The sequence below is a fragment of the Chryseobacterium sp. Leaf201 genome (assembly GCF_001421435.1).
Lineage (GTDB): Bacteria > Bacteroidota > Bacteroidia > Flavobacteriales > Weeksellaceae > Chryseobacterium.
The window spans coordinates 1-57,671 of record NZ_LMKA01000046.1; the positions used below are offsets into that span (position 1 = coordinate 1).

The 57,671-nt window shown below is 40.0% G+C and carries 47 protein-coding genes and 1 riboswitch (1 of these 48 running past the window's edge); of the genes, 25 read left to right on the plus strand and 22 right to left on the minus strand.

Going from position 1 to position 57,671, the window contains the following annotated elements; translation table 11 throughout:
* Positions 1–89 precede the first annotated feature (89 nt).
* From ASE55_RS03910 to ASE55_RS03930, 5 genes are all read left to right on the plus strand, one after another.
* Positions 90–2,384, plus strand: coding sequence for a GH92 family glycosyl hydrolase (locus tag ASE55_RS03910; protein ID WP_082474337.1), 2,295 nt, complete (start codon positions 90–92; stop codon positions 2,382–2,384).
* A 97-nt stretch (positions 2,385–2,481) separates the two neighbouring features.
* Entirely contained in the window at positions 2,482–3,483 is a 1,002-nt protein-coding gene (locus ASE55_RS03915) for an aldo/keto reductase (RefSeq protein ID WP_056215846.1), read from the plus strand.
* A gap of 155 nt (positions 3,484–3,638) precedes the next feature.
* Positions 3,639–4,532 (plus strand): helix-turn-helix domain-containing protein, encoded by an 894-nt coding sequence (locus ASE55_RS03920; protein ID WP_056215848.1) that lies wholly within the window; start codon positions 3,639–3,641, stop codon positions 4,530–4,532.
* A 100-nt stretch (positions 4,533–4,632) separates the two neighbouring features.
* Entirely contained in the window at positions 4,633–5,532 is a 900-nt protein-coding gene (locus ASE55_RS03925) for an SDR family oxidoreductase (protein ID WP_056215850.1), read from the plus strand.
* Between the two features lie 43 nt (positions 5,533–5,575).
* On the plus strand, positions 5,576–6,490 hold the full coding sequence (locus ASE55_RS03930; RefSeq protein WP_056215851.1) for a helix-turn-helix domain-containing protein: 915 nt from the start codon (positions 5,576–5,578) through the stop codon (positions 6,488–6,490).
* Between the two features lie 11 nt (positions 6,491–6,501).
* Here ASE55_RS03930 and ASE55_RS03935 read toward each other — a convergent pair whose 3' ends face one another.
* Entirely contained in the window at positions 6,502–6,888 is a 387-nt protein-coding gene (locus ASE55_RS03935; RefSeq protein ID WP_056215855.1) for a winged helix-turn-helix transcriptional regulator, read from the minus strand.
* 111 nt (positions 6,889–6,999) lie between these two features.
* On the opposite strand from ASE55_RS03935, the gene ASE55_RS03940 reads away from it, so the two are divergent.
* Complete coding sequence (locus tag ASE55_RS03940; protein WP_056215856.1) at positions 7,000–7,602, plus strand: FMN-dependent NADH-azoreductase; 603 nt, start codon at positions 7,000–7,002, stop codon at positions 7,600–7,602.
* 295 nt (positions 7,603–7,897) lie between these two features.
* Here the strand turns inward: ASE55_RS03940 and ASE55_RS03945 are convergent, their stop codons facing one another.
* Both ASE55_RS03945 and ASE55_RS03950 read right to left on the minus strand, forming a co-directional pair.
* Positions 7,898–8,953, minus strand: coding sequence for a hypothetical protein (locus ASE55_RS03945; protein ID WP_128414497.1), 1,056 nt, complete (start codon positions 8,951–8,953; stop codon positions 7,898–7,900).
* Positions 8,954–9,086: 133 nt separating this feature from the next.
* A complete protein-coding gene (locus ASE55_RS03950; RefSeq protein WP_056215861.1) occupies positions 9,087–10,424 on the minus strand; it encodes a dihydroorotase in 1,338 nt (445 codons plus the stop codon).
* A 247-nt stretch (positions 10,425–10,671) separates the two neighbouring features.
* On the opposite strand from ASE55_RS03950, the gene ASE55_RS03955 reads away from it, so the two are divergent.
* The 9 genes from ASE55_RS03955 (at position 10,672) to ASE55_RS03995 (ending at position 18,736) form a co-directional block, all read left to right on the plus strand.
* Positions 10,672–12,090 carry an oligosaccharide flippase family protein gene (locus ASE55_RS03955; protein WP_056215864.1) on the plus strand — a complete coding sequence of 473 codons (1,419 nt, stop codon included), beginning with the start codon at positions 10,672–10,674 and terminating at the stop codon, positions 12,088–12,090.
* 135 nt (positions 12,091–12,225) lie between these two features.
* A complete protein-coding gene (locus tag ASE55_RS03960; RefSeq protein ID WP_056215866.1) occupies positions 12,226–13,242 on the plus strand; it encodes a sugar phosphate nucleotidyltransferase in 1,017 nt (338 codons plus the stop codon).
* Positions 13,243–13,438: 196 nt separating this feature from the next.
* Positions 13,439–14,200 (plus strand): DUF4292 domain-containing protein, encoded by a 762-nt coding sequence (locus ASE55_RS03965; protein WP_238584988.1) that lies wholly within the window; start codon positions 13,439–13,441, stop codon positions 14,198–14,200.
* Entirely contained in the window at positions 14,197–15,762 is a 1,566-nt protein-coding gene (locus ASE55_RS03970; protein ID WP_056215872.1) for a murein hydrolase activator EnvC family protein, read from the plus strand. The genes ASE55_RS03965 and ASE55_RS03970 overlap by 4 nt, the downstream gene beginning before the upstream one ends.
* Before the next feature lie 30 nt (positions 15,763–15,792).
* Positions 15,793–15,999 (plus strand): twin-arginine translocase TatA/TatE family subunit, encoded by a 207-nt coding sequence (locus ASE55_RS03975; RefSeq protein WP_056215873.1) that lies wholly within the window; start codon positions 15,793–15,795, stop codon positions 15,997–15,999.
* A 13-nt stretch (positions 16,000–16,012) separates the two neighbouring features.
* On the plus strand, positions 16,013–16,624 hold the full coding sequence (locus ASE55_RS03980) for a DUF4254 domain-containing protein (RefSeq protein ID WP_056215876.1): 612 nt from the start codon (positions 16,013–16,015) through the stop codon (positions 16,622–16,624).
* Entirely contained in the window at positions 16,621–17,076 is a 456-nt protein-coding gene (locus ASE55_RS03985) for a hypothetical protein (protein ID WP_056215879.1), read from the plus strand. Before ASE55_RS03980 ends, ASE55_RS03985 begins: the two co-directional genes overlap by 4 nt.
* 26 nt (positions 17,077–17,102) lie before the next feature.
* Positions 17,103–17,696 (plus strand): GTP cyclohydrolase II, encoded by a 594-nt coding sequence (ribA, locus tag ASE55_RS03990; protein ID WP_056215882.1) that lies wholly within the window; start codon positions 17,103–17,105, stop codon positions 17,694–17,696.
* A gap of 113 nt (positions 17,697–17,809) precedes the next feature.
* A complete protein-coding gene (locus ASE55_RS03995; RefSeq protein WP_056215885.1) occupies positions 17,810–18,736 on the plus strand; it encodes a hypothetical protein in 927 nt (308 codons plus the stop codon).
* Positions 18,737–18,810: 74 nt separating this feature from the next.
* On the opposite strand, the gene ASE55_RS04000 is transcribed toward ASE55_RS03995, so the two are convergent.
* Positions 18,811–19,329, minus strand: a complete 519-nt coding sequence (locus tag ASE55_RS04000) for a hypothetical protein (RefSeq protein ID WP_056215887.1) — start codon at positions 19,327–19,329, stop codon at positions 18,811–18,813.
* Between the two features lie 116 nt (positions 19,330–19,445).
* Between ASE55_RS04000 and ASE55_RS04005 the strand changes: the two genes are divergently transcribed.
* The 5 genes from ASE55_RS04005 to ASE55_RS04025 all read left to right on the plus strand — a co-directional run bounded on the left by ASE55_RS04005 (position 19,446) and on the right by ASE55_RS04025 (position 24,530).
* On the plus strand, positions 19,446–21,155 hold the full coding sequence (locus ASE55_RS04005; RefSeq protein ID WP_056215890.1) for a glycoside hydrolase family 3 protein: 1,710 nt from the start codon (positions 19,446–19,448) through the stop codon (positions 21,153–21,155).
* Positions 21,156–21,188: 33 nt separating this feature from the next.
* Positions 21,189–22,337 carry an N-acetyl-alpha-D-glucosaminyl L-malate synthase BshA gene (gene bshA / locus ASE55_RS04010; RefSeq protein ID WP_056215893.1) on the plus strand — a complete coding sequence of 383 codons (1,149 nt, stop codon included), beginning with the start codon at positions 21,189–21,191 and terminating at the stop codon, positions 22,335–22,337.
* Between the two features lie 188 nt (positions 22,338–22,525).
* Complete coding sequence (locus tag ASE55_RS04015) at positions 22,526–23,800, plus strand: DUF2851 family protein (RefSeq protein WP_056215897.1); 1,275 nt, start codon at positions 22,526–22,528, stop codon at positions 23,798–23,800.
* Positions 23,793–24,014, plus strand: coding sequence for a PspC family transcriptional regulator (locus ASE55_RS04020; protein ID WP_056215899.1), 222 nt, complete (start codon positions 23,793–23,795; stop codon positions 24,012–24,014). The genes ASE55_RS04015 and ASE55_RS04020 overlap by 8 nt, the downstream gene beginning before the upstream one ends.
* 3 nt (positions 24,015–24,017) lie before the next feature.
* Positions 24,018–24,530 carry a GNAT family N-acetyltransferase gene (locus ASE55_RS04025; protein WP_056215902.1) on the plus strand — a complete coding sequence of 171 codons (513 nt, stop codon included), beginning with the start codon at positions 24,018–24,020 and terminating at the stop codon, positions 24,528–24,530.
* 110 nt (positions 24,531–24,640) lie between these two features.
* Here ASE55_RS04025 and ASE55_RS04030 read toward each other — a convergent pair whose 3' ends face one another.
* The 3 genes from ASE55_RS04030 to ASE55_RS04040 form a co-directional block, all read right to left on the minus strand.
* Entirely contained in the window at positions 24,641–25,375 is a 735-nt protein-coding gene (locus ASE55_RS04030; RefSeq protein WP_056215905.1) for an SIMPL domain-containing protein, read from the minus strand.
* A gap of 83 nt (positions 25,376–25,458) precedes the next feature.
* On the minus strand, positions 25,459–26,229 hold the full coding sequence (locus ASE55_RS04035; RefSeq protein WP_056215909.1) for a carboxypeptidase-like regulatory domain-containing protein: 771 nt from the start codon (positions 26,227–26,229) through the stop codon (positions 25,459–25,461).
* 33 nt (positions 26,230–26,262) lie between these two features.
* Complete coding sequence (locus ASE55_RS04040) at positions 26,263–27,009, minus strand: carboxypeptidase-like regulatory domain-containing protein (RefSeq protein WP_056215977.1); 747 nt, start codon at positions 27,007–27,009, stop codon at positions 26,263–26,265.
* A 180-nt stretch (positions 27,010–27,189) separates the two neighbouring features.
* Between ASE55_RS04040 and ASE55_RS04045 the strand changes: the two genes are divergently transcribed.
* Both ASE55_RS04045 and ASE55_RS04050 read left to right on the plus strand, forming a co-directional pair.
* Positions 27,190–30,330, plus strand: a complete 3,141-nt coding sequence (locus tag ASE55_RS04045; protein WP_056215911.1) for a UvrD-helicase domain-containing protein — start codon at positions 27,190–27,192, stop codon at positions 30,328–30,330.
* A 383-nt stretch (positions 30,331–30,713) separates the two neighbouring features.
* Complete coding sequence (locus tag ASE55_RS04050) at positions 30,714–33,698, plus strand: S8 family serine peptidase (RefSeq protein ID WP_082474338.1); 2,985 nt, start codon at positions 30,714–30,716, stop codon at positions 33,696–33,698.
* Between the two features lie 71 nt (positions 33,699–33,769).
* Here the strand turns inward: ASE55_RS04050 and ASE55_RS04055 are convergent, their stop codons facing one another.
* The 7 genes from ASE55_RS04055 to folE all read right to left on the minus strand — a co-directional run bounded on the left by ASE55_RS04055 (position 33,770) and on the right by folE (position 42,670).
* On the minus strand, positions 33,770–34,279 hold the full coding sequence (locus ASE55_RS04055) for a ferritin (protein ID WP_056215914.1): 510 nt from the start codon (positions 34,277–34,279) through the stop codon (positions 33,770–33,772).
* A 129-nt stretch (positions 34,280–34,408) separates the two neighbouring features.
* On the minus strand, positions 34,409–34,867 hold the full coding sequence (locus tag ASE55_RS04060; RefSeq protein WP_056215916.1) for a hypothetical protein: 459 nt from the start codon (positions 34,865–34,867) through the stop codon (positions 34,409–34,411).
* Between the two features lie 188 nt (positions 34,868–35,055).
* Positions 35,056–36,042, minus strand: coding sequence for a hypothetical protein (locus ASE55_RS04065; protein WP_056215920.1), 987 nt, complete (start codon positions 36,040–36,042; stop codon positions 35,056–35,058).
* A gap of 139 nt (positions 36,043–36,181) precedes the next feature.
* Positions 36,182–38,833: a 4-alpha-glucanotransferase gene (locus ASE55_RS04070; RefSeq protein ID WP_056215922.1), complete on the minus strand. Its 2,652-nt coding sequence runs from the start codon at positions 38,831–38,833 to the stop codon at positions 36,182–36,184.
* Positions 38,834–38,957: 124 nt separating this feature from the next.
* Positions 38,958–40,124 carry a T9SS type A sorting domain-containing protein gene (locus ASE55_RS04075; RefSeq protein WP_056215925.1) on the minus strand — a complete coding sequence of 389 codons (1,167 nt, stop codon included), beginning with the start codon at positions 40,122–40,124 and terminating at the stop codon, positions 38,958–38,960.
* Positions 40,125–40,381: 257 nt separating this feature from the next.
* Positions 40,382–41,848 (minus strand): cysteine--tRNA ligase, encoded by a 1,467-nt coding sequence (gene cysS, locus ASE55_RS04080; protein ID WP_056215927.1) that lies wholly within the window; start codon positions 41,846–41,848, stop codon positions 40,382–40,384.
* A 153-nt stretch (positions 41,849–42,001) separates the two neighbouring features.
* Positions 42,002–42,670 (minus strand): GTP cyclohydrolase I FolE, encoded by a 669-nt coding sequence (gene folE, locus ASE55_RS04085; RefSeq protein ID WP_056215929.1) that lies wholly within the window; start codon positions 42,668–42,670, stop codon positions 42,002–42,004.
* Between the two features lie 88 nt (positions 42,671–42,758).
* Between folE and ASE55_RS04090 the strand changes: the two genes are divergently transcribed.
* Together ASE55_RS04090 and ASE55_RS04095 are read left to right on the plus strand one after the other, a co-directional pair.
* Positions 42,759–43,913, plus strand: coding sequence for a hypothetical protein (locus tag ASE55_RS04090; RefSeq protein ID WP_056215979.1), 1,155 nt, complete (start codon positions 42,759–42,761; stop codon positions 43,911–43,913).
* Between the two features lie 25 nt (positions 43,914–43,938).
* Positions 43,939–44,442 carry a hypothetical protein gene (locus tag ASE55_RS04095; protein WP_056215931.1) on the plus strand — a complete coding sequence of 168 codons (504 nt, stop codon included), beginning with the start codon at positions 43,939–43,941 and terminating at the stop codon, positions 44,440–44,442.
* Between the two features lie 109 nt (positions 44,443–44,551).
* Here the strand turns inward: ASE55_RS04095 and metF are convergent, their stop codons facing one another.
* The 8 genes from metF to ASE55_RS04135 all read right to left on the minus strand — a co-directional run bounded on the left by metF (position 44,552) and on the right by ASE55_RS04135 (position 54,821).
* Complete coding sequence (metF, locus tag ASE55_RS04100) at positions 44,552–45,511, minus strand: methylenetetrahydrofolate reductase [NAD(P)H] (RefSeq protein ID WP_056215934.1); 960 nt, start codon at positions 45,509–45,511, stop codon at positions 44,552–44,554.
* Positions 45,512–45,536: 25 nt separating this feature from the next.
* Positions 45,537–46,013 (minus strand): hypothetical protein, encoded by a 477-nt coding sequence (locus ASE55_RS04105; protein WP_056215937.1) that lies wholly within the window; start codon positions 46,011–46,013, stop codon positions 45,537–45,539.
* 8 nt (positions 46,014–46,021) lie between these two features.
* Positions 46,022–48,682, minus strand: coding sequence for a methionine synthase (metH, locus tag ASE55_RS04110; RefSeq protein ID WP_056215939.1), 2,661 nt, complete (start codon positions 48,680–48,682; stop codon positions 46,022–46,024).
* A gap of 4 nt (positions 48,683–48,686) precedes the next feature.
* Positions 48,687–49,778: a fatty acid desaturase family protein gene (locus tag ASE55_RS04115; protein WP_056215942.1), complete on the minus strand. Its 1,092-nt coding sequence runs from the start codon at positions 49,776–49,778 to the stop codon at positions 48,687–48,689.
* Between the two features lie 64 nt (positions 49,779–49,842).
* The gene (locus ASE55_RS04120; RefSeq protein WP_056215945.1) at positions 49,843–50,853 is read right to left on the minus strand and encodes a homocysteine S-methyltransferase family protein; all 1,011 of its coding nucleotides are present in this window, start codon (positions 50,851–50,853) and stop codon (positions 49,843–49,845) included.
* Between the two features lie 227 nt (positions 50,854–51,080).
* Positions 51,081–52,241 (minus strand): O-succinylhomoserine sulfhydrylase, encoded by a 1,161-nt coding sequence (locus ASE55_RS04125; protein ID WP_056215949.1) that lies wholly within the window; start codon positions 52,239–52,241, stop codon positions 51,081–51,083.
* A gap of 97 nt (positions 52,242–52,338) precedes the next feature.
* Entirely contained in the window at positions 52,339–53,880 is a 1,542-nt protein-coding gene (locus tag ASE55_RS04130; protein WP_056215951.1) for an ACT domain-containing protein, read from the minus strand.
* Positions 53,877–54,821, minus strand: a complete 945-nt coding sequence (locus ASE55_RS04135; protein ID WP_056215954.1) for an alpha/beta fold hydrolase — start codon at positions 54,819–54,821, stop codon at positions 53,877–53,879. The genes ASE55_RS04130 and ASE55_RS04135 overlap by 4 nt, the downstream gene beginning before the upstream one ends.
* Before the next feature lie 65 nt (positions 54,822–54,886).
* Positions 54,887–54,995: riboswitch (SAM riboswitch) on the minus strand.
* Positions 54,996–55,184: 189 nt separating this feature from the next.
* Between ASE55_RS04135 and ASE55_RS04140 the strand changes: the two genes are divergently transcribed.
* Positions 55,185–57,671, plus strand: partial view of an MGH1-like glycoside hydrolase domain-containing protein gene (locus ASE55_RS04140; protein ID WP_056215955.1) — the 5' portion only. It continues 129 nt past the right edge of the window; the window shows 2,487 of its 2,616 coding nt (coding positions 1–2,487); the start codon lies at positions 55,185–55,187; its stop codon lies beyond the right edge, outside the window.

Here is a 57,671-nt window from a genome sequence, read left to right on the forward strand (position 1 = left end):
GGCAAGGCCGCCGCCGAAACTAAAAACAAATAAAATGAAAACGCATTTTAAATTTAATTAAATTTAAAACTCAAAAAAATTGATCATTTATGAAAAGGTCCGGAACATATGCATTTCTGTTTCTTTTATTATTCAGTGGATATCAGGCACAGCAGTTTGAAAAGCTTTACCAGTATGTCAACCCGTTAATTGGAACCGAAAAAATGGGACATACATATCCCGGGGCAACCGTGCCTTTCGGAGCCGTACAGCTTAGCCCGGAAACCGATACGGTTGCCTATGCACTGAACGGTAAATACAATGACGAAGTGTATAAATACTGTGCAGGGTACCGGTATGAAGATAAAACAATCGTAGGGTTCAGCTCTACGCATTTCAGCGGGACAGGGCATTCTGATTTAGGGGATTTCCTTGTTATACCGACTGTAGGTAATTTACAGTTGAATCCCGGAACGGCTTCACATCCTGAAAACGGCTACAGGAGCAGATTTTCTCATCAGAATGAAAAAGCGGAAGCCGGATATTATAAAGTAAAGCTTGACGACCACAATATTTTAGCTGAGCTGACAGCTTCCACAAGAGTCGGAGTTCACCGTTACACTTTTCCGAAGTCTGACCAGGCACACATCATCCTGGATCTGATGGCAGGAATTTATAATTATGACGGTAAAAACATCTGGACCTATGTCCGGGTTGAAAACGAAAATACCGTAACCGGTTACCGTCAGACCAACGGCTGGGCAAGGACAAGAACGGTTTATTTTGCCATGAAATTTTCAAAGCCTTTCAAATCATACGGACAGAAAAACTATGATGAAAAACAGGTGTACAACGGATTCTGGAGAAAATTCGACCAGACTAAAAACTTTCCTGAAATCGCCGGAAAAAACCTGAAAATGTATTTTGATTTTGACACGGATGAAAATGAAGCAATTGAAATAAAGCTGGCGATTTCTCCGGTAAGCCAGGCCAATGCACTGGAAAACCTGGAGCAGGAAACCGGGGCATTATCTTTTGACCAGGTTAAAACAAAAGCACAGGAAAACTGGAACAGGGAACTGAATAAAATTATTATTAAAGGTTCTGAAAATCAGAAGATTAATTTTTACACGGCCATGTACCATACCTTTATTAATCCGACCACCTATACCGATGTCAACGGAGAATATAAAGGGTTAGATCAAAATATTCATAAGGCAGAAGGTTTTACCAATTACACCACTTTCTCTATCTGGGACACCTACCGTGCGCTCCATCCGTTCTTCAATATTATCCAGCCGAAAAGAAACGGGGATATGGTGAAATCAATGATGGCCCATTATAATCAGTTCTCCATGAAAATGCTGCCGATCTGGTCACATTATGCCAATGACAACTGGTGTATGAGCGGTTATCACAGCGTAAGCGTGGTTGCAGATGCCATTATCAAAGGAAATTACACTGGAGATGCAAAGGAAGCACTAAAAGCCTGTATTGAAACCGCCAACAAACGGGATTATGAGGGCATTGGCCAATATATAGATTTGGGGTATATTCCTGCAGAGAAGAACGGAACTTCAGTATCCAATACCTTAGAATATGCCTATGATGACTGGGCTATTGCCCAGCTGGCAAAGCACCTGGGTGAAACGGAGGTTTACAATCAATTCATCAAACGTTCTGAAAACTGGAAAAACAATTTTGATAAAACATCCGGATTTATGCGCCCGCGTCTGGCAGACGGAAGCTTCAAAAAAGATTTCAATGCATTGAGTACCCACGGCCAGGGCTTCATTGAAGGCAATTCCTGGAACTACAGTTTTTTTGTTCCCCAAAATCCGGATGAACTGATTAAAATAATGGGCGGAAAGAAAAAATTCGCGTCAAAGCTGGATGAACTGTTTACCATGCATTTACCGGATGAATTTTTTGCAGACACAGAAGATATTACAAGAGAAGGAATCATCGGAGGCTACGTCCACGGAAATGAGCCGGCGCATCACGTTGCCTATCTTTACAATTGGGCGGGACAGCCGTGGAAAACCCAGGCTCAGATCAGAAAGATTTTAGACATGCAGTATAAGGCAACTCCCGACGGACTGGGCGGCAATGACGATACCGGACAAATGAGTGCCTGGTACATTCTGAGCTCGCTTGGTTTTTATCCCGTTGCCCCGGGTTCGGAAGATTATGCAATCGGAAGCCCTGCAATTGACCATGCTGTTTTAAATTTAGAAAACGGAAAAAGGTTTGAGATTGAAGCGATCAATCAGAGTCCAAAGAATGTTTACGTTGAAAAAATTCTTCTCAACGGCAAAGAAATAAAAAACTTTACACTGAAGCATTCTGAGATAATGAATGGCGGAAAACTTAGTTTTTACATGAGTTCTGAAGCTAGGAAATAAAATACAATCCGTAATTTACATACAACATCCGTCGTTTTGCAAACATCCGGTTCCTGATTTCTGCCCAACTTTGCGGTATTCAATTAATATCAACAATATGAACAGAGTAAAATTAGGAAATCAGGGATTAATTGTCCCGAATATCGGTTTGGGATGTATGGGAATGACAAGTTTCGGAGATGCGGATACTTATGGTAAAGCTGACGAAAAAGAAGCTATCGCAACCATTCACCGTTCTTTGGAACTGGGCGGGAATTTTCTGGACACTGCCGATTTGTACGGACCTTTTACGAATGAACGGTTAATTGCAAAAGCAATTGAAGGCAGCCGTGAACAATACATTATCGCCACAAAATTCGGTTGGGAAATTGACGATAATGAACAGATCACCTGGAAAATCAAAGCAACTAAGGATTATGTAAAAAAAGCGGTTGAACGCTCCCTTAAAAATCTTAATACCGATTACATTGACCTTTATTACATGCACCGCCTGGATAAAAATACCCCGATTGAGGAAACGGTAGAAGCCATGGCCGAGCTGGTAAAAGAAGGAAAAGTCGGTTATATCGGTTTATCCGAAGTATCATCGGAAACCGTAAAAAGAGCCCACGCTGTTCATCCGGTTACCGCTGTGCAAAGTGAATTTTCTTTATTTGAAAGGACGGTAGAAGAAAAAGGGGTATTGAAAACTTTACAGGATTCAGGAATCGGTTTTGTGGCGTATTCACCTTTGGGACGGGGATTTTTATCCGGGCAGATCCGTTCTATGGATGACCTGCCGGAAAATGATTTCCGCAGAGGGATCCCCCGTTTTCAGGAACAGCATTTCCATAAAAACCTTGAGCTGGTGGAAGCCATTGAAAGCCTTGCAAAAGAAAAGAATGTTACGCCGTCACAACTGGCACTGGCCTGGATCATCAGCAAAGGAATCATTCCGATACCGGGAACCAAGCGCAGAGCCTATGTTGAACAGAATATTGAAGCCGGCAAAATTATTCTGAGCGAATCTGATCTGTCAAAACTCGAAAGTATCGTACCTTTAGGAACAGATACCGGTGCTACATATGATGAATTCGGTATGGGGCTGCTGGATTATTAATATGTAACTTTAATTGGCGAAAATAACTTAACCTGTCAGGTTTGCGCCCCGGCTTGAGCGGAAATCCTTTTGTGAGGAGGAACGACGAATAAAAGATTGGGAGCGGAAGACGGAAAAAGGCGCCCAAAAATTATTATTAAAAAAGTTTAAAAGTAATGAATACCATACAATCTGCTTCTGCATTTCACCGATTGCTTTCGTTGCCGGAACCAAAACATCCATTGGTAAGCGTAATTAATTTATCTGAAAGTGTTTTTCTGGAAGATGAAGTCTGGAAAGGTTTTGTCAGCAAATTTTACTGTGTCGCTTTAAAAAGAGATGCAAAAGGAAAAATAAAATACGGACAGCAGCACTATGACTATGACAAGGGCGTTTTAAGCTTTACGGCTCCCAATCAGGTCCAGTATTTAGATTTGCAGAATATGGAATGCGGTTCCGGATATTTATTGATTTTCCATGAAGATTTTTTGCTGAAACATCCTTTGGCGAATACCATTTCGGGCTTTGGATTTTTCTCTTATGCTGTGAATGAAGCGCTGCATTTATCTGAAGATGAAGAGAATGATCAGATCGGAATTTTACATAAAATTGATAAAGAATGCCAACATATCGACCGGCATACCCAGGAAATTATTTTATCACAGATTGAGCTTCTTCTCAGTTATTCCAACCGTTTTTACGAGCGGCAGTTTATCACCAGAAAAAACAACAACCATCAGTTATTGGTAAAATTTGAAAAATTCCTGAATGAGTATTTTGACAGGGACTCTTTTGAAAAAGGACTTTTAACTGTTCATCACATTGCCGAAGCCATGAACCTTTCACCAAATTATTTAAGTGATCTGCTGAGGGTTCATACCGGGCAGAATACACAGCAGCATATCCACGAAAAGCTCATCAGCAAGGCTAAGGAAAAACTCTCGACCACGGAACTTTCTGTCAGTGAGATTGCTTACCAACTGGGATTTGAACATTCGCAGTCCTTCAGTACCCTTTTTAAAAAGAAAACAAATAAATCACCTCTGGAGTTCAGGCAGTCTTTCAATTAATCTTTAACCTTCCATAACTTTCGGCTACAGGAAAATACTTTTTGGCTACAGGTACCATCATCTGAAACATGAACTTTGCATTATAAACATTAGATTTACAATGAAAGTATTTGTTACAGGCGCTACAGGTTTCGTAGGAACTGCTGTAGTACAGGAATTATTGAATGAAGGACATCAGGTTTTAGGGCTGGCGAGATCAGAAGAATCCGCAAACAAATTAATTGCAGCCGGAGCGGAAGCACATCGTGGAGATCTCAATGACTTTGAAAGTCTGAAATCCGGAGCAGCCGCTTCAGATGCAGTAATCCACTTAGGATTTATCCATGATTTTGCCCAATTTGAGGAAATGTGTGCACTTGATGGGAAAGTTATCGAAACGATTGGGGAAACCCTGATGGGAACCGACAAACCTTTTCTCATCACTTCAGGAACTGCCCTTTTTTCCAGAGACGGACTTACAATTGAAACAGACCGTTCGGTAAATCCACATCCCAGAATTGCAACGGAAAATGCGGCTGATGCTGTAGCCGGAAAAGGTGTTAAAGTGGCTGTGGTAAGGTTACCTCCTTCAGTTCACGGGAAAGGTGATGTTATTGGTTTTGTTCCGACACTGATAAGAATTGCAAAGGAAAAAGGCAAATCTGCCGTGGTCAGTGATGGTCATAATTTCTGGCCGGCAGTTCATAAATCAGATGCTGCGAAACTGTATCAGCTGGCTTTAGAAAAACCTTTTGAAAGCGGAACAAGATACCATGCCGTCGCAGAGCAGGGAATTCCGTTTAAAGATATTGCAGCGCATATTGCAGAAAGATTACAGCTTCCTGTTGTTTCCGTTACCAATGATGAAGCGGCAGAACATTTCGGATGGTTTGTGCATTTTGCAAAACTTAATAATCTGACTTCAAGCGAAGAAACAAAATCAGCTTTAGGCTGGAATCCGCAACATCCAACTTTGATGGAAGATTTGAAAGGTGATATTTATTTCACTTACCTACAGTAATCTGCACCTTTATATTTATTAAATTTGATTAAATATTAAACCGATGCCGGATCAGAATCTGCTGAGAATAAAAACTATATCTGAATTTCATACTTTAAGAGGATTGCCAAAACCCAGGCATCCGCTTATCAGTGTGATCAGTTTTGATGATATGGAACAGACAGAGCCTGGCAGGCAGAATCTGATTTTTGATTTTTACATGATCTCTGTAAAAAGAGATATGGCCCATAAATACAGATACGGGCAGAAAGATTATGATTTTGATGAAGGCGTGATGTTCTGCATGGCACCGCATCAGGTTCTTAGTATTACAAGAGAAGAAAAAGGCAAAAACCCGTCCGGATGGATGCTGATGATTCATCCGGATTTTCTATGGAATACAGTAATGGCAGTCGCAATCCGGAAATATGAATTTTTTGATTATTCTGTACATGAAGCTTTATTTTTATCCGCAGACGAAGAAATAAAAGTCCTGCAGATCATTGAGAATATCAAGGAAGAATACCAGTCAAACATTGACCGCTTCAGCCAGAATATTATTATTTCCCAGCTGGAAACACTTCTGAATTATTCCGAACGCTTTTATCAGCGCCAGTTTATCACCCGTCATAAAGCCAGCCATCAGCTCCTGGAACGTCTGGAAATTTTGCTGAATGATTATTTTGAGGCAGATGATTTTCCTGTAAAAGGATTGCCGAGTGTCCAGTTTCTTTCTGAAAAGCTGAATATGTCATCAAAATACATGAGCAGCGTACTGAAAACATTAACAGGCCGGACTACCCAGCAGCACATCCACGAGAAGCTCATTGAAAAGGCCAAGGAAAAACTCTCGACAACCCCGCTTTCCGTAAGCGAAATTGCATATGAGCTTGGGTTTGAGCATTCGCAGTCTTTTAGTAAGCTGTTTAAAAGCAAAGCCGGCGTTTCACCTGTGGAGTTCCGGAAGTCTTTCAGTTAATCCCTGAAGACCTATGGCTGATCAAATACATCTTCCCTGATATTCCGCTTGTGGGTCCTGCCCCATTCGGACAGAGCGGTAATCGTATTTTTCAGGGTCCTGCTGTAATCTGTAGAAACATACTCCACAATAACAGGCGTCTGTTCGGCATGGACAATTCTTTTGACAAAACCGTTGAGCTCAAGGTCTTTCAGCTCATTGGAAAGCACCCTTGCCGAGATCCCGGTAATGGTTCTCTGCAGCTCATTGAAACGGATGCTGCCGTGTTCCTGCAATACAATGATAATTTTGAGCTTCCATTTTCCGCCTATAACATACAGGGCATCTTCCACGGAAGAAAGATTTTCTGAACACCTGCCGGTATGTATAGATTCTTCTGATATAACAGCGTTTTCCATGACTTACATTTTAATTACTAACTAAAAGGTTACTGCTAACCTTTTGTTTACTGCTAACTTTTCATTAGCAAATGTACATAATTTTGTAGAAGAAATTTAATTTTTAAAAATATGAAAAACATACTTCACATTATCTCAAGTCCGAGGACGGAAGTGTCAGCAAGCAGAAAATTAGGAAATGCCGTTATAGAGGAAATCCTGGCAAAATACCCTGACAGCAGGATAAAAGAGCGTGACCTGACAAAAAGCCCGGCTCCTTTTTTAGAAGAGGCACACATCAACTCCTTTTTTACGCCGGCAGAAAACCGCAGTCCCGAACAGGAAGCCATTAACCAGTATTCCGAAAGCCTGATTTCCGAACTGCAGGAAGCCGATATTATTGTAGTGGATTCTCCTATGTATAATTTTTCAGTCCCTTCAACACTCAGGTCGTATTTTGACCATACCTCAAGAGCCGGATATACTTTCCGCTATGATGAAAACGGACCGAAAGGCATGCTGAACAACAAAAAACTGTACGTTGCTTTTACCTCAGGGAATATTTACTCTGAAGGTCCCTATCAGAGTTATGATTCAAATGTTCCTTATGTCAGGAATATTTTTGGTTTTTACGGCGTAACCGATGTGAGTGTGTTCCGGGCAGAAGGCCTGTCCATTCCCGGCATTATGGAAAACGCTTTAGAAAAAGCAATTGAAAGTATTGTTATTGATTGATTTTTAAATCATTCTGAATATATCTCTCGCAGATTTAGTGGATTAGGCAGATTTTTAACCATTATAATCTAGTGGATCTGCTTAATCTGCGAAATTTATTTTCAAAAATATCTTCGATGATACTTTTCATGTGTTCTTCCCAATCTGAAAGTGCCAAATTACCGTTTTCAAAGTTTTGCTGTTATTTGTCGAAATATATTCTACGACCACAGCTATCTGTTCGGAATCCACTACTTTTTTGACGAAACCATTGAGTTTCAAATTCTTCAACTCGTTTAAAATTAGTTTTCTAATTTTACTTTCCAGAACATTTTTCTTTATATAATTTCATACCTTCTGCCTGCTCCAATTCATTTAACTTTTTTAAAGCGACACAAGCAACATCTGTTTTGTTTTGAGAAAGTGAAGTAGAAACTACATTATACAATGCATCGGTATTAGTATTATCATATTCAAAAGCCTGATTGAAAAAGTGAACGGCATTATCAAATTTTTGATTTTCAACCGCTTTATAACCTTTACTGAAATTTTCTAAAGAAGTAAATTTATTTTTTATCACAGGAATAAATAATTTGGTTTCTTTTAAAGGAATTCTGCCGGAAAAAGAAATACTTGCAGTACCTTCATCCTGTTTACTGTGGAAGCGATATGGAATAATTATTTTTTCAAATCGCTCAAATCCCATAAGATTCCAAGCTTTGAAGTTTTCCTGTAAAGTTGTTTTAAATACATCAATAGTGGCTTGATTGTTTTTACTTAGCTTTTTATTATCCGTTATTACCTCCACTTTCTGTGCTTTGGGGAAAATAAAAATCTGCCCATCCAAAGTAACATCGTGATTAAGACCTTTTTTCATAAGAATACTGGTAATGTCAGAAATAAGATCTTTTTTTAAAGCTGGAATAATATCCCGAGCAGTAATTACAATTGAATCACTCTTTTCGTTCTTCACAAAATCCTTCATAAGAATCGCCGTATTGACAAACCGCATTCTTTTTATTTTGTCAGGAGAAGTTTTCATCTCCCAGTTTTCTACTACGACTAATGAATCTGCTGTAAGTTTTTCAATCTGATAAACTGTCTTACCAGACATTTTTATAAAACTATTTTCAACTTTAATGTTGTTGCATTTATTTACTGCTAAAAACCACGAATCAATATTTTCACACAATTTATTTCCGTTAAATTTCCACACTAAAGGTCGATAAGATTCTTGCGACAGATCTCTGCTGCCATCCATCATTTTAGACTGTGTCCGTGTCCATGATGAGTTTGAAAGAGAATTCGTGTTATCTTGCGAGCTGACAGATAATGAAATAGAAAGAAATAAAATCAATAAAAATTTAAACATAAACATGGAATTTTTTCAGCACAAAACTACACAATATTGTGATTTGAAAATTAGATATTGTGTAGTTTTTAGATTTTATCTAACACACTTTTACCCAAATAAAAAGCGGGCTAAAGCCCGCTTCTATGGACATTTATTCTTCAGTTTTAAAAAGCAGCCGCTCTCCAAATTTTTGCTCACTGATCTTCCCGTTATCATATACCAGTTTACCATTGACAAAAGTATGGGTAACTTTAGAATGGAATTCTGTGCCTTCCAGCGGGCTCCAGCCACATTTGTACAGGATATTTTCCTTATCCACCGTCCAGTTTGTATTAAGGTCCGCCAAAACAAGATCTGCCTTGTACCCTTCTCTTACAAAACCTCTTTTTTCCACTCTGAAAAGAATGGCCGGATTATGGCACATTTTTTCAACGATTTTCTCTAAAGAAATTTTTCCGTTTTTGTAGTTTTCAAGCATTACTACGAGGGAATGCTGAACCAGCGGCGCACCAGAAGGGCACTTGGTATATACATTCTGCTTCTCTTCCCAGGTATGAGGTGCATGATCTGTTGCAATCACATCAATTCTATCGTCCAGCAGCGCTTCCCAGAGCCCGTCCTTGTCTTTCTGTGTTTTCACAGCCGGATTCCATTTGATCAGTCCGCCTTTCGTTTCATAGTCTTCATTGGTAAAAGTAAGGTGGTGAACACAGACTTCTGCAGTGATCTTTTTATCTTTTAAAGGAATATCATTTCTGAAAAGTTCCATTTCTTTTGCTGTGGACAAATGGAAAACATGAAGCCGGGCCCCGGTTTTTTCCGCCAGCTCAACCGCTTTTGAGGAAGATTTGTAACAGGCCTCTTCGCTCCTGATCAGATGGTGGAATTTTACAGGAATGTCTTCACCGTATTCATCCATGTATTTCTGGGTATTGGCTTTAATGGTCGCCTCATCTTCACAGTGAACCGCAATCAGCATTTTGGTATTGCTGAAAATATTTTCAAGGGTTTCAGGATTGTCTACCAGCATATTTCCCGTGGAAGAACCCAGGAACAGCTTAATTCCGGGAACATTCTTCGGATTTGTTTTCAGCACCTCTTCCAGGTTATCATTCGTTCCGCCCATCATAAAACCGTAATTGGCATACGCTTTTTGGGAAGCTATTTCGTATTTATCTGCCAACAACTCCTGGGTTACCGCATTCGGAACGGTGTTCGGCTGATCAATAAAACTGGTAATACCGCCCGCAACGGCAGCCCGGGATTCTGTTTCAATATCGCCTTTATGCGTCAGGCCCGGCTCGCGGAAATGTACCTGGTCATCAATCACTCCCGGCAAAAGATATTTTCCTGAACCGTCAATTACCTGATCTGCTTCCTCCGGAATAGAAGCTTCTATTTTAGAAATCAAATCATTTTCAATGAGCACATCACCTTCAGAGATTTGTCCTTCGTTAACGATTTTTACGTTCTTGATTAAGATTTTCATTTACTTTCTTAGAAATTAGAGGTTAGATATCAGAAGTCAGGTTTAAGTTATAAATTATAATTAAGTTTTATAGAAATCACTAATTTCTAACTTCTACTATCCGGCTTCCAATAAAAGCAAAATTAAGGTTTATGAATGAATTTTAATAACGGTGATCAAAAATCAATTTCTAAATATTTACATTTGCAGAAAATTTCACCTTTTGAAATCAGAGATTCCATCTGACCGATAAAAATAAAATTAACAGATGAAAAAACTTCTGAACGAGACTATTATATATGGAATTGGGGCAATTATGCCGAGGGTTATTTTATTTATATTAAACCCGCTGTATATTGATCAGATTGAAAAGAAAGATTTTGCCATATTTTCAAATCTCTATGCATTGATTTCTTTTGTCAATATCCTTTTGTCTTTTGGATTTGAAACTGCTTTTTTCCGTTTTTCATCCGATAAAGAAAATCAGAATAAAACATTCAATACCTCATTTTGGTTTTTGTCAGGATTGTCTGCACTTTTCCTTTTAGGCTGTCTTATTTTTGCCCAGCCGATTGCAGACACTTTAAAATATTCTTCAAATCCGGAATATATCCGCTGGTTTGCATGGATTGCATTTTTTGATACTCTTTGTGTTATTCCTTTTGCCTGGCTCCGTTATAACAACAAACCGATAAAGTATTCAGTGATAAGGGTGTTACAATCACTTTTTCAGACTGTTTTAACACTTGCCTTATTTTTATACATCCCCTTAAGCATATCTCACGATTTTGGCTTAAAAGAAAAAGTTTCTTTTCCTTTTTACAGTAATCTGGCAGCAAGCTTTTTAGGTTTTGTATTACTACTTCCTATCGTTTTTAAAACCAGACTTGAATTTTCGGCTGATCTTTTCAGCAAGATGATAAAATATTCATGGCCGATAATGATTGCCGGCCTTGCTTTTATGTTTAACGAAAATTTTGATAAGGCCATTCAGATATGGTTCATTCCTGAAGAAGATGCCGGAGCTTATGGCGGATGTTATAAATTAGCTGTTTTAATGACCTTATTTGTAACCGCTTACAGAATGGGAATTGAGCCATTCTTTTTCAAACAGATGAATAATGAAGATGCAAAGAATACATATGCTAAAGTAACAGAATACTTTACATTTTTCGCATCAACCGTAGCCATGGGAATTATTGCCAACATTTCATGGCTTAAACAGCTTTTAATCCCGAACAGTTCGTATTGGACAGCAATCGACATTATCCCTATTATCATAATTGCCAATCTTTGCTTTGGGATTTACTATAATTTCTCAACATGGTACAAAGTGACGGACAGGACTAAAATCGGAACAATCATTTCCTGGCTGGGAGCCGGAATAACTATTATTTTAAATTTGGTATTCTTATCAAAATTTGGCTTCATGGTATCTGCATGGGTTACTTTTATAGCCTATTTTGTAATGATGGTCACCTCTTACTTATTGGGCCAAAAGTATTATCCTATCCCTTACCGTATCAAGAAAATGACGCTGTTTCTAGGAATGCTGATGATTTTCAGTTACGCCATTGTACAGTTTTTTGATTATAACTTCTGGGTCGGAAACTTACTGTTCCTGATCTACACTGCGGTCCTGATCTATTCTGAAAAAGATATGCTGCTATCAAAAATCAGGAGATAATTCTCGTGCCTGCAAATAACTTATATTCAAATACTTATTTCTAAAGAAACATAATCAGTACCATAGCAAATGGTTTTATTGTTATCTTTATCAAAAATTAAAACTCAACAAACAAAAAAACATACTGTATAATTTATGAAAATTATTGTTCCTATGGCCGGACGTGGTTCCAGATTGCGTCCGCATACACTCACTGTTCCGAAACCTCTTATCCCGATTGCAGGAAAACCGATTGTACAACGATTGGTAGAAGATATTGCTAAAGTTGCAGGAGAAAATATTGAAGAAGTAGCTTTTATCATCGGGGATTTTGGTCCGGAGATTGAGAAATCCCTCATTCAGATCGCTGAAAAATTAGGAGCAAAAGCAAGTATTTATTATCAGAACGATCCTCTGGGAACAGCCCACGCCATTAAATGTGCCGAACAGTCGATGAGCGGTGATGTGGTTATTGCCTTTGCCGATACGCTTTTCCGTGCAGATTTTGTCCTGGATAAAAATTCAGATGGTGTAATCTGGGTGAAAAGTGTTGAAGATCCTTCCGCTTTCGGAGTGGTAAAACTTGACAACTATGGTTTTATAACGGATTTTGTTGAAAAGCCCCAGACTTTCGTTTCCGATCTTGCCATTATCGGTATTTATTATTTCAACAGTGCTGAAAAGCTGATGGACGAGATCAATTATATCATGGACAATGATATTAAAAACGGCGGCGAATACCAATTGACTACCGCGTTGGAAAACCTCAGGGCTAAAGGCGCGAAGTTTTCGCTGGGCAAGGTAAATGACTGGATGGACTGCGGGAATAAAAATGCAACCGTGGAAACCAACAGCAAGATCCTTGAATATGAGCGGGAAGAGATGTCTACATATCCTGTTTCAGCCCATATTGAAAATTCCCTGATTATTCAGCCTTGTTTTATCGGTGAAAATGTACAGATTTCCAATTCAAAGGTCGGCCCGGGTGTTTCTTTAGGGAACAATACCATTATTGTCAACTCAAATATTGAAAATTCCCTGATCCAGGAAAATACAAGAATTAACCACGGAAACCTTTCCAATTCAATGATCGGTAATTCCGCGCAGTATTTCGGGGTAGCCAGAGAAATTTCTTTGGGAGATTATTCGGTTCTGGATTTCTTATCTAAATAATCTGACAGGGTAAGGAAAATTCAATTCAATAAAGCAAATACAGACCACACAAAACATTTTGTGTGGTTTGGCGTTAATATTGCAACATCTTAATTTGAAAGGTAAATAAATGAGAAACTGGATTATAGCGCTGTTATTAATTTTTTTGGTAACTTCTTGTAAAACGAGAAATGCTGCCCGAAAAAAGGACAGGCGTGTGAAAACGGACAGTACTTTCGTTCTTGAGGATAACAGGCTGCCAAAAGACAGCAATCAGCCGGTAAGTGATAAATTCGCATTTTTTGAGCATGTACTTATACAGCCAGATTTCGAGCAGATAAAAATCAGCAGTAAAGTCAATGTGGAAACAGGAAGCTTTATCCCGACCTTAGATGCGACTATTTATATTGAAAAGGATACAAAGGTGTGGATGACGCTTCAGGCATTTGTGATTACAGTTGCCCGGGGAATTGCAACACCTGAAGGCATTAAGGGGCAGGACAAAACCAGTAAAACCTATATTGATTCTGATTTTGATTATCTTAACAATCTGCTGAATGTAAATTTCATTGATTATAAATCGCTTGAAAAAATCCTGATGGGCAGAACTTTTGTAAAAATCAACGATTCACAGTTTATACTGACTAGAAATGCACAGGGATTTAAGATGGCATCCCGCGTCAATCAGAAAATTGTAACGGATGAAAAAACAAGAGAATACAAAATAACTCTTCAGTACGATAAAAATTATGATCTGCTGGCGGTTAATCTAAAAGATGTATTAACTCCTGATGAACTCGAAGTATCATACAGCAACTGGGAAGAAATTAAAGGGATTCGTCTTCCTAAGAGTGTTAAAATAATTATAAAAGGATCAAAAAGCAGCCAGATTTTACTGGAAAATACGAAATTTGATTTTTCTAGGATGGATACGCCCTATTCTGTACCATCCAGTTATAAGAAAATCGAGATTCAATGATTAAAAAATTTAGCTTTTTAATAGGTATCCTGTTCTTTTCCCTGCATTACGGGCAAAACATTAAAAAAGAACAGCTGCAAAAACAAAATGCCGAACTAAAAAAACAAATTGCACAGATAAATACAGATTTAGCAAAAACCAGAAATGAATCTAAACTTTCGGTGGCCTATCTTGATAATGTCAACAAAAAACTGGCATTAAGAGAAAAAGTGTACACGAATACCCAAAAGGAAAAAAGATTCATTGAAGACGAGATTTATCTTCGTCAGCTTGAAATCAACCATCAGAATAAAGAGCTTAAAATCCTCAGGGAAAATTATGCAAAGGTTCTGGTAAACGCTTACAAAAATAAAGGCGTACAGAATAAGGTAACCTTTATTCTTTCTGCCAAAAATATGGGAGAAGCAATCCGCAGGGTTCAGTATCTGAAACAATATTCTGACTATCAGGATAAGAAAGCAGCCGAGATCTCCAATGTTGCCGCAAAAATAAAGCAGAGTATTGCTGCTAAACAGAATTCCGCAAAGGCAAAAGCCAATCTGTTGGTTAATCAGCAGAAAGACCTCACCACTATTAATGCTGAAAGAGCCCAGAAAGAACAGCTGGTAGCCGATTTCAGAAAGAACGAATCCAAATTAAGTTCTGAACTCAGACAGAAACAGGTACAGTCTAAAACACTGGAAGGCCAGATCAGAAGCATCATTGCAGAAGAAATCAGAATAGCAAAAGCGGAAGAAGAAGCCAGGAAAAAAGCTGAAGCAGAAAAAATCCGTCTTGCAAAAATAGCTGCGGAACGGGAAAAAGCGAAAATAGAAGCTGAAAATAAAATCAGGGCTGAAGCGCTGGAACGGGAAAGGCTTGCTGCAGAAGCGGCTGCTAAAAAGGCGTCGGAATTAGTTGCGAAGAGAGCGGAAGAAGAACGGAAACGTAATGAAGATGCTGCCAAAGCCGAAGCAACAACAAGAGACGAAGCAAGAAAGGTTGCTGCAAAAAAAGCATCTGATGAAGCTACTGCAAAAGCCAAAGAGGCCACTGAGAAATTAGTGCAGGCAAGAGCTGCCGAAGCGGCACTCGTCCGGAAAAAAGAGGATGATAAGAAAGCTGCTGAAACAAAAGCCATGACCAGCTACGGTGTTACAACCGTTGCAGGAAGCAATTTCGCTGACAGCAAAGGACGCCTGGGATATCCTGCAGACAGAGCCGGACAGATCACGCACCGTTTCGGGAGACGACCTCACCCTGTATTCAAAAATATTGAGGAGGAAAATAACGGTATTAAAATTTCGGTACCTTCCGGGACCAGAGCCAAGTCTGTATACCCGGGAACTGTTTCATCTGTATTGGCAAACAGTGACGGTACAAAGACGGTTATTTTAAAACACGGAAATTATTTTACCATCTATTCCAACCTTGGAAGTGTAACTGTGTCCAAAGGACAACAGGTATCAGCAGGGACTCCGGTAGGGGTAATCGGACAGGATTTTGACGGTACTTATACCCTTGATTTCCAGGTATGGAACGGAAGTACACCGGTAGATCCATTAGGTTGGGTTTCCTATTGATAAAAAGATTAACTTTGTAAAAAAAATAAGATGAATACGTTAACAATACTTTCCTTGTCATGGCAGCACATCCTGATTGTAGCTGTAATCCTTTTACTGCTTTTCGGAGGTAAAAAAATTCCTGAACTGATGAGAGGTGTAGGCTCCGGTATCAAAGAATTTAAGGATGCCGTGAAAGAAGAAGACAAACCGGGCACAGAGAACAAACCAACCAATAATACGCCTTCAGGTAACTAAATTCTCTATACCAATGAACTTTACAGAAACTGCATGGAAGGTTTTCAATCAAAGTATTGAAGACTACCATGTGCATGATGACGTTAATACGCTAATTAATAACACGTTCGAAAAAGATACTTTGGAACGGATTTTGTATGCAAAGAACTGGATTGATACCGTTCAATGGCATTTGGAAGATATAATTAGAGATGAAAATATTGATCCGGCTGAAGCTCTTCAATTAAAAAGAGCCATAGATGCTTCCAATCAGAAAAGAACTGATCTGGTAGAATTTATAGACAGCTGGTTTCTTGATAAATACAAAAATATAACTCCTAAACCTGAAGCAAAAATCAACACCGAGACTATCGCATGGGCGGTAGACAGATTGTCAATTCTTGCACTCAAAGTTTATCATATGTCATTAGAGGCCAACAGAGATTCGGCTTCAGAAGAACACAGAGCCAATTGTAAGGCAAAGCTGGATGTACTTCTGGATCAGCATGAGGATCTTTCAACTTCTATTAATCAGTTGCTTTCTGATATTGAGAACGGTGATGTTAAGATAAAGGTGTACAAACAGATGAAAATGTACAACGATGAAAGTCTTAACCCAATCCTCTATCAAAAGGGGCAAAAATGAAACGACTATTTTTTTGTGGAACAATACTTATCATAACATCCTGCGCAACGGAAAAACCTAATTTCTCTCCGTTGTCATCCAGCTTTTACAGCGAAACCAAAGGATCAGATTCAGACAGAGATACAAAAAACAGCATTGAAATCAGTGTAAAAGGGAATGTAAATGCATCTGAGATTTCCAATCTCATTGCCACTTTCCCGAATTTTAAGAACACAGCGTTAAACAGCGAAATTACAGTGCTGAAGTACAGCCTTCAGAATTATTTATATGCGATAGATGTAAATAATCCAGGAGGAAAGAAAAAGGCCATAAGAGATTTTGAAAAATCTTACAAAAAAGTCCAGAAATTAAGACAGGATCTTAACAGCGACGATAATGAAGTACTTAACCGTTATCTTGTAAGATTAAAAACAAACGTTTCTGCAATCGAAGATTATATTAAAGGGAATTAAATTAATTAAGGGTATCTAAAAAATCAATGATTAAAATTCAGGCGGAATCTAACGTGCCTACAGAATACGGCACCTTCCGAATGATTGCTTTATCCGAAAACGAAAATGACTGGATGCCTCACATGGCCATCGTCGCAGAAAACACAGATTTTTCAAAACCTGTCAACGTACGCTTCCATTCAGAATGCATTACCGGAGAAGTCTTCCATTCAAAAAAGTGTGAATGCGGCCAGCAGCTCGATGCGGCAATGAAATACATCCAGGAACACGGAGGTGTTATCATTTACCTTCGTCAGGAAGGGCGAAACATAGGAATCATTAATAAGTTAAAAGCATATTCTTTACAGGAACAGGGTTTCGATACAGTAGAAGCCAATCTGAAGCTTGGGCTTCCTGCTGATGACCGGAACTTCGGGGTAGCTATTGAGATTCTGACCATATTAAATATCAAGGATATCAATCTGCTGACCAATAATCCTGAAAAGGTAAAATATGTGCAGGAAAGCGACATTCATCTTAATTCAAGAATACCACTGCAAATTCCTGCTAATGAAACGAGCCGGGGATACTTACAGACAAAAAAAGATTATTTCGGTCATCTGATTGATGATAACAACTAAATAATCAGATTTGCTTTATGATTTAATATTTTCAAAAGACATAAAATATCATAATCAATATATTATAGTTAATTTCCTTTCTTATTTTCATAAGTTTACCACTTAAAAACTTTATGAAAAAAATATTTTTGTCAGCTTCTATGCTTACTTTATTGAATTGTGCAACAAATGATATTATTGACGAACAAACTGATAATACATTAACTATACAATCTTCAAAAACATTTTCGTTAATAGATAATAGTTCATTAGTTTCCAAAGCACTTACTACAGTAATGGATTTACACATACCAAGTGGTGCTCAAGCATCAAATGGAGGATGTAGTACGAGTACCGGTAATTCATATGGACCAAATCCCTTATATTATAACGACTATATTCTTAGAGGATATGGAAAACCTCAAAGAGATATAAGCTGGGCCGGAATTAAATTTCAAGCTGGAAATCGTCCAAAAGTGAAAACAAGCAGCAATGGACAAACATCTATAGATGAGGATCCTTTTACTAATGCATTATCCATTGAATTTCCATTTCAAGCCAATACTACCTATGAAATTATATTAGAAACTAATATTCAAGATTTTATTTATAAAGAGCAGCACGACACTTATGATCAAAATGATGATTATCATGGTCTTGAGCAAAGTCAAGCATTTCCTACAGTTGCCGTAGAACTGGCTGATTCGCCTGAAATAAGGGGAGGCAATCCATGCGCTGGAAGACCTGTTGTATCTCGGTTTATATCTGATAGAAATTATTACAAGACTCAAAAAGCAATAATATCCATTCCTCCTTCATATGAAGAAAAGTCGTTTACATTTAATTATTCAACTTTAACTCCTAGAAATGCTCTTATAATTTATTTTTTACCAGAATTGGCAGACCCAAATAATCTTCAATTTATTCCGGAAAGTTCTTTTAATATGCTACTCAAAAATATAAAAATTATAGAAAAACCTTTTGATCCTTCTTATATTTCTACACCTAATCCTCCATTAAACCCTGATAGAAATCCACCATGTATGAGGTGTCCAAAATAAATTTAATAAAAAAATCTCCGAAATTGCTTCCAGAGATTTTTTGTAATTATAAAAAACTGAAAAGATATATTTTACTAATTTACTTTCACATTCTTAACATTGGAATCATTAAGATTATAATATTTAATTACTGCATTGTAATCACTTGTATCAACTGTAGAAGTCCCTTTTGCAGCACTTGCAGGTACTAATACTACTCTAAATGTTTGGTTTGATAAATATTGAGTTGCTTCTGCTGGTGACATTTGAGAAAGTTGATTGAAATTTGCTGATGTTCTAATGTTGACTTCTTGAGTATTGAAATCAAAATCATAGTCTAATTCTCTGCCTGTAGGATAATTCTGAACATCATCTAAATAATATGTTTTAGGGATAATTTGCCATACATTTCCTACTCTTCTATATACTAAAACTACATCTGTACTTTCAATACTAATATCCATAGAAAGAGTAAAATCAGGTGATGTAAATGTTCCTGTAGCATCTCTTACTTGAGAGTAAGTATCAAAATCCTGATTATCATCGTCATCTTTACAGCTGAATATGAATAAGCTAACAAAAGCCAGCAGTAACATTGGAAGAAATTTTTTCATTTTATAAAAGTTTGTTTGTTTATTATATAAAGCATATTCAAATCATATACCAAAAGTTAATAAAAACATTGCTTTCATCATTTTTTTAATTGTATTTTTGTTCTTATTCAAAATTTATGAAGAAACTGGTTTATACTCTGGTTTTTATTTCCTTGTTTCTAAGTTTAAAAATCAATGCCCAGTACCAGCCTGAAAACCTCTCCAAAGAAGATTTGAAAAAGGCACACCACTGGGTTGATAAAACATACAGAAAACTTTCCCAGGACGAAAAACTGGGACAGCTGTTTATCGTAGCCCTGTATACCAATAAAGGCGAAAACGAAATCAATGCCGTTAGAAATATCGTTGTTAATGATAAAATAGGCGGACTCATCCTGATGCAGGACGATGCAGCGAGAGAAATTACCCTTGTTAACGAATTCCAGCAAAAATCAAAAGTTCCCCTGATGATCGGGATGGATGCAGAATGGGGCGTGTACCAGAGAATTGCTGCTGCGTATAAGTTCCCCTGGGCGATGACGCTTGGGGCCATCCAGGATAAAAGCTTAATTGAGAAAATGGCAGCCAAGATTGCCGAAGACTGTCACCGGATGGGAATCAACTGGGATTTTGCGCCTGTGGTTGATGTAAATACCAATCCCAATAACCCGATTATCGGCAACCGGAGTTTTGGGTCAGAAGTGAATAATGTAATCACTTCTGCCCTGTCCTATTCAAACGGACTTCAGAAAAACAATATTTTAGCGGCAATCAAACATTTCCCGGGGCATGGGGATACCAGCACTGATTCTCATTTAGATTTACCCGTGGTTTCACATACTTCAGAAAGACTGGAAGCTGTAGAGCTTGCGCCTTTCAAAGCTTTAATGGATAAAGGCATCGGCGGCGTTATGGTAGCCCATCTTTACGTTCCCGCACTTGAGTCTGGAAAAGGAGTTCCGGCATCGGTTTCCAAAAATATCATCACCGGACTGCTGAAGGAAAAATTAGGCTATAAAGGCTTAATTATTACAGATGCTTTGAATATGGGCGCTGTAGCGAATAAATATAAACCCGGAGAACTGGACGCCTTAGCTTTTAAAGCCGGAAACGATATTATGCTGTTTTCACAGGGCGTGGCGGAAGGAAAAAAACTCATCCAGAAGGCAATTGACAACGGAGAAATTTCACAGTCGAGAGTGGAGGAAAGTGTGAAGAAAATTCTTCTGACCAAATATTTTTTAGGATTGGATCAATATGCTCCCAAAAATCCGGAACATATTAACGCTGACCTGAATGATGATTCCCATAAAGTTCTCGTTCAGCATTTGTATTCAAATGCACTTACGTTATTAAAGGATGAAAAAAAACTGCTTCCTGTAAGCGGGAAACAAATTTATTACGTTCCGTTGGAAGAAGCGCATTATCAGACTTTTGCGAACCGGCTGGGATCAAATGTTATTATTAAAAAAGCAGCTGAAATTAAATCCATTCCGGCAAACTCTACCGTAATCGCAGGCTTTCACAAAGACAATTCAACCGCTTATAAGCCTTATAAAATTTCTGAGGCTTCAAAAAAAGTCCTGGCTGAACTGACCAGGAACCAGAATGTGATCCTTACTGTTTTCGGAAGCGCTTATGCCCTGAAAGATATTGACCTGTCTAAAGTTTCCACTGTTCTTGTTGCTTATGAAAACAATGATGATTCCATGACGGCAACTGCTGATGCACTCAACGGAAAAACAAAAATATGGGGAAGGCTTCCCGTACTGGTCAATGATCAGTTGAAAGCCGGAGCCGGAACAGACTTGAATTCTGCCTCTGAAAATACAATGATAAACCAATAGCAGTTATTACACCATCAAAATAATTATACACTAATGAAAATAGGCATACTTTGCTATCCGACCTACGGAGGGAGCGGAATTGTAGCAACCGAACTGGGCATGTCTCTGGCCAACAAAGGCTATGAAGTCCATTTTATAAGCTCTGCCCTTCCTGCAAGACTGGATATTACCAACCCTAATATTTTCTTTCACCGGGTGAATGTCCAGACCTATCCTCTTTTTCAGTACCAGCCTTATGACATTGCCCTGAGTTCTATGATCTACCGGGTTGTGAACCTGTACAAACTGGATCTGCTTCATGCCCATTATGCGATTCCTTATGCCTATGCGGCTTTCACGGCCAAACAGATGCTGAAGGAAGACAACAATGACATTCCGCTGGTCACAACGCTTCACGGTACGGATATTACTTTGGTAGGACAGCACCCGAGCTACAAGCATGCGGTAGAATTTTCCATTAACCAGTCAGATGCCATAACTTCTGTTTCAGAAAGCTTAAAAAGAGATACGCTGCAGTTTTTCAAGATAAAAAAAGAAATCCAGGTGATTACCAATTTTATTGACAATTCTGAGTTTGAAGAGCGCAATGAATGCCAGAGAACCCAGTTTGCCAATGCTGACGAGAAAATCCTGATCCATGTTTCCAACTTACGTCCGGTAAAGCGGGTGGATGAAGTGCTGCAGATCTTCAAAAACGTCCAGAAAAAGGTAAAATCAAAATTAATCATCATCGGTGAAGGGCCGGATATGGAAAAAGTAAATCAGTTTTTAGAGGAAAACCCGGAACTGATTTCTAAGATCCGACTGCTCGGCAAGGTGAATGACCTGTATAAAATCCTTCAGCTTTCGGACGTGTTTTTACTACCTTCTGAACAGGAAAGCTTCGGTCTGGCTGCTCTGGAAGCAATGGCTGCCCATACACCGGTCATCAGTTCCAATGCAGGTGGAATCCCTGAGGTAAACATCCAAGGGGAAACAGGATTCCTGGCGGAGATCGGTAATGTAGAAGCCATGAGCAATTACACCATCAAGCTTCTGAGCAATGAGGAACTCCTAGTTCAGATGAAGAAAAATGCGAAAGAGCAGGCCATTAAATTTGATCTGAAAAATGTACTTCCGGTGTATGAGGAAATGTACCGGACAACGATTGAACATTTTAAAAATGAGATAACCATTATCTGATTTAAGCAAAACTTTAAAAAACGATTCTATATCATATCAAAGCATCCCGTAAGGATGCTTTTGCTTATCATAATATTAAAATTTAAAGAACCTTTCCTTTAGATTGATGAACAGCCATAAAATTAATCGGCTTATTTCCTCCCGATTAAAAAATTCCCTACATTAGTGGTACCACAAAAACACAACTGATGACCGAAAAATTATTACAGTATCTCTGGAATTTCAAGATATTCAAGAATTTTGATTTTATGGATATTGAAGGAAGCCCCGTTGAAATCATAGAATTCGGAAAATGGAATACCAATGCCGGCCCTGATTTTTTAGACGCAAAAGTGAAAATCAGGAATATCCTGTTAGCCGGACACATTGAACTGCATGTAAAGTCATCTGACTGGATTTTCCACAACCATTCCCAGGACCCCAATTACCGGAATATTATTCTGCATGTTGTTTTTCATCACGACATAGAAATCAATGAGTTTACCGATAAAAATATTCCGACCCTGGAACTTAAAGCATATATTGATGAAGAGGTGCTCAAAAAATATGAGAAGCTGGCAAACGGAAACCAGTTTATTCCCTGCGAGCCTGTTTTTAAAGCTTCCAAAATTCCGGTAGCTTTTCATGAAGAAAATATCCTGAAAAAGCTGGAAGAAAAATCGCTGGATTTTGAAAGGAGCCTGCAGCAGTTTAAAAATAATTTTGAAGCTGTTTTATTCCACAGCCTCGCCTATTCTTTCGGGCTTAAGGTGAATGCCTTTATCTTTAAACAGATGGCTGAAAGTATAGATTTCACCGTCATCAATAAGGTCAGGCAGAACCAAACGCAGCTTGAGGCCTTGCTGTTCGGGATTTCCGGGTGGCTTGATCATCCGGAAGATGAACAGATGAACTTATGGAAACGGGAATTTGAGTTTGTTAAAGCCAAATTCAACATTTCAGAGGTACAGTTCCATCCTAAATTTCTAAGATTAAGGCCGCCTAATTTCCCTACCCTCCGCCTGTCTCAGTTAGCTGCCCTGTACCACCGCCATCATAACCTGTTTTCAAAAATCATCCATATCAAAGATGCGGATGAACTGTCTGAACTTTTTAAAGATGTAAAAGCTTCGGAATATTGGGACAATCATTTTAATTTTGGGAAAATATCAAAGGTTGAGCAGCCTAAAACCCTGACAAAAGAATTCACGGATCTGGTGATCCTGAATACCGTCTTACCTTTGAAGTATACCTATCATAAATACCACAGGGAAGAGATTGCAGATGAGATCATTCATTTTTACCGTAAGCTTTCCGCAGAAAAAAATTCGGTAACGGATGAATGGAAAAGACTGGGAGTAAACATTAAGACTGCCCTGGAAAGCCAGAGCCTTATTTTTCATTATAAACATTCTTGTGAAGAGAAAAATTGCTTAAATTGCGGCATCGGTTTTAAACTTTTAAAAGATTCTTCAGATGCTTGATAACTTGCGCCATAAAATGGAAAGGGAATGGTTTGGCGTTCTTACGAGAACAGGAGCGAAACTGGGAATTCCCGTATCCAAACTCAGGGTATTCTTCATCTATTCCACTTTTGCAACCGCCGGATTTTTCTTTCTGATCTACCTCGGACTGGCATTTACCCTCTGGGTAAAGGATATTTTTATTACCAGGAGACCTAATGTTTTTGATTTATAAATTATGGAATTTTTACAGATTACGTCACCTGAAGACTATAGGTTTCAGGAAATTTACCATTCTTACTGCTCTGCTTTCACCGAAGATGAGAGAAGGGACCGGGACAAGCTCGCTGCTCTTTTTCTTAATCCGAAAGTAAAAATACTTTCCGTTTTACATGAAACGAAAAATGCCGGATATCTTATCCTGTGGGAACTGAGTACCTATACTTTCGTGGAGCATTTTGAGGTCTTTAGAGAATTCAGGAACCAAAGCCTCGGTTCTCATATCATACGGTATTTATCTGAAAATCATCCGCGGATTATCCTGGAAATCGAACCTGAACATCGGGATGAAAACGCAGGAAGACGGTATGCTTTTTACAGGAAAAACAGCTTCAGCCTGATTGATGAAATGTATGTACAGCCCAGCTACGGGAAAGATAAAAAACCTTTGAATTTATGGCTGCTCGCCAATTATGCTCCTGAAAAGTTACAGGAAGTTAAGGATGAGATTTATGATGTTGTATATCACTAAAATACAGATCCGGAGTGTACTGCTCCGGATTTTTTTATAAACTTTGTCAGCTTACACAGGAAATTATACATAAGCTTTTAAATTATGCATGATCATTATTGAAACGGGATTTAATCTACCCCATACTCCAGCTTAATGGTAATGCTTGCTTCTTTTTCTTTGGAAGAAGTATTGAAAGTCCCGCCGTAGGAATAGTCTTCATTTGAATTTGGGGCCGTGATCTGGATAACACCCATCGTTGCTTTTTTAAGATTGCCCAGGCTGCTGCCGGAATTTTCCGCTATTTTTTCTGCCCGTGCCTTGGCATCCTTTGTTGCCGAGGCAATCATTTCCTGTTTTACGGTAGCCAATTTCGTATAAAAATAACTTGGGGAAGAAGACGTAAATTCAATGCCGCGGTTGATAATTTCCGTAATATTCCTGGAAAGGTTTTCTATTTTTGCCACCTCTTTACTTTCGATTGAAACTTTCTGCGTCAGATTGTAGCCTGAGAATTCACCCTGAACATAGGTGCCGTTTGCATCGTTATAACTCCTGAACTGTTTCTGAATATCCACTGAAGAAAAAACAATTTCATTTTGTCTGATTCCTTTGGATATGAGATAATCATTAATCACTTTCCGGTCTGAAGCCAGTTCATCATAAGCTGCCTTGAGGTCAGGATTGTTTTTGGAAAAACTTCCGGACCAGGTAATCAGATCGGAAGTAAACTGTTTTGTCCCCAGGCCTGTTACGGCAATGGTATTTTCAGATTTATTCCTGTTTTTAATGGCATTTCCCAGAAAAGCAAGTCCTGCGATAAATCCGAAAGCTGCGATGGCAACTGCAATAATATTCTTGTTCATACAATTAATTTGACTGTTCTGTATTAGTTTTCAATGCTTTAATGCATCAAATTCCATTCCATGCCTGAGATTTTAAAGCTCTGTCAAAGTTTAGTTTCCTGCAGTCTCGCTTTAAAAACAGGAATCATTTCATCCATGCTCAGTAAAGCGCCGGATAAATTTTTCGATTTTACGAACGTCCGGGACTGCGGTTTGGCAATAAAGGAGAATGCAATGAATTCTGAAATTCTTTCTTCCGGGATTCCTTCTTTGGTAAAATAATCATCTTCTACCCGGCCCCTGATCCACAGAATATCTTCCTGAAGATCATCATACCTGTACTGACGCTTTTGCTTCCTGGCCTTTCCGCTGATGAGATCATACATCCCTTTGACATTAAGCTGCCCCAAAAGAATCGGGACCAGGACCTGCTTTACTTCGGCCGGTTTTTCCCGCATTTTGCCTGTGGGCTGCGGAAGACCCACGGCATCCTGAACGGCTCTGCCTTTGTCTGCTTTCGCCACAGACCGGGCATCTTTTGTAAGATCCCCGGTGATGTTGGGAACCTTCACCTCTTCAATTTCGCGGGCTATTCTTATCAGTTTAATATCCAGCTCTTCACTGCTATTCTGGCCAGTCCGTATTGATGCTCTTTCAAAACCCGGCCTGACAAACCTGATCTCATCTTGAGCTGAGGCATCAATAGAAAAAGTACCTGCAGCATCCGTATACGTCTTTTTATCTGAAGATATGTTGATGACTGTAACGGCAGGAAGTACAATCCCGTCTTCATCAGTAACTTTCCCTCTGACGGTCTGTGACAAGACCATAGAGATTACCGAGAAAAGCAGGACAACTGAAAATCTGAATTTCATAACTGAGGAGTATAATTCTTTACTTTACTTCTGTTACCTTTGCGTCTGCGGAGCCCGGTATGATGAAATCCTGTTCAGAACGGCTCTCTGAAATCTCATTAAATCGGCGTCACTGCAGAACCCGTATTTCAAAATATTTTTTCTCTCGAAGCCTCCTGCAAAAACATAATAGATAAAGTGCTGAATCAAGGCTTTATCAATTTTCAGATCAGTAAAATAGGTCTCACCCAACGCATAATGCAGGTAACTGCTCAGGTCTACATCATCCCATTTGTCTTTAATTTTCCCAACTGAAAACCCCTGCCCTTTCGGCTGAACGAATTCCCCCGGTCTCGCCGCCAGAATTCTGGGATCGGATTTTTTAGACATATAAAGCCCGAGATCGCTCTTCAGCTTCTGTACTTTTTTGGGAGGATTCAGGTTTTTAGAATCAATGGAAATATCCCCGGTAATGTCTTTTTTAATTTCCACCTCGGCAATCAGGGTTGCTGCTCTAACCAAGGTTATATTGATCGGCGAACTGATATTTTGGCCGGTTACTTTCTGCTGGATCCGTTCATAGCCGTTTTTCACGAAACGCAGTCCGTCTCCTGCCTTTCCTGAAATCATGAAGTGCCCGTCCCGGTTGGTGGTGACCCTTTCATCAGTCCTGATATTGATCACCGTTACTTCAGGAAGTTCATTCTGATCTTCGGAAATAATTTTCCCGAAAATATAATCCTGGGCGTTGCTGTGGATAAAGAAAACACTGAATAGGAAAAAGAGTAGTTTAAGTTTCACGGGCTGTTTTTTATCAGACAAAACTAAAGTTATTTTCCGCTTCTCGTGTAAGTTTAACCACAGTTAACGTGTTTTGGGATTTCTTTTGGAATTCTGCTCTCAAAACTGTTAAATAGCGATTGCAAATTGTTAAAATTTCACTTAAAAAATAGCTAACTTGCATGATCAATTCCATTCAAAATGCAAAATTCTTATACCGTCATCAATGCTTCGGCCGGTTCGGGAAAAACGTATGCCCTCGTTCAGCGTCTTCTGATGATCTGCCTCCGTTATCCCAATCAGCAGCATTCAATCAGGAATATCCTGGCCCTGACTTTTACCAACAAGGCAGCGAACGAGATGAAGGAAAGAATCCTGTCCTGGCTTGGCAATTTTTCTGCTGATGATTATGCTGATAACGGGGACCTGAAGAATATTCAGAAAGCTTTTGAAGAACAGGGACTGAAGATTACCATTGACGAGCTGCATGAACGGGCAAAAAAAATGCTGGATTATGTCCTGCATAATTATTCTACTTTAAACATCGGAACGATTGACCGTTTTAACTCCCGCCTGGTAAGGAGCTTTTCGCATGAGCTGGGCTTAGCCAAAAATTTCAACCTGGAAATTGAAGCCGAACCGTTTCTGATTGAAGCGGTTGACAAAATGCTGGACCAGATCGGGGAGAATGAATCGATTTCCAATTCCTTTATGGATTATGTGGATTACAGCCTGGAAAACAATGAGCGGATCAACCTTAATAAGAACCTTTATGATTCGGCAAAAGAGTTTGTAAAGGATATTCATTATGAGCATCTTAAAAACAATAAGGACTTTGATACCGCCAATTATGAGAATATAAAAAACACCCTTAGAAAAGAAATTGTAGCGAATAAAAAACTGTCTGCCGAAATCGCTTCAAAGTCTGTAGAGCTCTTTACATCAAGAGATATCGGGATTGAAGATTTTGCACAGGGAAAAAACGGGATAGGCGGATTCTTCACTAAAGTCCTGGATTTTTACCAGCAGAAAAGGCCCGGTTTCCCTTTTCCGACCACCGCTGAGGAATCGGTACTTAATAATTACCGGAAAGGGGCCGCTTCAAAATCAAAGCACAAGGAACCTGAAATTTTTGAGATTCTGGAACAGCTGCTGGAAAACAGGATGAAGCTGATCCTTCTGTATATTGAAACGCAGAAAAAAGAAAAAATCCTATCTGCACTTCTGCCTCTGAAAGTAAACAAGGATATTCAGGATGAGCTTAAAAAGATCGAGGATGAAAATGATCTGGTTTTACTTTCAAAATTCAATATCCTGATCAATGAAAACCTCAGGAACGAACCGTCTGCATTTATCTACGAAAAAGTCGGCTCACAGTTCCAGCATTATTTCTTTGATGAATTCCAGGATACTTCCGAGCTTCAGTGGCAGAATTTTCTTCCGTTGAGGGATCATTCCGTTTCTATAGACAACACTTCTTTTACGCTGGTAGGAGACCCGAAACAGAGTATCTACCGGTTCCGTGGCGGCGAGAGCAAATTAATGCTGGACATCATCAACAAAAAGGAAATTTCACCGAAGCAGGCCGAACTGCTGGTTTTAAAAGACAACTGGCGGAGTGCAAAAAATATCGTGACCTTCAACAATGACCTTTATAAATTTCATTCGGAGATTTTAGAGGAAGAACATAAAAACATTTTCGGAACAGATGCTGAACAGAATCCGAAATCGTCAATGGAAGGCCGGGTAAAAGTAAACCTGATCGAGAACTTAACCAATGAAGACTTTTATACCGATACGTCTGAAAGCATGCGTAAAGACATCCAGGAAATCCTGGATAACGGCTTTAAGTTTTCTGATATAACCATTCTCTGCCGTGGAAATTTCGACATTTTCAGTTATTCCCAAAAACTGGGGAACCTTAAAGTGCGTTACAAAGGTGAGGAAACCAATATCAAGACCATTTCTGATAAAGGCCTTACCCTGGAATTATCCAATACCCTGAAAGCGGTAATTGAGTTTCTAAAATGGGAAACCAACCCGAAAAACAAGCCCAGCCTGATCATGATGATGTATTACCTGAATAAACTGGAAAGGATCCGCATGGCAGATTTCACCCTGGAAATGAAGGAAATACTGGATCTGGAATCCCATGAAAGTGCAATGGAATTTATTCAGCAAAAATATGCTTTACAGCTGAAACAGGATAATTTCCCAAGGTTCAACCTTTATAATTTCGTGGAATATTACATCAATGAATTTTCGGTTGAAAATAAGGAAACGGATTTCCTGCTGAACTTCCTGGAAATGCTTTTCAACTTTACCCAGAATGCGGGCGCGAGCACCAAAGAATTCCTTAAATACTGGGATGAAGAGGCATCTGCCTATACCATTCAGGCTTCGGAAAATATTGATGCAGTACAGATTATGACCATCCATAAGGCAAAAGGACTGGAATTTCCTGTTGTTTTTATCCCGATGATGAACAAAAACCGCGATGCGGAATTTACCAACTGGTTTGAAACAACTCAGGATACGGCGCTGAAATCGGTAAACATCAACCAATTCAGTAAAAACCTGGAGGTGTATGATAAGGAAATCGAACAGTTCAACAGACAGAATTCTTATAAAAACGCTGTAGACAGGCTGTGCCTTCAGTACGTGGCCACCACACGGCCGGTGGAACAGCTGTTTTTTTACATTCAGAAAGCCAATAAGACCTCCAATAATCTGGAGCTTCTGGAATTCCTGCAATCTAAAAACACGGAAAACCTGGATGAATTTGACCTGTATGAAACCCATCCTGAAATGCTGAAAAAGTATACGAAGGATAAAACTTCATCCTTCAAAACCAGGGATATCCGGATCCTGAAGAATATCAATGAAAAGAACACCTCCATAAGGATTGCCACGCCTTCAAAAAATTACCAGGTGAAGAATGAAAAGGTAAGAATCGGGCTTTTTGTACATGAACTGCTATCCCAGATCAACACGGCGGCGGATATTCAGAAAGTCTTGGACTGTTATGTCCTGGAAGGGCATATCAGTATTGAGGAGAGCAAAGAGATCAGCCGCGACCTGCATGAAATACTTGAAACCTACGCTGAATTTTTTGACGGCAAATGGGAAATCATCAACGAAAGGGATATCATGATTTCAGAAAACGGAGAAAGCAGGGTGTACCGCCCGGACAGGATGTTAAAGAGCCCGGAGGGTTATATCATCATCGATTTTAAAACCGGAGAAGAAAACCGGAAAGATGAACAGCAGATTGAAAATTATAAAAACATTCTTGAGAAATTAGGAAGAAAAGTGCTGAAGACGCAGCTGATTTATCTGTAACAAATAATTTTACGTGTACATTACAGTATGAATCGCAGCCGGTTTTATCAACCGGCCTGTATTTTGATATACCAACCATATATTGCCCGATTATTTATCCGGCATTCAATCAATTAGGAAATCTTTATTTCCTCATTTTCACACTTATCCTGATAATCGCATCACTTGCGCATTATCTGTCTGCGTTTAATTAATATGATTATTCGCTTACTCTTAATTCACATAACTTTATTATCACTTCTTAGATCCTGACTTTATTTATTGCAAGTCAGAGCAAAAACTAATTATTAATTAAAGTTACCGCCATGACAGCAAACCCTATTCAACCGCCCTGATTTCTTCATATTATTCAGCATAGTTAACCATTAAAAACAAAAAATAATATGAAAACTAAAATACTATCCTTTATCCTGCTTCTTTTTATGATCATAGGCATGAATGCGCAGTCGCAGTACTTTTATTACTACAACGGAAAAAAGTATCCTCTGCAATTAGATAAATCCTCGATTGCGATTACTTCCACCACTATTGATGCCGCAAAAATGCTTAAAGCAAAAACACCGGTTGTGGAAACCTTTCCAAAAAATTCACTCTTGAAAGACGGAAAAAAGATCATCGACCGTACCAAAACCTTTTATGTGGAAATAGAATCTGATGCAACGCTTTCTGATGACCAGTATATTGCCAATATAAAAGAGAAAAATATGCGTAAAGATGTTATTATCGCTTCGCCGTGCTTTCTGACTTCCGAAGGTCAAAAGATGGGTTTATCCAATAACTTCTATGTAAAACTCAAATCAAAGAATGACCTGAACCGCCTGAATGAATTAGCCGAAAAAAATAATGTGGAAGTATTGGGGTATAATGAATATATGCCTTTATGGTTTACGGTAGCCTGTAATAAAAACTCAACTTTTGCCAATGCCATAGAAATGTCTAACCTCTTCTATGAAAGCGGATATTTTGAAGTTGCAGAGCCGGAATTCATGTATCACAACCTTCAGGCGTCGGCTGATCCTTCATTCGGCAGCCAGTGGTCTCTGAAAAATACAGGACAATACGGTGCCGCCTATGCAGGAATAGACATTAAAGCAGAACAGGCCTGGACCTTATCTACCGGAGCCAATGTAAAAACAGCAATTTTTGACCACGGTTTTGAAATGAACCATCCTGATCTTGCTGCAAATGTTTTCGGGACAGGATATGATGCACAGACCAATACGTCACCTTCTATAGTACGTGGAGACCATGGAACCGCATGCGCCGGTATCACAGGAGCGGTACAGAACAACAATCTCGGGATCAGCGGCGTTGCCCCGAATACCAGACTGATATCCATAAGCATTAACCTTACTTTTGCAGATACTCCTCAGCAGCTCGCGAACGGCTTTAACTGGTCTACCGTAAACGGTGTTGAAGTCATCAGCAATTCATGGGGCGGATATACACCTTCTGTCATTATTGAAAATGCGATTACGAATGCCCTTGTTAACGGCAGAGGCGGAAAAGGAATGGTGGTTGTTTTTGCAGCCGGTAATGAAAACAATACCAGTATAAGATATCCCGGAATTTGGGACCCGAGAATCCTTGTAGTAGGAGCCATGAGCCCCTGCGGACAAAGAAAAAGCCCTACTTCATGTGACGGCGAAGGCTGGGGCAGCTGCTATGGAACCCAGCTTGACATTATGGCCCCGGGTGTAAAAATGCCGACTACTGACAGACAGGGAAGCAATGGGTATGATCCGTCCAACTATGCTCCGGCTTTTAACGGAACCTCATCTGCCTGCCCTGTTATTGCAGGTGTTGCAGCCTTGATTTTGTCCGTCAACCCTTGTCTTACGGCTCAGCAGGTACGCGATATCATAGAACAGACAGCCCAAAAGGTAAGAACTGATCTTTACGGTTATGCCTCAACTTCCGGAAGATCCAACGGAACATGGCATACCCAAATGGGCTACGGCTTGGTTAATGCCTATGCTGCTGTTGTAAAAGCTAAAAGCATCTATAGCCTTGCAGCGTTCGACAGCCCTGCAGACATAGGTTTAGAACCGAATCCTTCAGCTACCACCTGGGCAAATATTTACCAGAGCAAAGATCTATGGAACAGACGTACCAACAGTGCTTTGTTAAACCTTACCCATCAGGATCCAGGATATTTAGGGCCGGGGCATAATGTCATGAGATTCAGGGTGCGAAATATCGGATGTACTACATCTGCTCCAGCTTTTGCAAGATTATACTGGACAATGGGTTCTACCGGTGAAACATGGCCTAATTCATGGAACGGAATCCAGCTTATCAATGGATATTCTGCCGGCGGAGAACTTACTACGGCTTATACAGGATTTAATTCCTCAAACGCATATGCAACAGGACAGGGATTCAAGATTCCGGCACTGGCGCCTGGTCAGACCTATATTATTGATGCGAAATGGACTCCGGTAAACCCTGTCATCTACGGCGGTCTTACAGACAACGTAGTATGCTTCCTGGGAAGGATTGCAACACCGGGCGACCCGATGTACAATGAAAATCCCGGCCCGAATGCACCGATACAGCCTAATGTAACCAATAACAATAATATAGTTACAAGAAACACAAAACTGGTAAGCCTCAGCGGGACTTTCCCTAAAAAGTCAGGTTTCTTCTTTGGAAATTACCTGGATTATGATAAGCCGTTCGATATCAGATTCAACCTGATCAAAGATTCCAACGTGCCGTTTAAAAGCGCGACCCGAATTATCATCAAGCTGAATAAACTGACATGGGAAAGATGGGAAAGCGGCGGCAAAAAGCTGGATGGTATAGAAGTTTACAATTATAATGAGCGTGAACTCGTGATTATGGATCCTGCAAATGCCATTATAGGAAACGTGATGCTGAAACCGAATGAATACTTTCCTGTTGAGGTATCATTCCAGGCTTCTTCAAGCATTTCGACTACCGAAGATTATGATTTAGCCGTTTCCCAGAACCTGACCGGTAATGCAGATGAGATTTACGGAAGCGTCTGTCATTTCCTTGTTACCATCAACGAGAAAGAAGTTGATGAAGGTGAGCCGTACTGTGATGAGAAGTGCAGACAGGCAAAAATGCAGCCTCTGGTGCTTCAGGATATAAAACTGTCCCCGAATCCTGCTTCTTCCCAGGCCACTCTGGCATTTAACCTTCTGGAAGATGCAAAAGTTACGATCCTGTTGGCAGATTATAACGGAACGACCCTGAAAACCATTTCTACTGCAGAAAGTATGAGAAAAGGAATCAGCAGGAAAGATTTCTCTATTTCCGAACTTCCTAATGGTGTTTACGTCATCAGTATCCTTGCCAATTCAGAAAAGAAATCGGTACATCTGATTGTGAAACATTAATTTAATAAGCTATTACAATAAGCAAAAGCGCAGAAAATTTCTGCGCTTTTGTTATATATAAACTGTAGATCTTAAGCAGTCTGATCCGGGACAAAAGTCCGCTGTGCCAGTTCCTGGTCAAAAAGGTATAAAGCTGAAGGGTTGTCGCTTACCATCTTGATCTTCGTTACCAGCTGGGAAGCGCTCGCCTCCTCTTCCACCTGTTCATTGATGAACCACTGTAAGAAAGAAGTTGTGGCGAAATCTCCTTCGTCATTGGCATTTTTTACAATATTGAAGATGCTTTTTGTTACGATCTTTTCGTGCGCCAGGGCTTTTTCAAAAATATCAATGGCCCCGATAAATTCATGCGGCGGCTTAGGGATTTCCCCGATAATGATCTCGCCTCCCACATCATTCAGATAATCAAACATTTTATCTGCATGCATCAGTTCCTCTTTGCTCTGAACCCTGAAATAATTGGCAATCCCGTCCAGATCCTTAGCTGAAAACCAGGCAGACATCGAAAGGTAATATTGTGCAGCATACTGTTCGTTTGCTATCTGTTCGTTAATTAACTTTGCAATTTTCTCGCTAACCATAAGTAATAAATTTTACAGTCAAAATTAGGGAATAAAACCCTAAATCAAAAGTTTTACTAAAATTTAATAAAAAAGGACGGAATAAATCCCGTCCTCTTAACACATTAAAAACATTAAACTATAAACTACTTAATTTCTATCAGGACCTGCCGTTTTCATAGGCCTGTGCATTTTTCCACCTTTCATTCCTTTGTCTTTCATCGCCATTTTTCTCTGCTCCATTTTAGCTTTTCTGTCTGCCTGCCATTTATCATACTGCTGAGGTGTTAGAATCTGCTTCATATCTGCATCCATCCGTTCTCTTTTCGCTTTCATCTCCTGCATTCTGGCCTGTCTGCGGTCTTTATTTTTATCAAAGTCAGCCTTCATTTCAGCTTTTCTTTTTTCGTGCAGAGCTTTGATCTGGGCTACCTGTGACTGGTTCAGATTAAGGTCTTTCTGCATTTTATCCAGATGTTCCCGCTCTTTTTCCTGAAATTTCTGATGCATCTCTGCTCTTCTTCCTTCTTTATCCTGTGGAGGGGTCTGCTGAGCCATTGCCAAACTTCCCATCCCAACCAATGCAACTGCTAACACTAACTTTTTCATATTTCTAAATTTTAAATTTATTGTTGTATATCTTTTTGATTATAAGTTAAAACGAAAGTTAAACCGTATAATTCATAAAAATTGTTAAATTTTAATATTAAATACATAACAATAAAAAAGTATGAAAACAAAAGAAGAGCAAATCCTAAAATCTGCCCTTCACACCACTTAAATATAATATATGAAAATTAATTTTTTGCAAATCCGGTTCTGAAACTGCGGTTTCCACTTCTCTCTCCGCCTCCGTTGTTCTGTTGTCTCGGAGCCGCGTTCTCACTTCTTTTAAAACCTCCATCATTCCTGAAACCGCCTCCGTTATTTTCTCTTTTCGGAGCTTCTTCCCTTCTTACTTCACCGTTTCCACGGAACCCTCCGTTGTTTCTGAATCCTCCGCTTCCGCTGTTTTCAGCTCTTTCCGTACGGAATCCTCCGTTATTCCTTACTCCGTTGTTTTCTTTTCTGAAGCCTGAGTTGTTGCTGTTACTTCTGTTTTCAGCCTGGCCACGGAATCCTCCGCCATTATTACCGTCTCTTACCGGGCCTCTGAAACCGTTACCCGGCCTCTGGCTTCTTACAATATTAATCGTTGGATTATCCATCCTGCGGAAGTTTGACCTATCTACCCTGTAAATATTAATATTGACATTCCGGTAGCGCGGCATCGGCCTGCAGATCGCGGCATAATGCGATCTTCTGTAATTCTGGAAATATACTACTGGGCTGTACCCTCTGTAATAATTATTCTGGAAAACCACAAAAACCCTTGGCCCCATAATTCTTTCCAGTGCATAGAAACGGTCATAATACCATCTGTCCGGGTTGTATCTGTAGAAATTATTCCAGGTAGAAAATCCGGAATACAGATTATTTAACCTTATGATCTGATCAATCTGCCACGGCGCAAGCCTGTTCTGGTTGAAGAACACATTCCAGTTGATGCTTGCAATGCTGTTCCTGTAATCATTGTAATTACTCTGGTAATAATTAGTGGGATAATAATCCTGGGGATAATTGTAATAATAATCATCAGGGAAATAATTCTGATCGTCCTGGTCACTGTAATACCCTCCCTCATTCTGATAATATCCGCCGTCATCCCATCCGTTATCCGGATACTGTTGAGCAAAAGCAAAAGTTGCGATACCCAAAGCAAAACTGATTAATATTTTTTTCATTTTATAGCCGTTAATTGGTTAATATATAGTAGAATATCTTAATTCTATCTTTTTGATATAAATAAAAAAAAGAAGTTAAATCATATGATAAAACTTCTTTTGTATTTGGTATTAACGGATTGATAATCAATTGTTAAATTTATGATCTTCCGCTGTCTCTTATCCAGTCTGAGATCTTCTGATTGAAATCTGAACGTCCTTTAAGGTCTTCCAGCTGAACGTGCATCCTGTATCTCCAATAGTGCGGAAAGACGGCGGGATTATTAATCCGTTCATGGTGCATTTCAATGTTGGTAAGCTCTTTATCAGTTGCCAGGAACTCCTGAATCGGGAAAATAGCAAGCATGGCATCATTGTAAAGATGCTGTTTCATGATAATTTCAGCCAGATGTGCATCCAGTTCTTCCGGGGCTTTTCCGTACTGCACCAGCTGCTCATTAAAATACTGCTGGGTTAAAACCGGGTTTTCCTGCCACCACTGCCTTAAGGTAGAGCTGTCATGCGAAGACGCAGTAACCACATTCAGGTAGCCGGCATTTTGCGGACTGTAAAAAGGAAGATGGTCTGAAGGCATCCGCTGAACCTTCAGCGCAACAATGGCCAGTTCATCCATCACCACAGGAACACAGTCCGGAACCATCCCCAGATCTTCGCCACAGATGAGCATTTTGGTTGCATTGAGGATAACCGGAAGTTTTTCCATTGCCTTTTCATACCAGAGCTGATCCTGTCTTACAAAGAAATAATCCTGGTACAGGTCATAAAGTGATTTCTTTTCCCAATCAGATAAATAATGATAAGAGTCTGTATGATAAAGATTGAATCTCGGGTGATAGACTACTTGCCCGTTTCTTTCTTCAATTAAAAACAACACGTTGGCACATAAAGCGATCAGCTGTTCCTCAATGGGGCCATGAGGATTTTTCCTGAAGAAATCATACAGTTTCCGCTGTGTGTTAAACTCTTCTTTAAAATAATATGTTCCGTCCTGATTGCTGTCTATAAATGCCAGTGCTTCCTCTTTATTTTCACCGAAGTATTTCTCCATGATATCGTCATTGATAAACGGCTTGCAGTAACGGTCAAAATTAAACGGGATATGCCGGGCATTGAATTCTTCCAGTGTTACCGGTACGGCGGGATAAAAATAACCTAAGATTCCCTGTGTAGCGGAAACCGGCATTCTCCAGATCCTGAAAAACCCAAGGATATGGTCAATACGCATGGCATCAAAATACTGTTCCAGCGCTTTGAACCTGTTTTTCCACCATTGGTAATCATTGGCTTTCATGGCTTCCCAGTTATAAGTCGGGAATTCCCAGTTCTGACCGAGCTCGGTAAATTGGTCAGGCGGTGCTCCGGCCTGGAAGTCCATTCCGAAGAGTTCAGGTTCCGTCCAGGCTTCTACAGAATGCCTGTAAATCCCGATCGGAAGGTCTCCTTTCACGGATACGCCTAAACTATGCATATAGTCGATGGCACCTTTAAGCTGTTTATGAAGCTGATACTGTACCCAGGCATGAAGCATGGATGTTTCATATTCTTTGCTTTTAGCGGTAAAAAACGGAGCAATTTTCCCTGCGATGTATTTTTTATGGGTTTTCCATTCGTTGAAGTTCGGGGTTTTGTATTTATCCCTCAATACGCAAAATGCGGAATACGGAACCAGCCAGCTTTCATTATCCTTGATGAATTTTTTGAAGTTCCTGTCTTTATAGATTTTATCTGTGTTGGTATTGAAAACAGCTTTCAGATATTTCCATTTCCCGGAAATCACTTTTTCGTAATCAATTAAATCCAGGGAATTAAGCGCTTCTTTTTCAGCCTCATATTCCTGAACGGTATCTTCCGGCAGTTTAAAATCAAGGTTTTCCAGAGAAATATACTGCGGATGCAGCGCATATACAGAAACTGCGGCATAAGGATAGGAATCTGTCCATGTATAATTGGCCGTAGTGTCATTGATCGGGAGAATCTGGATGATGCCAAGGCCGGTTTCTTCTGCCCAGTCGGCAAGCTTTTTCATATCGAAAAACTCTCCTACTCCGAAGCCATCCTGTGTCCTTAATGAAAATACAGGAACGGCAACTCCGGCGTCGTGATACATCTGCTTAAGCTTGAATTTAAAGTAATGATCTGAAACAATCTGCAGTACCTCTTTTGAATGATTGGGCAGTGCGAACCGGTTTTCGCCGGTTTCAATATCAATTACCTGTTGTTTTTCTATGTCATAAAGCCCATATTTATACTGAATCACTTCATGTTCAGGAATTTCAACTGAAACTTCCCAAGTCCCGAAGCCGGTCTGAGACAGATGAAGGGCATTTTCATAATCCCAGTTGCCCAGAGAAGGCGTACTTCCGGCCAGGATAATCTTCCAGTTCGGATTGTATACCGGAGCTTCAATTCTGAACAAGTGGGTATGCTTCTTCAGAACCGGTTTTTTTTCAGGCCTGAAGGCATTCAGCTTGTTGTAAAGAATCTTATTGTTTAAATAATTTTCGGGGAAATTTTTATTATTCCATTGATCAAAAATTATAAATTCTTTATAATGATGGGAAAAATTAAGATGATGGTGAACAAACTCCTCTCTCAGAATATTCCCCTTTTCTCCTACGAGCTGGTAACGGTAGGAAACTGTTTTTGAAAAGTAATCAATCTCACATTTCCATAAACCGTTTTCTGTATAAAACATAGGATGAGTCTTTGATACAGCACCTTCTTCAGTGATCACCAACTGCAATTTCTCTCCCACTTTTGTACTGTAACCTACATTAAAGTATAGCTTCATTTATATTTTTTTTATAAAAATACATTATAATATCGAAAAATGAAACTTAATGAATGTCAAATATTCATTAAAAAAACCTTCTCAGATGCTGAGAAGGTCTTATATATAAAGTAGAATAAAAAGGTTATTCGGTAACCATAATTTTCTTGTTTAACAGTGTTTTCCCTGATTCATCGGCGATATTTACCAGATAGGCTCCGCTTACCAGATTCCCGAGATCAACCTGTTGGTTCAGCGTGCCTCCTTTTACCAATAAATCCTGCTTCATTACATTTTTACCAGATATGTCATAAACCGTCAGCTTGATATTCCCTTTTACTGATTTATCATTGACGTTCACATTGATAACGTCATCATCCACTCTTGTCGGATAAATATCCAGGTTGGCAAAAACAGCACTGGAAACGGCTTTGTCATTTGCAAAATACTTACTGGCCAGGTCATAAATATGAAGATTCTGCTCGCCTGCCATTTGACTTGCCTGTAAAGTATTCAGGTCCACCTCATATAAAGGCGCTCCTTTCGCGCTGGCAATTACCACTTTGCCTCTTGAGTTTATTGCAGAACCATTGACTGAATAATTTTCGGGGATTCCGGAAATTTTACCCACAAACTTAGCCTTCAACTCTTTTGTTGCAACCTTGAAAACATTCCCTGAAGTGGAAAAAACATAGAAATTGTTATCCGCATCTGCAATCATATCGCCGCCAAAACCGGTTTCAATCGTCGTAAAAGAATTTTTCCCGTTCGAAGGATCATCTTTTATAATACCCAGGTCGTTCACCATATATTGGCCTCCCTTTCTGCTGATCTGCAAAAACTGGGTCCCGGCATTGTTGATTACATAGATATTCCCGTCATAGCCTGCCGCCATTCTCGTCATATGGGAATTGATGTCGCATGATGTTACTCTTGCCACATTGTTTTCTACCAACGTAATTTCTTTGGTTTTTGCGTTTAAGACGTAAATATTCGGGGAAAACATCGGCATGTACACCAGGTTATTGTTAGCCGGATCATAAGCCAGTGTTGCCATATTAACCGCCTGGGAATTGTTATAGGTATTTTTATCTTCGGTTACAGCAGCATTCCTGCTTTGTGAAAATATTTTTGCCGGAGCATCTGCGGTAAAAACCCTGTCTCCGGATATACCGGTAGTTCCGTCAATAGCACGGAAATCACTGAAAATAATGCTTGGTGTATCTTTTCCGGTAAGGGCAAAGAAATCCTGCTGTGCATAAACGTTAGCTGCTGAAAGCATTAAAAACAAAGGAAGTAAATGTTTTTTCATAGTATGTATATTTGGTCCGTAATTATTTTACTATGACTAAGTTACACAATTTTCAGATTGATCAGAAAAAAAACTATAAGATTTAAACAGGAATATTATCAGCTTTTCCAGGCTTAAGGTCAGAACGGAAAAGAATTTTTAAATTGATTATTGAACGTTGAAATGATAAATTCTTTACGAGACTTAAGTAATAGGGATAAGCATGAAAAAACTCCCACAGATAACAGTGAGAGTTTATGTAAATATTTTTAAAAAAATTAATTCAGGACATACGATGTTCCGTCCCTGCCGTCTTTTAATTCAATCCCTTCAGCAAGAAGTTTGTCGCGGATCTGGTCTGAAAGCTCGAAATTTTTGGATTTTCTCGCCTGGTTCCTTAATTCAATCAGTACTTTTAGGGTCTGGTCCAGCTTCTCATTGTTGTTTTCTTCAATAGTCTGTAAGCCTAAGACATCAAAAATAAAGGCATTTAAAGTAGATCGCAACTCTTCTAAATCTTTTGTTGAGATGGTTTCTTTCCCGTCATTCAAAGCAAAAATATATTTCACGGCTTCAAATAGATGGGCAATCAGAACCGGGGAATTAAAGTCGTCATTCAAAGCATCATAAGCTTTGGTTTTCCACTCTCCCAAGCTGAAACCGGATTGCTTTTCATCATCCGGAGTAACAGAATTTAAAACTTTCACCGCTTCCATTAACCTGATGAATCCTTTTTCACTGGCAATCATTGCATCATTGGAAATATCAAGGACACTTCTGTAATGGGCCTGTAAAAAGCAGAACCGTACAATAGACGGATGAAAAGACTTTTCAAAGAAATCATTTTCACCTGTCACCAGCTGCATCGGCAGGATATAATTTCCGGTCGATTTGCTCATGCGCTGGGAATTCATCGTCAGCATATTGGCATGCATCCAGTAGTTTACCGGAGCGGCATCATTGCAGGCTTTTCCCTGGGCGATCTCACATTCATGGTGCGGGAATTTCAGGTCCATTCCGCCTCCGTGGATATCAAAAGTTTCACCTAAATATTTCGTGCTCATCGCCGTACATTCAAGGTGCCATCCCGGGAAACCTTCTCCCCAAGGCGAATTCCATCTCATGATATGTGCCGGGGAAGCTTTCTTCCAAAGGGCAAAATCCTGCGGGTTTTTCTTTTCGCCCTGTCCGTCTAAGTCACGGGTATTGGCAAAAAGCTCTTCAATATTCCTTTTGGAAAGCTCACCGTAGTTCAGCCCTCTCCTGTTGTATTCTAATACATCAAAATAAACGGAACCGTTGCTTTCGTAAGCAAATCCTTTTTCAATCAGTTTTTGGGTTAATTCAATCTGCTCAACGATGTGTCCTGTTGCTGTCGGTTCAATATTCGGCGGCAACAGATTAAACATTTCCAGCACTTTATGAAAATCTACCGTATATTTCTGTACGATTTCCATAGGCTCGAGCTTTTCAAGTCGGGTCTGCTTTACAAACCGGTCATTATTAACGTCCCCATCATCGGTAAGGTGGCCGGCATCAGTGATATTCCTGACGTATCTTACTTTATAACCCAAATGCGTTAAGCTTCTGTAAATAAAATCGAAGGAAAGGAAAGTCCGCACATTTCCCAAATGCACATTGCTGTATACAGTAGGTCCGCAGACATACATTCCGACATTTCCTTCAAGAATGGGTTTGAATATTTCTTTTTCTCCCGCAAGCGAGTTGTATATTTTTAATTGCATTGTTTAGTTTTTAATATAAATGATTTTAATTTAGTCAAGGTTCAATAATTAAAAGACTGAATCTTTTAACAGCAGCATCCATCGCAACAACAGATAATTGTAGTTATGAAAATTTTGTCTGAAACTTTTTTAAATTTTATCATTCGCAGTAATTTAATAATCCAATTTCGCATGGCTTCCTACATAATGAAGGAATTCCTGTCTTGTGATCGGGTTCGTTCTGAAAATCCCGCTCAGTTCTGCCGTGATTGTGGAACTGGCTGTATCTTTTATTCCCCTGCAATTTACACAAAGATGCTTCGCATCAATAATACAGGCCACATCTTTTGTTCCCAATGCTTCTTTTAAGGCATCAACAATCTGCATGGTCAGCCTTTCCTGAACCTGCGGCCTTTTCGCATAATAGTCCACAATTCTGTTGATCTTTGAAAGACCGATGACCTGACCGTTTGAAATATACGCTACATGTGCCCTCCCGATAATCGGTAAAAAATGATGTTCACAGAATGAATATACGGTAATATCTTTTTCCACCAGCATCTGGCGGTATTTATATTTATTTGAGAAGGTGGAAATCCCGGGTTTGTTCTCCGGAAGCAGGCCTCCGAAAATTTCATTGACATACATTTTCGCAACACGTTTTGGGGAATCTTTCAGTGAATCATCAGTCATATCCATTCCTAATGTTTCCATAATTTCTCCGAAAAGCGCTGTAATTTTCTCTATTTTTTCTTCTGGCGATTTATCAAAAGCATCTTTCCTAATAGGTGTATGTTCTTTTCCCGTGAAAATATCATCATCGTTATCCGTAAAATCAACCATTTTTATTTAATTTGCAGCAAAAATACGGATAATATCCGTTTTGTTTATTTCAAATCATACTAAAAAATTATCTTTCAGCCTCTGCCTTATGATTATTGTTGAAGAAGTACAAAATGAAAATCACAAAAGAGAATTTCTGGAGTTTCCGGCGAGACTTTATCAGCATGATGAAAACTATATCAGGCCTCTGGATAAGGATATCGAAGAATTCTTTGATCCTGAAAAAAATAAGTTTTTCAGAAGCGGAGAATGCACCAGATTCCTGTTCAGGAACAAACAGCATCAGACGGTAGGAAAGGTTGCTGTTTTTGTAAACACACTGTATCAACAGGCACAGCCTACGGGAGGGATCGGGTTTTTCGACTGTATCAATGATCAGGAAACGGCAGATTTTATTTTTGACCACTGTAAAAACTGGCTTCAGCAGCGGGGCATGGAAGCGATGGACGGCCCGATCAACTTCGGGGAACGCGATAAATTCTGGGGCCTTCTGATTGACGGTTTTATTGAGCCCCTTTTTGGGATGAACTATAATTTTCCCTATTACAAAGATCTTTTTGAACAGTATGGATTCTGCATCTATTTTGAACAGCTTTGTTTTTCAAGGCCTATTTTCGCTGAAGTTTCGCGGGTTTTTACGCTGATGCACACCAAACATAAAAGGAACCCGGCTATTTCTGCCATTCCCATGACGAAAAACCGGCTGGGAAAATTCGCAAAGGATTTCACGGAAATTTATAACAAAGCCTGGGCTTCGCACGGAGAGGGCAAACAGATGGAAGAAGCAAAGACCCTGAAAATGTTCAGGATGATGAAACCCATTATTAATGAGCATATCTCATGGTTTGTCTATGAAAACGATAAGCCTGTTGCCATGTGGATGAATATCCCGGACCTCAACCAGTGGTTTAAATACCTGAACGGAAAATTCGGACTGTGGGAAAAACTTAAGCTTCTCTGGTTTAAAAGATTTAAGAAGAACGAAAAAATGGTTGGTCTTGTTTTTGGTGTTGTTCCGGAGTGGCAGAAAAAAGGCCTTGAAGGATACATGATCTGGGAAGGGACGCAGCACCTGAGAAAACATACTGATTTTAAGGTAACCGAACTGCAGTGGATCGGTGACTTCAACCCTAAAATGATTAAGATTGCCGAAAGCCTGGATACCACCGTAACGCGCAAACTGGCCACTTACAGGTATTTATTTGACCGCAATAAAGAATTTAAAAGACACCCCGAATTATAAATATTAAAAAAAAAACACAACATTTATGGACTCAATGATTATTTTGCTTATCCTTTTTCTCTTTATCATCTTTTCAATTCCCGCACTTATTTTCCTGATCGCTTATCTCGCAGCCAGAAGCAGGAAAAAGAAACAGAAGGTATTGCTGGAAACCATCGGCACTCCTGAATATTATGCTTTTGTACGCTACAATTTGGGAACTGCTCAGAATGAATTTTTCAAGCTTAAAGCTTTCCAGGGCAGCGGAATTATTTATGTTGAAGGCCGGAATATTCATTTTACAGATACGCTGCACCGGAACCCGCATGTATTTTCCCTGGATGAATGTTCTATAAAATGGGAAGACGTGAATATCGTGAATGGCCTTCTGAAATGGTTTTCAGTAGCGGATCAGAATAAAAAATATTATTTCAATATTGAGAGCGGTATGTTTATCTTCAATACTGATTCTTCAAAACCGACCACAAAAAGTGTTTTCGACAGGTTGGTTACCTATCAGAATGAAATGCCGGTATCTCATCAGATTTAAAATTTCGGCCGAGCCTTTGGCTCCGCCGAAATTCATAAAATACCATTTGAAACGCAAAAAAGCCCTGCTGTAAAACAAGGCTTTTAAAATCAAATATCACTTTACTTTATCAGAACAGTGCTCCGGCTACCTTTTTAATGTTGTCACTTTTACCCATTGAGTAGAAATGTAGAACAGGAACGCCAAAATCCAGCAGCTCCCTGCACTGGCTGATAGCCCACTCGACCCCGATCTGCTTTACGGCTTCATTGTTCTTTGCTTTTTCCACTTCATTAATTAATTCTTCCGGCAGATCAATCTTAAAGATCTGCGGTAAAATCTTCAAATGCTTCTTGGTGGCAATCGGTTTAATCCCCGGAATAATAGGAACAGAAATTCCCATGGCCCGTGCTTTCTGTACAAATTCAATGAACTTTTTATTGTCGAAAAACATCTGCGTTACGATATAATCGGCACCCGCATCTACTTTTTGTTTGAGCCATTTCAGATCATAGTTCATGGATGGAGCTTCCATGTGTTTTTCGGGATAACCGGCTACCCCGACACAGAATTTATTATGTTCATCACATTCCTGCTCTTCGTTATGCAGGTACTTCCCTCTTCCCAAATCATTAATCTGGTGCACCAGATCCATAGCGCTTGCATTCCCGCCCTGGGTGGGTTCAAAATACTGGTGACCCTTCATGGCATCACCGCGTAAAGCCATGATATTGTCTATTCCGAGGTACATACAGTCCACCAGAAGATATTCAGTTTCTTCTTTGGTAAAACCTCCGCACAGCAAATGGGGAACGGTATCCACACTGTATTTATGCTGGATGGCCGCACAGATCCCTAAAGTTCCCGGACGCATTCTTGTGATCCTGCGCTCCATTAACCCGTTTCCCTTATCAATATAAATATACTCCTCTCTGGAAGTGGTTACATCAATGAACGGCGGCTTGAATTCCATCAGCGGATCGATATTCCTGTACAGGTCTTCAATCCCGATTCCTTTTTGTGGCGGCACCACTTCAAGAGAGAATAATGTTTTTCCGTTTGCTTTTTTTATATGGTCTGTGATTTTCATTTTTATTTAGTTACTTAAAATTCCATCAGTTTTTGTAAATCCAATCGGTCAGTAGATTTTCTCCAAGATTGTGATCATCATTGAATGCAAAACTGATTTTGAAACGATACTTTCTGTTATTAAATTTTTCAAAGAAATGTTCGCTCCATATTACCTCAAAATAAGATTTGAGATTAACTTGGTATGTATGTGTTTTATTGGGTTTAATTCTTTTTAACCTGCCCCGATTGGTAAAACAGTCAACATCGTTTTCTGTTCTTTTTACTTTTTCAAACAATTGTGTCTCGTCATTAAAAACTTCAAAATCAACCATTCTCATGTTACAAAAATTAATTTCTTTTGGAACTTTAAAAGATTCATCTCCTGTATTTTTAACGGTCAGTTCAAATTTTCCTGTAGTTTTTAAATCATCTGTTTTTGGAACCGTTGCATATTGACAGCAGCTTTTCTGTCCGGAAACAAAACAGCTTATAAACACGAAAAATAAAATCAGTTTTTTCATTGATTATGTTAATCCGCTAAATTAGGGGACAGCCATTTTCTGGCTTCCTGTAAAGAAATTCCCTTTCTTCTGGAATAGTCTTCCAGCTGATCTTCGGCAATTTTCCCCAATCCGAAATACTTGGCATGCGGGCTTCCGAAATAATATCCGGAAACAGAAGCCGTCGGAAACATCGCGAGGCTTTCCGTTAAATACACGCCGATGTTTTCTTCTACTTTTAAAAGATCCCAGATTGCATGTTTTTCCAGATGGTCCGGACAGGCGGGATAGCCGGGTGCAGGGCGGATCCCTTTGTATTTCTCGGCAATCAGCTCTTCATTGCTCAGGGTTTCCTGATTGGCGTAGCCCCAGTATTCGGTCCTGACTTTTTTATGCAGAAATTCAGCATACGCTTCTGCAAAACGGTCGGCTAAGGCTTTTACCATAATAGCATTGTAATCGTCATGGGCCTTTTCATATTCATTAGACAACTCATCCGTCCCGAAGCCTGTGGTTACGCAGAATGCTCCCATATAATCAGTCTTACCGGAGCTTTGAGGGGCAATAAAATCACTTAATGCCAGATAATCTTTTCCTTTTGACCTCTGGGCCTGCTGCCTTAAGGTTAAGAATTTAGCCTGTTCATAATGGTGCTCATCGTAGATGATAATATCATCCGTCTCATTGGAATTCGCTTTAAAAATCCCGAAAATAGCTTTTGCAGTGAGCAGTTTTTCGTCCAGGATCCTTTTTAAAATCACCTGTGCATCTTTGAACAGTTCCCTGGCCTGTGCCCCGACCACCTCATCTTCTAAAATATTCGGGTATTTTCCGTGGAGGTCCCAGCTCCTGAAAAACGGAGACCAGTCTACAAACGGCAATAATTCATTTAAATCCTGGTTTTCAAAAACCTGTATCCCCAATTGGTTGGGGACGAAAATTTCTTCATGCTGCCAGTCAATTTTAAAACGGTTGTTCCTGGCTTCCTGAAGGGTAACATAATCTTTATCAATCTGTCGGTTCAGGAATTTTTCTCTGAAATCCGAATAGTCATTTTTCAGATCCGAAACATATTCTTTATTCCGGTCGCCCAACAGGGAACTTACAACGTTCACTGCCCTGGAAGCATCATTTACATGGACTACGGCATTTTTATATTTCAGATCAATCTTTACTGCGGTATGGGCTTTTGACGTGGTTGCCCCGCCGATGAGTAAAGGAAAATTCAAGTTCTGGCGCTCCAGTTCTGAAGCAATGTACACCATTTCATCTAAGCTCGGGGTGATTAATCCGCTTAACCCAATGACATCAACGTTATGATCAATGGCGGCCTGGATAATCTTTTCTGCAGGAACCATTACGCCTAAATCTACAATTTCATAATTGTTGCACCCCAATACGACACTTACAATATTTTTACCGATATCGTGAACGTCTCCTTTTACGGTGGCCATTAATATTTTCCCGTTGGCCTTTTGGGTCTGGTCTTTTTCCGCTTCAATAAAAGGCTGCAGATAGGCCACTGCTTTTTTCATGACGCGTGCAGATTTTACCACCTGCGGAAGAAACATTTTCCCGCTTCCGAATAAATCCCCGACTACACCCATCCCGGTCATCAGATTGATCTCAATAACATGTAACGGCTTTGCGGCCTGCTGTCTTGCTTCCTCCACATCTTCCTCGATAAAACGGTCGATTCCTTTTACCAGAGAATGGGTAATTCTTTCCTGCAAAGGGTAAGAACGCCATTCCAGTTCCTCAACCTTTTCTTTTTTTACCGATTTATTTCTTTCAGAATAATCCAGCAGCCGTTCTGTGGCATCTTCTCGTTTATCAAGAATTACATCTTCAACAAGCTCTAAAAGTTCTTTGTTAATCTGATCATACACCTCAAGCATGGCAGGGTTTACAATACCGATGTTCATTCCCGCCTGTATCGCATGATAAAGAAAAACCGAATGCATAGCTTCTCTTACGGTATCATTCCCGCGGAAAGAGAAAGAAACGTTGGAAACGCCTCCGCTCACCGAAGCATAAGGAAGATTCTGTCTTACCCATCGTGTCGCTTCAATGAAATCAACGGCATTCCTGCGGTGTTCATCCATTCCGGTAGCCACAGGGAAGATATTTAAATCGAAAATAATATCCTCTGCAGGAAATTTCACTTCATTGACCAGAATATCATAAGAACGTTTTGTGATTTCCAGCCTCCTCTCGTAGTTGTCTGCCTGCCCCACTTCATCAAAAGCCATCACAATCACGGCTGCTCCGTATCTTTTTATTGCCCTGGCGTGTTTTACGAATTCTTCTTTTCCTTCTTTTAAACTGATGGAATTCACCACACATTTTCCCTGAACCACCTGAAGGCCGGCTTCAAGAATCTCCCACTTGGAAGAATCAACCATAATCGGGATTTTGGAAATATCCGGTTCGGAGCCGATAAGGTTAAGAAATTTAATCATGGAAGCTTTTCCGTCGATCAGGCCGTCATCAAAATTAACGTCAAGAATCTGGGCACCGCCCTCTACCTGGTCTCTTGCAATATCTAAAGCTTCAGAAAACTTCTCTTCTTTTATTAATCTTAAAAATTTCTTGGACCCGGCAACGTTGGTTCTTTCCCCAACGTTGATAAAATTGCTTTCCGGTGTTATAATCAAAGGTTCAAGCCCTGATAATCTTAAATATTTCATCAATTTATTCTTCTAAAATATAATATGCGTTATTCGCATTCTGCTTCAGCAAATGCACATGCTTGCCTAAAGCGGTAACAATGGGAAACCGTTTGTAGCCCAACTGATGTTCTCTAGCAAATGTTTCGATTTCCTCTGTGATTTCATTATAATATGAATAGCTGTAATTCGGGAACAGGTGATGGGCTACGTGGAAGTTAAAATTTCCCAGCACATTTCTTACGAACCAGTTGTTTTCTTTAAGGTCATTGGTTACTTCCAGCTGATGGCGCAGCCAGCTGAACGGAAGCCCGTTATTTTCATCCAGCTTCGGAAAAGCATTGTCAGGAAGCGGATGCAGGGGCAATAACACAAACAGCGCGAAGATACTCGCTGCAATTACCTGCAGGAACCACGCACCGAGAGCCAGCCCGAAAGAAACCTTAAAAAACAGGATCGGTACGGCAATCTGGTAAAAGAAATAAAATAGTTTGTAGCTGATCATTTTTACTTTTTCAATGGCGGGAATTTTTCCCTGTGTTTTCAGGATGACTCTTTCTTTATCAAAAAAATCCCGGAAATCCCGGATAAACATCCAGTTGAACAGATATAAAGGATAAACCAGAAAGAAAAAATAATGCTGGTATTTCTGGATGCCTTTGGCTTTGATCCACGGAATAATCAGGAGAAGACCGCTCTGCTCAATATCGGTATCCCAGCCGTCTACATTGGGATAAGCGTGATGGCTTGCGATATGCCTTTTCTTCCAGATGTAGGAATTGGCCCCTACGAAATCAAAAATCTGTAACACCAGTCCGTTCAGTTTCTTGTTTTTATAAATATTATTGTGGGCAGCTTCATGGATCAGATTCAGATAAATCAAAACCAGTGAAATTCCCATCAGTACAAAAGCTGAGATATAAACCCACGGTTTATCAGCATTGAAAAGTGCAGACACATACAATCCGAAATAGACCAAAGGCAAAATGACAGCTTTGATCTGAATATAAATATCCCTGTTTTCAGGAATTGCCTCTACTCTCTTGTTCACTCTTTTTCTCAGTTCATTAAACAGTTTTGCATCCTCAGAATTTTTTAGATAAATCGGTTTTTCCATATGATAAATTTTTGGTGAAATAAAGATGAATCGATACGGTCTTCTTTACTTCATCCAACAAAAATCATACAAAGTCCTTTATTTTTCTGGGCTTATACTTCTGTACGGTTTCTGCTATGGCACGGATATGATCCGGTGTGGTACCGCAGCACCCGCCGACGATATTGATCAGCCCTTTCTCCACATATTCCCTGATCTGATCTGCCATAAACTCCGGCGACTCGTCATACTGCCCGAAGGCATTCGGTAAGCCTGCGTTAGGATAGGCCGAAACATAAAACTCTGAATTATGAGCTAAGGTTTCAAGATACGGGGTCAGCTGATTGGCTCCCAGTGCACAGTTGAACCCTACGCTTAATAAATTCAGATGTGATACGGAAATTAAAAACGCTTCTGCCGTCTGCCCGCTCAGTGTCCTTCCTGAAGCATCGGTAATGGTTCCGGAAACCATAATCGGAATTTCGATTCCTCTTTCTTCCTGAATTTCATCGATGGCAAATAGGGCTGCTTTTGCATTCAGGGTATCGAAAATGGTTTCTACAAGCAGAATATCGGAGCCGCCGTCTAACAAAGCTTCGCACTGCTGCTTGTAAGCTGCTCTCAGTTCTTCGAAAGTGATGGCCCGGTAACCAGGGTCATTAACATCCGGGCTGAGGCTTGCGGTTCTGTTGGTCGGGCCTATGGCGCCGGCTACAAACCTCGGTTTATCCGGATTTTTCGCAGTGTATTCTTCACAGGCCCGGCGTGCAATTTTTGCTGATTCGTAATTGAGTTCATACACCAGCTCTTCCATACGGTAATCTGCCATGGCAATGGTGGTTCCGGAAAATGTATTGGTTTCGATGATATCGGCACCGGCTTCCAGGTATTTCTGGTGTACTTCATAGATGGCGTGGGGCTGTGTTAAAGACAGCAGATCATTGTTTCCTTTTACCGGATGTTCCCAGTTTATGAAACGTTCGCCACGGTAATCTTCTTCTTCAAATTTATAGCGCTGCAGCATCGTCCCCATGGCTCCGTCAAGAATTAAAATCCTTTCGGACAATGCTTTGTATAACTGTTCTGAATTTTTCATTTTACTTTATTATGATCTGTTTTAAACAGGAAATGAATTTAATTTCTAAAAATTATTTTATCATCAGTACATTGAAAACAAATCTTCAACATAGCCCTGATGGAAGCGGCATCCTTTTTTGCGAGGCGAAACCGAACAAAAAAGATACAGCGGACAGCGGGTGAGATTTTTGTTTCTGAAACCGTATCCTATTGCTCCTGAATCTTTCGAAGCTGCTTATGTCCGTATTATTCCAATGCCTGCTTCAAATCTGCAATGATATCTTCCACATTTTCGAGGCCGACGGAACAGCGCACCAGACCCGCCGTAATTCCTACTTCATTCCTTTCTTCATCAGTCAGCTTGGAGTGGGTGGTTGAAGCCGGATGCGTCACAATAGTCCTGGTATCGCCCAGGTTTGCAGACAATGAGCACATTTTTATTTTATTCAAAAAGTTCCTTCCTCCTTCAACGCCTCCTTTTATTTCAAAGGCCACGATATTTCCGCCCATTTTCATCTGTCTTCTGGCAATTTCATAGCCCGGATGAGAGGGTAAAAACGGATATTTCACCAATTCTACATTCGGCTGGTGCTCTAAAAACGCCGCTACTTTCAGTGCATTTTCACAATGCCTTTCTACACGCACGGCTAATGTTTCCAGACTTTTGGATAACACCCAGGCATTGAACGGAGACATAGCAGGTCCTGTATTTCTTGCGAAAAGGTAAATTTCCCTGATCAGGTCTTCTCTTCCTACAGCCACACCGCCTAACACACGCCCCTGTCCGTCAATAAGTTTTGTGGCGGAATGCACCACGATGTCTGCACCGTATTTAACAGGCTGCTGCAGGTAAGGGGTTGCAAAACAATTGTCTACAATAAATATCAGGTTGTGCTTTTTAGCGATCTGCCCGAAAAACTCCAGGTCCAATACCTCAATGGCAGGATTAGTTGGAGTTTCCAGGTACAGGATTTTTGTGTTCGGCTGAATGTATTTTTCTATATTTTCTGCATCTTCAGCTTTGAAATAGGTTGTCTGAATATTCCATTTCGGGAAATATTTGGTAAACAGCGTGTGCGTAGAACCAAAAACCGACTGACAGCTCACGATATGGTCGCCTGCATTCAGCAGAGTGGCAAACGTTGAATAAATGGCTGCCATTCCCGTTGCAAAAGCATAGCCTGCTTCTGCGCCTTCCATTTTTGTGATCTTATCCGTGAATTCCGTTACGTTCGGGTTTGAAAACCGGCTGTACAGGTTTTTGGATTTTTCTTCGGCAAAGCTGGCGCGCATGTCTTCGGCATCTTCAAAAACAAAGCTTGAGGTTAAAAACAGCGGTGTTGAATGCTCGTCAAACTGGGTTCTTTCAGTCTGCGTGCGTATTGCGAGGGTTTCAAAATTTTCCATAAAAATTAGATTTAATATAACAATGTATCCGTTTATCAGTTTACCAATTCATGGTATCACTTTTAGATTACAATGTTATATTGTTACATCAACATATTTATTTTGTTTCACTGAGTCTTAAAATATCGCCGAAAACTCCTCTGGCGGTTACCTGGGCTCCTGCTCCTGCACCCATGATAACAATCGGGTGTTCCCCGTAACTTTCGGTGTAAATCTCGAAGATTGAATCTGAGCCTTTCAGCTGTCCTAATGCTGAGCCCGCAGGAACAGAAATCAGCTGTACATCCAGTTCGCCTTTGTCCTGCTGCAGATCTCCGTGGAGGTCACCGACATATCTCAAAACATGGCCCGGCTCCTGGTTTTCTTTTATTTTCTGGTATTGTTCATCCAATTCTTCAAGCCTTGTAAGAAATTCCGGTTTGGAAACGGAAAGCAAATGCTCCGGCACCAGATTCTGGATTTTGATATCATTAAATTCATTGATGAGGTCTAATTCTCTTGCCAGGATTAACAGTTTCCGGGCAACATCATTTCCTGACAGGTCTTCTCTCGGGTCCGGCTCGGTATATCCTTTTTGCAGTGCTTCATTGATAATGACTGAAAATTTATCGTCCCTCAAAGAAAAATTATTGAAAACATAACTTAAAGTCCCTGAAAACACGCCTTTGATCCTCGTGATATTTTCCCCCGAAAGATGTAAAAGCTTAATGGTATCAATCAGTGGCAGGCCTGCGCCCACATTGGTTTCATATAAATAGCGCCTGTTGTTTTTGTTGAGGGTATATCTCAGTTTGCGGTATTCTTCAATGGGAAGTGTGTTGAAAATTTTATTGGAAGACACCAGGTCAAAACCGTTTTCTGCCAGTGCATGATAGTTTTTCACAAAATCTGTACTTGCCGTATTATCTACCACGATCAGGTTTTCCAGCTGGTTTTCTCTTGAAAACCTGATCAGGGTCTCAACATGCGAAGGTGTTTCAGCAGTCAGCACCTCATCATTCCAGTTATTCCCGAATCCTTTTTTACTGAAGGCTATTTTCCTGGAGTTGGCCACTGCTACCACTTTAAGATCGATATTTTTACGTCTTTTAATTTCTTCCGAAGATTCCAGGACCTGCTTTATCAGTGTTTTTCCAACATTTCCATGACCGATGATGGCCAGATGTACCGTTTTCGGTTTCTTATAAATTTCAGATTCGATGATATTTTTTGCTTTTTCGCTCTGTGAAGAGGTTACCACGATATTTACCCTTTTTTCACTGGCAATCTGGTTGAGCAGCAAAGGGAACACATTATTCCTGGCGAGTTCCGACAGGATTTTATTAAAATCTTCGGCAACAAAACCCAATACGGATACATTATTGATACTGTAGATCTGAGAAACTTTTCCGGATTTCCGTTCTGCCTCAAATTCATCAATCAGGCAGTTGACGGCTTTTTCAGAATCGCTTTCCTGTACAAGAATAGACAACCCGTTTTCGATTGCCTGCTGGGAAATTACCCCGACACTGATCCGCGCCAGGGTAAGCGCTTTGAAAATCCTTCCGTCAATCCCGATTTCCCCAAGGAAATCTTCTCCTTCAAACTTGATGATTGACCTGTTTTTTAAAAATTTTATTTCGTTGGCACTGTTTTTCATCTTTGCAAAATATTTTTAATGATCGTATTTAATTGTTCGTATTCCATCAGGAAGGCATCATGCCCGTGTATGGACTGTATTTCATGATAGAATACCCGGTTTTTATTCTTTTTCAGTTTATCGCAGCACATTCGGATTTCCGAAGCCGGAAAAAACAGATCGGTATCCACTCCAATCAGGTGTATGTCTGCTTCTATGCTGTCCAGTCTGTCTTCAGGAACATTGATGTTCATCAGAAGATGGTTCATCAGCTGGTATGCTTTCAGACTAAATCTTTCGTTTAATACATTTCCGTGATAAACCAGCCAATCTTCAGATTCCAAACGCTGCTTTTCATTGTTGTAAGTATTTTTAAACCTGCTGTTTAAAGACTGCGGAGTCCTGTAGCACAGCATGGCGTGGATCCTTGCTTTCTGTAAAGGCTCATCATTCTGGTTCAGTAAAAATTTCTGAACAAGGCATTGGGCATGAAGCCAGTCGTGGGTTTTGTAATCACAGGCAACGGGAATAAAAATCTCAGCAAGTTCCGGTTTTTTTGCCAGCATTTCCCATCCGATTCCGCCACCCAAAGACCCTCCGATTATGGCATGTAAGCGGTTAATGCCTACTATTTCCAGTCCTTTTAAAAAGATATTGGCTATATCTGAAGGGGTAAAATCCTCATATTCATCCAATAAAAAACCATCATAGCCATTTCCGGGAATATTGAAGCACAGAACGGTGTACTTATTGGTATCAATGATCCGGTTTTCGCCGATCAGGTTTTTCCACCAGCCTTTTTCCCCCGCCACATCTGAATTTCCGGTTAACGCGTGGTTAACTAAAATAATGGGTGCTGAAAAGAGGGATTTTCCGAAAAGCTGAAAGCTTAACGGAATATGGTATTCCTTTTGGGAATCGGTATGGTACGAAAAATGAATAAGGTTCAGTTCTGTTTTCAATTCTATTATACTTTTATGATAATACAATTGAAAATGCCATGAGAATGGCTGAAAGAAATTTCAGTAAGTTATCTGTCCAGAAATAAATCTGGTAGAACGTAGCACCTTCTTTGCTTGCACAAAGGGTTGCTAAGGTTTCACAGGGTCTAATCCCTCAACCTTTCTTGATAACATTTTCAATATGCTAATGAACGAATGGTGCAAAGATAGAACATATTTTTAAAATATTTATATAAATTTAATTTAATATAGCAAACCCTCATCAGTAAAGGATTTTAGGCGTTATATTACAAATAATTCAAATTTAGGAAGTTGGAATTTTTTATCAAAAAAACTTAACTTCGTATGGAAAACAGGTGAAATATGATTGTAGAAAAACAAAGATTACAAGACAGCAACTGGAAAAACTGGGGCCCCTATGTGAGTAACCGCCAATGGGGAAATGTACGGGAAGACTACAGTCCGAACGGCGATGCATGGAATTTCGCCAATCATAACAACGCAGAAAGCTATGCGTACCGCTGGGGTGAAGAGGGAATTGCAGGAATTTCCGATGCGAAGCAGCTTTTCTGTTTCGCCCTTTCTTTCTGGAACAAGAAAGATAAAATTGTAAAAGAGCGTTTCTTCGGGCTCAGCAATCCTCAGGGTAACCATGGAGAAGATATCAAGGAAATTTTTTACTACCTCGATAATACCCCGACCCACAGCTACATGAAGATGCTGTATAAATATCCCATCAATGAATTTCCCTATGACGACATCCGTGCTGAAAATGCAAGACGCAGCAAAAAGCAGCCTGAATATGAAATTTTTGATACCGGGATTTTTGACAATGATGAATATTTTGATATTTTTATTGAATATGCCAAAGCAGACTACCATGATTTCCTGGTACGGGTAACGGTATTCAACAGGAGTGATAAAGACGCGCCTATTGTGGTTGCACCTACCGTATGGTTCAGGAACAACTGGAAATGGGGCTATAATACGTATAAAGGACAGACGAATGCCTCTCATGAAGGATGTATCAACATTAACCATGACAGCATTCCTGTTAAGAAGTTTTATTCAAGGAACATTAATGCAGAAAGCGCTTTCTGCGACAATGAAACGAATAATCCGAAATTGCGCGGGACGCCTTATCCGGGCCATACTTATTTCAAAGACGGAATCAATGATTATATTATTTACGGGAGCAATACCGTTAATCCTGAGAAAAGAGGGACGAAAGCTTCATTTTTAATTGATGACACGGTTAAAGCCGGACAGTCAAAAACATTTGATTTCAGGCTGTCACCTGACGAATCAGATAATCCTTTTCAGGATTTCGACAAAATACTTCAGGCAAGAACCGATGAAGCGGATGAGTTCTACGCTGACCTTCAGAGTGATGTAGAAAGCGAAGATGAAAAGAATGTACAGAGACAGGCATTTGCAGGACTGCTTTGGAATAAACAGTTTTACCATTACAACGTGGGAAAATGGCTGAAAGGGGATCCCAACTATGAAGCGCCCAGAGACTTTAATCACTATGTAAGAAATACGGAGTGGAACCACCTTCACAATAAAGATATCATTTCAATGCCCGATAAATGGGAATATCCGTGGTATGCAACATGGGATCTTGCTTTTCACTGTGTGCCGTTTGCCATCATTGATGCCGAATTCGCAAAAGGGCAGCTTCTGTTACTGACAAAAGAATGGTACATGCATCCCAACGGACAGCTTCCGGCTTATGAGTGGAACCTGAGTGACGTGAATCCGCCTGTTCATGCGTGGTCATGTTTCAGGGTTTTTAAAATTGACGAAAAGCAGAACGGGAAACCGGACCTCTTATTCCTGGAAAAAGTTTTTCAGAAGCTGCTGCTGAATTTCACGTGGTGGGTTAACCGCAAGGATAAAAACGGGAAAAATATTTTCGGAGGGGGCTTTCTCGGCCTTGATAACATCGGGGCCTTTGACCGGAATATGATATTAAAAGACGGCCAGCATCTGGAACAGGCTGACGGAACCAGCTGGATGGCCATGTATGCACTGAATATGATGCGGATTGCCATGGAGCTTGCCCAATATTATCCGGTATATGAAGATATGGCCATTAAGTTTTTTGAGCACTACCTTTATATTGCCGAAGCCATGGAAAACCTGGGTGACGGCACAAAAGGGCTGTGGAATGAGGAAGACGGCTTTTTCTATGATGTGTTGCAGCTCGGGGACGGGGACAGTGTTTCACTGAAGCTCAGAAGCATCGTAGGACTGATCCCAATGTTTGCGGTAGAAATTATTGACCATCACCTGCTTGATAAGATGCCCAATTTCGTAGAAAGAATGGACTGGGTACTTAAAAACAAACCTGAGTTGACCAAACTGGTATCCCACTGGGAAGAGGAAGGCCAGGGAAGAAAACACCTGATGAGCATCCTGCGTAAAAACAGGCTTTCCAAAGTGCTGTCCAGAATGCTGGATGAGAAAGAATTCCTGAGTGACTACGGAATCCGCGCGATGTCTAAAGTGTATGAGGAAAATCCTTTTGTCTTCTCTGTTCACGGGACTGAGAATATGGTTTATTATACTCCGGCAGAAAGCGACAGCCGGATGTTCGGAGGTAACAGCAACTGGAGAGGGCCGATCTGGTTCCCTATTAATTTCTTAATTGTGGAAAGCCTGCAGAGGTTCCATTTTTATTACGGGAACAGCCTTAAGGTTGAACTGCCTACAGGAAGCGGTGAACCTAAAAACCTTGATGAAGTGGCGCAGAATATCAGCAGCAGGCTGTGTTCTATTTTCCTGAAGGATGAAGTGGGACAGCGGCCTTTCAACGGGGGCAATGCAAAATTCAATTATGATGAG

Excerpts from the sequence above, each read along its gene's own strand:
- ASE55_RS03910 (WP_082474337.1), top strand. The coding sequence starts at position 90 with ATGAAAAGGTCCGGAACATATGCATTTCTGTTTCTTTTATTATTCAGT.
- ASE55_RS03915 (WP_056215846.1), top strand. The coding sequence starts at position 2,482 with ATGAACAGAGTAAAATTAGGAAATCAGGGATTAATTGTCCCGAATATC.
- ASE55_RS03920 (WP_056215848.1), top strand. The coding sequence starts at position 3,639 with ATGAATACCATACAATCTGCTTCTGCATTTCACCGATTGCTTTCGTTG.
- ASE55_RS03925 (WP_056215850.1), top strand. The coding sequence starts at position 4,633 with ATGAAAGTATTTGTTACAGGCGCTACAGGTTTCGTAGGAACTGCTGTA.
- ASE55_RS03930 (WP_056215851.1), top strand. The coding sequence starts at position 5,576 with ATGCCGGATCAGAATCTGCTGAGAATAAAAACTATATCTGAATTTCAT.
- ASE55_RS03935 (WP_056215855.1), bottom strand. The coding sequence starts at position 6,888 with ATGGAAAACGCTGTTATATCAGAAGAATCTATACATACCGGCAGGTGT.
- ASE55_RS03940 (WP_056215856.1), top strand. The coding sequence starts at position 7,000 with ATGAAAAACATACTTCACATTATCTCAAGTCCGAGGACGGAAGTGTCA.
- ASE55_RS03945 (WP_128414497.1), bottom strand. The coding sequence starts at position 8,953 with ATGTTTAAATTTTTATTGATTTTATTTCTTTCTATTTCATTATCTGTC.
- ASE55_RS03950 (WP_056215861.1), bottom strand. The coding sequence starts at position 10,424 with ATGAAAATCTTAATCAAGAACGTAAAAATCGTTAACGAAGGACAAATC.
- ASE55_RS03955 (WP_056215864.1), top strand. The coding sequence starts at position 10,672 with ATGAAAAAACTTCTGAACGAGACTATTATATATGGAATTGGGGCAATT.
- ASE55_RS03960 (WP_056215866.1), top strand. The coding sequence starts at position 12,226 with ATGAAAATTATTGTTCCTATGGCCGGACGTGGTTCCAGATTGCGTCCG.
- ASE55_RS03970 (WP_056215872.1), top strand. The coding sequence starts at position 14,197 with ATGATTAAAAAATTTAGCTTTTTAATAGGTATCCTGTTCTTTTCCCTG.
- ASE55_RS03975 (WP_056215873.1), top strand. The coding sequence starts at position 15,793 with ATGAATACGTTAACAATACTTTCCTTGTCATGGCAGCACATCCTGATT.
- ASE55_RS03980 (WP_056215876.1), top strand. The coding sequence starts at position 16,013 with ATGAACTTTACAGAAACTGCATGGAAGGTTTTCAATCAAAGTATTGAA.
- ASE55_RS03985 (WP_056215879.1), top strand. The coding sequence starts at position 16,621 with ATGAAACGACTATTTTTTTGTGGAACAATACTTATCATAACATCCTGC.
- ribA (WP_056215882.1), top strand. The coding sequence starts at position 17,103 with ATGATTAAAATTCAGGCGGAATCTAACGTGCCTACAGAATACGGCACC.
- ASE55_RS03995 (WP_056215885.1), top strand. The coding sequence starts at position 17,810 with ATGAAAAAAATATTTTTGTCAGCTTCTATGCTTACTTTATTGAATTGT.
- ASE55_RS04000 (WP_056215887.1), bottom strand. The coding sequence starts at position 19,329 with ATGAAAAAATTTCTTCCAATGTTACTGCTGGCTTTTGTTAGCTTATTC.
- ASE55_RS04005 (WP_056215890.1), top strand. The coding sequence starts at position 19,446 with ATGAAGAAACTGGTTTATACTCTGGTTTTTATTTCCTTGTTTCTAAGT.
- bshA (WP_056215893.1), top strand. The coding sequence starts at position 21,189 with ATGAAAATAGGCATACTTTGCTATCCGACCTACGGAGGGAGCGGAATT.
- ASE55_RS04015 (WP_056215897.1), top strand. The coding sequence starts at position 22,526 with ATGACCGAAAAATTATTACAGTATCTCTGGAATTTCAAGATATTCAAG.
- ASE55_RS04020 (WP_056215899.1), top strand. The coding sequence starts at position 23,793 with ATGCTTGATAACTTGCGCCATAAAATGGAAAGGGAATGGTTTGGCGTT.
- ASE55_RS04025 (WP_056215902.1), top strand. The coding sequence starts at position 24,018 with ATGGAATTTTTACAGATTACGTCACCTGAAGACTATAGGTTTCAGGAA.
- ASE55_RS04030 (WP_056215905.1), bottom strand. The coding sequence starts at position 25,375 with ATGAACAAGAATATTATTGCAGTTGCCATCGCAGCTTTCGGATTTATC.
- ASE55_RS04035 (WP_056215909.1), bottom strand. The coding sequence starts at position 26,229 with ATGAAATTCAGATTTTCAGTTGTCCTGCTTTTCTCGGTAATCTCTATG.
- ASE55_RS04045 (WP_056215911.1), top strand. The coding sequence starts at position 27,190 with ATGCAAAATTCTTATACCGTCATCAATGCTTCGGCCGGTTCGGGAAAA.
- ASE55_RS04050 (WP_082474338.1), top strand. The coding sequence starts at position 30,714 with ATGAAAACTAAAATACTATCCTTTATCCTGCTTCTTTTTATGATCATA.
- ASE55_RS04055 (WP_056215914.1), bottom strand. The coding sequence starts at position 34,279 with ATGGTTAGCGAGAAAATTGCAAAGTTAATTAACGAACAGATAGCAAAC.
- ASE55_RS04060 (WP_056215916.1), bottom strand. The coding sequence starts at position 34,867 with ATGAAAAAGTTAGTGTTAGCAGTTGCATTGGTTGGGATGGGAAGTTTG.
- ASE55_RS04065 (WP_056215920.1), bottom strand. The coding sequence starts at position 36,042 with ATGAAAAAAATATTAATCAGTTTTGCTTTGGGTATCGCAACTTTTGCT.
- ASE55_RS04070 (WP_056215922.1), bottom strand. The coding sequence starts at position 38,833 with ATGAAGCTATACTTTAATGTAGGTTACAGTACAAAAGTGGGAGAGAAA.
- ASE55_RS04075 (WP_056215925.1), bottom strand. The coding sequence starts at position 40,124 with ATGAAAAAACATTTACTTCCTTTGTTTTTAATGCTTTCAGCAGCTAAC.
- cysS (WP_056215927.1), bottom strand. The coding sequence starts at position 41,848 with ATGCAATTAAAAATATACAACTCGCTTGCGGGAGAAAAAGAAATATTC.
- folE (WP_056215929.1), bottom strand. The coding sequence starts at position 42,670 with ATGGTTGATTTTACGGATAACGATGATGATATTTTCACGGGAAAAGAA.
- ASE55_RS04090 (WP_056215979.1), top strand. The coding sequence starts at position 42,759 with ATGATTATTGTTGAAGAAGTACAAAATGAAAATCACAAAAGAGAATTT.
- ASE55_RS04095 (WP_056215931.1), top strand. The coding sequence starts at position 43,939 with ATGGACTCAATGATTATTTTGCTTATCCTTTTTCTCTTTATCATCTTT.
- metF (WP_056215934.1), bottom strand. The coding sequence starts at position 45,511 with ATGAAAATCACAGACCATATAAAAAAAGCAAACGGAAAAACATTATTC.
- ASE55_RS04105 (WP_056215937.1), bottom strand. The coding sequence starts at position 46,013 with ATGAAAAAACTGATTTTATTTTTCGTGTTTATAAGCTGTTTTGTTTCC.
- metH (WP_056215939.1), bottom strand. The coding sequence starts at position 48,682 with ATGAAATATTTAAGATTATCAGGGCTTGAACCTTTGATTATAACACCG.
- ASE55_RS04115 (WP_056215942.1), bottom strand. The coding sequence starts at position 49,778 with ATGGAAAAACCGATTTATCTAAAAAATTCTGAGGATGCAAAACTGTTT.
- ASE55_RS04120 (WP_056215945.1), bottom strand. The coding sequence starts at position 50,853 with ATGAAAAATTCAGAACAGTTATACAAAGCATTGTCCGAAAGGATTTTA.
- ASE55_RS04125 (WP_056215949.1), bottom strand. The coding sequence starts at position 52,241 with ATGGAAAATTTTGAAACCCTCGCAATACGCACGCAGACTGAAAGAACC.
- ASE55_RS04130 (WP_056215951.1), bottom strand. The coding sequence starts at position 53,880 with ATGAAAAACAGTGCCAACGAAATAAAATTTTTAAAAAACAGGTCAATC.